General features: G+C 40.1%; 47 protein-coding genes and 3 pseudogenes. 30 read left to right on the forward strand and 20 right to left on the reverse strand.

The window, feature by feature from the left end:
- From lhgO to ACEW80_RS01705, 5 genes are all read right to left on the reverse strand, one after another.
- Positions 1-936: L-2-hydroxyglutarate oxidase (gene lhgO / locus ACEW80_RS01685; protein ID WP_373524935.1), on the reverse strand; the 936-nt coding region annotated here is incomplete at its 3' end.
- A 70-nt stretch (positions 937-1,006) separates the two neighbouring features.
- Positions 1,007-1,780 (reverse strand): glucose-1-phosphate cytidylyltransferase, encoded by a 774-nt coding sequence (gene rfbF, locus ACEW80_RS01690; protein ID WP_373524936.1) that lies wholly within the window; start codon positions 1,778-1,780, stop codon positions 1,007-1,009.
- Positions 1,781-2,332: 552 nt separating this feature from the next.
- On the reverse strand, positions 2,333-4,501 hold the full coding sequence (locus ACEW80_RS01695) for a tetratricopeptide repeat protein (protein ID WP_373524937.1): 2,169 nt from the start codon (positions 4,499-4,501) through the stop codon (positions 2,333-2,335).
- Between the two features lie 57 nt (positions 4,502-4,558).
- Positions 4,559-5,341: a PP2C family serine/threonine-protein phosphatase gene (locus ACEW80_RS01700; RefSeq protein ID WP_373524938.1), complete on the reverse strand. Its 783-nt coding sequence runs from the start codon at positions 5,339-5,341 to the stop codon at positions 4,559-4,561.
- Positions 5,342-5,391: 50 nt separating this feature from the next.
- Positions 5,392-6,066 (reverse strand): VWA domain-containing protein, encoded by a 675-nt coding sequence (locus tag ACEW80_RS01705; protein WP_373524939.1) that lies wholly within the window; start codon positions 6,064-6,066, stop codon positions 5,392-5,394.
- An 866-nt stretch (positions 6,067-6,932) separates the two neighbouring features.
- Here ACEW80_RS01705 and ACEW80_RS01710 point away from each other — a divergent pair.
- Positions 6,933-8,339, forward strand: a complete 1,407-nt coding sequence (locus ACEW80_RS01710; RefSeq protein ID WP_373524940.1) for a response regulator — start codon at positions 6,933-6,935, stop codon at positions 8,337-8,339.
- 53 nt (positions 8,340-8,392) lie between these two features.
- The gene (locus ACEW80_RS01715) at positions 8,393-8,590 is read left to right on the forward strand and encodes a type II toxin-antitoxin system VapB family antitoxin (protein ID WP_373524941.1); all 198 of its coding nucleotides are present in this window, start codon (positions 8,393-8,395) and stop codon (positions 8,588-8,590) included.
- 156 nt (positions 8,591-8,746) lie between these two features.
- Here the strand turns inward: ACEW80_RS01715 and ACEW80_RS01720 are convergent, their stop codons facing one another.
- The gene (locus ACEW80_RS01720) at positions 8,747-8,986 is read right to left on the reverse strand and encodes a type II toxin-antitoxin system Phd/YefM family antitoxin (RefSeq protein WP_373524942.1); all 240 of its coding nucleotides are present in this window, start codon (positions 8,984-8,986) and stop codon (positions 8,747-8,749) included.
- 254 nt (positions 8,987-9,240) lie between these two features.
- Here ACEW80_RS01720 and pheT point away from each other — a divergent pair, with 254 nt between their 5' ends.
- The 9 genes and pseudogenes from pheT to ACEW80_RS01765 all read left to right on the forward strand — a co-directional run bounded on the left by pheT (position 9,241) and on the right by ACEW80_RS01765 (position 17,564).
- Positions 9,241-11,691 (forward strand): phenylalanine--tRNA ligase subunit beta, encoded by a 2,451-nt coding sequence (gene pheT, locus ACEW80_RS01725; protein ID WP_373524943.1) that lies wholly within the window; start codon positions 9,241-9,243, stop codon positions 11,689-11,691.
- A gap of 607 nt (positions 11,692-12,298) precedes the next feature.
- A complete protein-coding gene (locus tag ACEW80_RS01730; protein WP_373524944.1) occupies positions 12,299-12,847 on the forward strand; it encodes a hypothetical protein in 549 nt (182 codons plus the stop codon).
- A 41-nt stretch (positions 12,848-12,888) separates the two neighbouring features.
- Positions 12,889-13,863 carry a transcriptional regulator gene (locus ACEW80_RS01735; protein ID WP_373524945.1) on the forward strand — a complete coding sequence of 325 codons (975 nt, stop codon included), beginning with the start codon at positions 12,889-12,891 and terminating at the stop codon, positions 13,861-13,863.
- Positions 13,864-13,905: 42 nt separating this feature from the next.
- Positions 13,906-13,956 (forward strand): annotated as a pseudogene (locus tag ACEW80_RS01740) (hypothetical protein); the annotation flags it as partial.
- On the forward strand, positions 13,957-14,781 hold the full coding sequence (locus ACEW80_RS01745) for a WD40 repeat domain-containing protein (protein WP_373524946.1): 825 nt from the start codon (positions 13,957-13,959) through the stop codon (positions 14,779-14,781). It begins immediately after the preceding pseudogene.
- A gap of 19 nt (positions 14,782-14,800) precedes the next feature.
- A complete protein-coding gene (locus ACEW80_RS01750; protein WP_373524947.1) occupies positions 14,801-15,001 on the forward strand; it encodes a hypothetical protein in 201 nt (66 codons plus the stop codon).
- A 100-nt stretch (positions 15,002-15,101) separates the two neighbouring features.
- Positions 15,102-16,202, forward strand: coding sequence for an ATP-binding protein (locus ACEW80_RS01755; RefSeq protein WP_373524948.1), 1,101 nt, complete (start codon positions 15,102-15,104; stop codon positions 16,200-16,202).
- A 58-nt stretch (positions 16,203-16,260) separates the two neighbouring features.
- Positions 16,261-16,530 (forward strand): YciI family protein, encoded by a 270-nt coding sequence (locus tag ACEW80_RS01760; protein ID WP_334757203.1) that lies wholly within the window; start codon positions 16,261-16,263, stop codon positions 16,528-16,530.
- Positions 16,531-16,769: 239 nt separating this feature from the next.
- Positions 16,770-17,564: a Tab2/Atab2 family RNA-binding protein gene (locus ACEW80_RS01765; protein WP_373524949.1), complete on the forward strand. Its 795-nt coding sequence runs from the start codon at positions 16,770-16,772 to the stop codon at positions 17,562-17,564.
- Between the two features lie 133 nt (positions 17,565-17,697).
- Here the strand turns inward: ACEW80_RS01765 and ACEW80_RS01770 are convergent, their stop codons facing one another.
- From ACEW80_RS01770 to ACEW80_RS01790, 5 genes and pseudogenes are all read right to left on the reverse strand, one after another.
- Positions 17,698-17,862, reverse strand: a complete 165-nt coding sequence (locus ACEW80_RS01770) for a hypothetical protein (protein ID WP_373524950.1) — start codon at positions 17,860-17,862, stop codon at positions 17,698-17,700.
- Positions 17,863-17,981: 119 nt separating this feature from the next.
- Positions 17,982-19,319 carry a DNA (cytosine-5-)-methyltransferase gene (gene dcm / locus ACEW80_RS01775; RefSeq protein WP_373524951.1) on the reverse strand — a complete coding sequence of 446 codons (1,338 nt, stop codon included), beginning with the start codon at positions 19,317-19,319 and terminating at the stop codon, positions 17,982-17,984.
- A 56-nt stretch (positions 19,320-19,375) separates the two neighbouring features.
- Positions 19,376-19,891 (reverse strand): hypothetical protein, encoded by a 516-nt coding sequence (locus tag ACEW80_RS01780; protein ID WP_373524952.1) that lies wholly within the window; start codon positions 19,889-19,891, stop codon positions 19,376-19,378.
- Positions 19,821-20,354, reverse strand: coding sequence for a hypothetical protein (locus ACEW80_RS01785; RefSeq protein ID WP_373524953.1), 534 nt, complete (start codon positions 20,352-20,354; stop codon positions 19,821-19,823). The genes ACEW80_RS01780 and ACEW80_RS01785 overlap by 71 nt, the downstream gene beginning before the upstream one ends.
- 304 nt (positions 20,355-20,658) lie before the next feature.
- Positions 20,659-20,832, reverse strand: a pseudogene (locus ACEW80_RS01790) (DUF2470 domain-containing protein); the annotation flags it as partial.
- A gap of 177 nt (positions 20,833-21,009) precedes the next feature.
- On the opposite strand from ACEW80_RS01790, the gene ACEW80_RS01795 reads away from it, so the two are divergent.
- Positions 21,010-21,765: a metallophosphoesterase family protein gene (locus ACEW80_RS01795; RefSeq protein ID WP_373524954.1), complete on the forward strand. Its 756-nt coding sequence runs from the start codon at positions 21,010-21,012 to the stop codon at positions 21,763-21,765.
- Between the two features lie 49 nt (positions 21,766-21,814).
- Here the strand turns inward: ACEW80_RS01795 and ACEW80_RS01800 are convergent, their stop codons facing one another.
- Complete coding sequence (locus ACEW80_RS01800; protein WP_373524955.1) at positions 21,815-22,678, reverse strand: M48 family metallopeptidase; 864 nt, start codon at positions 22,676-22,678, stop codon at positions 21,815-21,817.
- Positions 22,679-23,062: 384 nt separating this feature from the next.
- Between ACEW80_RS01800 and ACEW80_RS01805 the strand changes: the two genes are divergently transcribed.
- A complete protein-coding gene (locus ACEW80_RS01805) occupies positions 23,063-23,593 on the forward strand; it encodes a DUF4330 domain-containing protein (RefSeq protein WP_373524956.1) in 531 nt (176 codons plus the stop codon).
- A gap of 301 nt (positions 23,594-23,894) precedes the next feature.
- Here the strand turns inward: ACEW80_RS01805 and ACEW80_RS01810 are convergent, their stop codons facing one another.
- Entirely contained in the window at positions 23,895-24,551 is a 657-nt protein-coding gene (locus ACEW80_RS01810) for a hypothetical protein (protein WP_373524978.1), read from the reverse strand.
- A 122-nt stretch (positions 24,552-24,673) separates the two neighbouring features.
- Between ACEW80_RS01810 and ACEW80_RS01815 the strand changes: the two are divergent.
- Positions 24,674-25,605 (forward strand): annotated as a pseudogene (locus ACEW80_RS01815) (IS4 family transposase); the annotation flags it as partial.
- Between the two features lie 183 nt (positions 25,606-25,788).
- Here the strand turns inward: ACEW80_RS01815 and ACEW80_RS01820 are convergent.
- Positions 25,789-26,685 carry an alpha/beta fold hydrolase gene (locus ACEW80_RS01820; RefSeq protein ID WP_373524957.1) on the reverse strand — a complete coding sequence of 299 codons (897 nt, stop codon included), beginning with the start codon at positions 26,683-26,685 and terminating at the stop codon, positions 25,789-25,791.
- A 450-nt stretch (positions 26,686-27,135) separates the two neighbouring features.
- Here ACEW80_RS01820 and ACEW80_RS01825 point away from each other — a divergent pair, with 450 nt between their 5' ends.
- Both ACEW80_RS01825 and ACEW80_RS01830 read left to right on the forward strand, forming a co-directional pair.
- On the forward strand, positions 27,136-27,720 hold the full coding sequence (locus ACEW80_RS01825) for a hypothetical protein (protein WP_373524958.1): 585 nt from the start codon (positions 27,136-27,138) through the stop codon (positions 27,718-27,720).
- 290 nt (positions 27,721-28,010) lie between these two features.
- A complete protein-coding gene (locus ACEW80_RS01830) occupies positions 28,011-28,775 on the forward strand; it encodes an armadillo-type fold-containing protein (protein WP_373524979.1) in 765 nt (254 codons plus the stop codon).
- A 97-nt stretch (positions 28,776-28,872) separates the two neighbouring features.
- Here the strand turns inward: ACEW80_RS01830 and ftsE are convergent, their stop codons facing one another.
- The gene (gene ftsE / locus ACEW80_RS01835; protein WP_373524959.1) at positions 28,873-29,619 is read right to left on the reverse strand and encodes a cell division ATP-binding protein FtsE; all 747 of its coding nucleotides are present in this window, start codon (positions 29,617-29,619) and stop codon (positions 28,873-28,875) included.
- A 175-nt stretch (positions 29,620-29,794) separates the two neighbouring features.
- Positions 29,795-30,550 (reverse strand): WecB/TagA/CpsF family glycosyltransferase, encoded by a 756-nt coding sequence (locus tag ACEW80_RS01840; RefSeq protein WP_373524960.1) that lies wholly within the window; start codon positions 30,548-30,550, stop codon positions 29,795-29,797.
- Positions 30,551-31,216: 666 nt separating this feature from the next.
- On the opposite strand from ACEW80_RS01840, the gene ACEW80_RS01845 reads away from it, so the two are divergent.
- From ACEW80_RS01845 to ACEW80_RS01855, 3 genes are all read left to right on the forward strand, one after another.
- Positions 31,217-31,939 carry a response regulator gene (locus tag ACEW80_RS01845; protein ID WP_373524961.1) on the forward strand — a complete coding sequence of 241 codons (723 nt, stop codon included), beginning with the start codon at positions 31,217-31,219 and terminating at the stop codon, positions 31,937-31,939.
- A gap of 152 nt (positions 31,940-32,091) precedes the next feature.
- Positions 32,092-33,765 (forward strand): SpoIIE family protein phosphatase, encoded by a 1,674-nt coding sequence (locus ACEW80_RS01850; RefSeq protein WP_373524962.1) that lies wholly within the window; start codon positions 32,092-32,094, stop codon positions 33,763-33,765.
- Positions 33,766-33,768: 3 nt separating this feature from the next.
- A complete protein-coding gene (locus ACEW80_RS01855) occupies positions 33,769-34,194 on the forward strand; it encodes an ATP-binding protein (RefSeq protein WP_373524963.1) in 426 nt (141 codons plus the stop codon).
- Positions 34,195-34,488: 294 nt separating this feature from the next.
- Here ACEW80_RS01855 and ACEW80_RS01860 read toward each other — a convergent pair whose 3' ends face one another.
- A complete protein-coding gene (locus ACEW80_RS01860) occupies positions 34,489-34,920 on the reverse strand; it encodes a nuclear transport factor 2 family protein (RefSeq protein ID WP_373524964.1) in 432 nt (143 codons plus the stop codon).
- Between the two features lie 591 nt (positions 34,921-35,511).
- Here ACEW80_RS01860 and queG point away from each other — a divergent pair.
- Both queG and ACEW80_RS01870 read left to right on the forward strand, forming a co-directional pair.
- On the forward strand, positions 35,512-36,459 hold the full coding sequence (gene queG, locus ACEW80_RS01865; RefSeq protein ID WP_373524965.1) for a tRNA epoxyqueuosine(34) reductase QueG: 948 nt from the start codon (positions 35,512-35,514) through the stop codon (positions 36,457-36,459).
- A 214-nt stretch (positions 36,460-36,673) separates the two neighbouring features.
- Positions 36,674-37,303, forward strand: coding sequence for an HAD-IA family hydrolase (locus tag ACEW80_RS01870; RefSeq protein ID WP_373524980.1), 630 nt, complete (start codon positions 36,674-36,676; stop codon positions 37,301-37,303).
- 142 nt (positions 37,304-37,445) lie between these two features.
- On the opposite strand, the gene ACEW80_RS01875 is transcribed toward ACEW80_RS01870, so the two are convergent.
- Complete coding sequence (locus tag ACEW80_RS01875) at positions 37,446-37,820, reverse strand: hypothetical protein (protein WP_373524966.1); 375 nt, start codon at positions 37,818-37,820, stop codon at positions 37,446-37,448.
- Between the two features lie 219 nt (positions 37,821-38,039).
- Between ACEW80_RS01875 and ACEW80_RS01880 the strand changes: the two genes are divergently transcribed.
- Positions 38,040-38,570 (forward strand): orange carotenoid protein N-terminal domain-containing protein, encoded by a 531-nt coding sequence (locus tag ACEW80_RS01880; protein WP_373524967.1) that lies wholly within the window; start codon positions 38,040-38,042, stop codon positions 38,568-38,570.
- 120 nt (positions 38,571-38,690) lie between these two features.
- Here ACEW80_RS01880 and ACEW80_RS01885 read toward each other — a convergent pair whose 3' ends face one another.
- Together ACEW80_RS01885 and ACEW80_RS01890 are read right to left on the reverse strand one after the other, a co-directional pair.
- The gene (locus tag ACEW80_RS01885; RefSeq protein WP_373524968.1) at positions 38,691-39,248 is read right to left on the reverse strand and encodes an SMI1/KNR4 family protein; all 558 of its coding nucleotides are present in this window, start codon (positions 39,246-39,248) and stop codon (positions 38,691-38,693) included.
- Between the two features lie 9 nt (positions 39,249-39,257).
- Positions 39,258-40,019, reverse strand: coding sequence for an ABC transporter ATP-binding protein (locus ACEW80_RS01890; protein ID WP_373524969.1), 762 nt, complete (start codon positions 40,017-40,019; stop codon positions 39,258-39,260).
- Positions 40,020-40,833: 814 nt separating this feature from the next.
- On the opposite strand from ACEW80_RS01890, the gene hepC reads away from it, so the two are divergent.
- The 8 genes from hepC to ACEW80_RS01930 form a co-directional block, all read left to right on the forward strand.
- Positions 40,834-41,562 (forward strand): heterocyst development glycosyltransferase HepC, encoded by a 729-nt coding sequence (gene hepC, locus ACEW80_RS01895; protein WP_373524970.1) that lies wholly within the window; start codon positions 40,834-40,836, stop codon positions 41,560-41,562.
- 311 nt (positions 41,563-41,873) lie between these two features.
- The gene (gene hepA, locus ACEW80_RS01900) at positions 41,874-43,724 is read left to right on the forward strand and encodes a heterocyst formation ABC transporter subunit HepA (protein WP_373524971.1); all 1,851 of its coding nucleotides are present in this window, start codon (positions 41,874-41,876) and stop codon (positions 43,722-43,724) included.
- Between the two features lie 148 nt (positions 43,725-43,872).
- Positions 43,873-45,033 (forward strand): glycosyltransferase family 4 protein, encoded by a 1,161-nt coding sequence (locus ACEW80_RS01905; protein WP_373524972.1) that lies wholly within the window; start codon positions 43,873-43,875, stop codon positions 45,031-45,033.
- Positions 45,034-45,097: 64 nt separating this feature from the next.
- The gene (locus tag ACEW80_RS01910) at positions 45,098-46,090 is read left to right on the forward strand and encodes a glycosyltransferase family 2 protein (protein WP_373524973.1); all 993 of its coding nucleotides are present in this window, start codon (positions 45,098-45,100) and stop codon (positions 46,088-46,090) included.
- 130 nt (positions 46,091-46,220) lie between these two features.
- Positions 46,221-47,423 (forward strand): glycosyltransferase family 4 protein, encoded by a 1,203-nt coding sequence (locus ACEW80_RS01915; protein ID WP_373524974.1) that lies wholly within the window; start codon positions 46,221-46,223, stop codon positions 47,421-47,423.
- Positions 47,341-48,267: a glycosyltransferase family 2 protein gene (locus ACEW80_RS01920; protein WP_373524975.1), complete on the forward strand. Its 927-nt coding sequence runs from the start codon at positions 47,341-47,343 to the stop codon at positions 48,265-48,267. The genes ACEW80_RS01915 and ACEW80_RS01920 overlap by 83 nt, the downstream gene beginning before the upstream one ends.
- A gap of 143 nt (positions 48,268-48,410) precedes the next feature.
- Complete coding sequence (locus tag ACEW80_RS01925; RefSeq protein WP_373524976.1) at positions 48,411-49,847, forward strand: O-antigen ligase domain-containing protein; 1,437 nt, start codon at positions 48,411-48,413, stop codon at positions 49,845-49,847.
- Positions 49,848-49,941: 94 nt separating this feature from the next.
- On the forward strand, positions 49,942-50,636 hold a 695-nt coding region (locus ACEW80_RS01930), incomplete at its 3' end, for a glycosyltransferase (RefSeq protein ID WP_373524977.1).

Genomic DNA, 50,636 nt, shown 5'->3' on the forward strand with positions numbered 1-50,636 from the left:
GATTTCTTGGATGCCTTCAGGGGCGTGTTTGGCTGCCAATTTCCAGAAACCGGGATAGGTGATGACTTCCAGAAAATCTCGTAAGTCAAAGTCGGTTTTTTTGTAACCTTCGCGTTTGAACGATAGAACCGCGTTTGGCCCCGCATGGACGCTACCATCAATCATCCGGGTAAAGTGGACACCCAGGAAGGGAAAATCTGGATTGGGGACTGGGTAGATTAGAGTCTTGACCAGATAGCGTTTTTCTGGGGTGAGTTCGTAGTATTCTCCCCGGAATGGCACAATTTTTGCTTGGGGTTCAACTTGGCCTAATTTGGCGGTGCGATCGCTATGCACTCCAGTACAATTAATTACAAAGCGGGTTTCAAAGTTACCGTTGTTTGTTTGCAGTACCTGATTTTTACCACTTGGGGAGATTTTCAGAACTTTTGTATTCAGGTGTAAATCTCCACCCTGCTCTTGAATTAGCTGGGCGTATTTCAAACAAACTTGCTTGTAATTAATAATCCCAGTTGAGAATACCCGAAGCCCACCTACACATTTTACGTGAGGTTCAATTTCCTTGACTTCTTCCGGGCTGATTCTCTGGACTTCTATGCCATTATCTAAGCCGCGTTTGTAGAGATTTTCTAAGCGTGGTAGTTCTTGTTCTTCAGTTGCAACAATTACTTTACCACAAACTTCATGCTCAATTCCATGCTCTTGACAAAACTCTACCATAGAGCGAGAACCATCACGACAAAATTTAGCTTTGAAACTCCCTGGCTTGTAGTAAATACCAGAATGAATCACCCCGCTATTATTGCCGGTTTGGTGAAATGCCCATTGGCTCTCTTTTTCTAGTACTAAAATACGGGCATTTGGATAGCGTTTTCCTAAAGCTAATGCTGTAGAGAGTCCAACGATTCCCCCACCTATAATCGCAAAATCATACATTAGTATTATCGCACTTAAAATTACAGTAAATCTATGAAGTCATTTGTCATTTAACTCCTAACTCTCCCCTCTACCAAACTTTCCAAGGAGCTTGACTGTTCTTCCATAGCCCCTCTAGATAGTTTTTATCGCGCAAAGTATCCATCGGTTGCCAAAAACCATCATGTTTGAAAGCAGAGAGCTGTTCCATATCAGCTAGCTTTTCTAATGGCTCTTGCTCCCACACCGTAGAGTCATCAGCAATCAAATTGATTACTTCTGGTTCTAACACAAAATAACCGCCATTAATCCAAGCTCCATCACCTTCTGGTTTTTCCCGAAAGCTGGTGATTTTAGTTTGCTCATATCCTAAAGAAATAGCTCCAAAACGTCCGGCTGGTTGAACGGCTGTGAGTGTTCCTAAGGTGTTTTGTGCTTTATGAAAGTTAACTAGCTCGGTGATATTAATATCACTTACACCATCACCATAAGTGAAGCAAAAAGTCTCATTGCCAATATGTTCACTGATTCGCTTTAAACGTCCGCCTGTCATTGTATTATCACCCGTATTTACTAAGGTGACACGCCAGGGTTCAGCATAACCAGAATGCACGTTCATCTGGTTAAATCGCATATCAAAGGTTACATCTGACATGTGTAAGAAGTAGTTAGCAAAATACTCTTTAATTATGTAACCTTTGTAACCACAACAAATGATGAAGTCATTTATGCCGTGGGCAGAGTAAGTTTTCATTATGTGCCACAGAATTGGCTTACCACCAATTTCAACCATCGGCTTGGGTCTGATACTGGTTTCTTCACTGAGGCGTGTACCAAGACCTCCAGCCAAAATCACCGCTTTCATGCAATTACCTCGGAGATTTGTAGGGATATTATTATCAGGAAAGAATTCAGGAATCAGGAGTCAGGAGCCAGAATGGGCTAAACCTTAGCTATCCGCTAGCAGAATTTAATTCTGTGCGCCCCCACCAAATCTGTAATTTAGTAGTTCTCAATTAGTGGCGGTCACTAAGCTTTATCGTACCCTTACGGGGAAGCTACGCGCAGCGTCTAGTAGAGAAGTGCGGGTCTGAATCCCCTACTTTCTTATGATTATTCTGACTTCTGACTTTCTCGACATGAAGAGGATGCACTTAGAGAGGGAAAAATTGATTTCTTATTTCTTCTTCCCCGTCAATAATCTAACTATAATTTTCGGCAAAATTATAAAGGAAACATAAATTAAAATATTTTATATATAAAAGCTCTATGAATATCTAGAAACATGAAAATAAATTACTTAATTAAATAAAAATGTTACCCATAAAATAACTAGGATTAGCTGGTGCTAACCCTAGTCAGGCTTAGTTTCTGAAATCAAAACCAATAATATACAAGTAAAAAAACTTACTTGTTTCTAGTTAGTTTTTTCCAGATTACTTGGAGTTTGGAATAAAGGGTCACATTTGTTTTCTACGACTACACACATATTACTGAGTGCTTGCTGATAATTATCCATATCATTTTGCTCAAGAAAGATTTTGGCAGATGCCTGTATATCTTCGATAGCTTTTGCCTGGTTTTTGTTAGATTCACTACCACCATATTGTGCCAGTTCATAGCGAACCATACCTCGTTTGAGATATACTTTTGCTAGTTTAGGACTAATAGTTAATGCTTGGTTAAAATCAGCGATCGCTAGATTATATTCTTGCTCATAATTGCTGCTATATTGAGCAATTTGATAATAGACAGCACCCCGTTGAAAGTAAGCTTCTGCTTGGGATGCATTAAGTTTTATTGCCTCGGTAAAATCTGCGATCGCTCTTTTGTAAGCTTGTTGAGATTCACCGCTATATTTAGCAATTTGGGCGCGGACAATCCCCCGTCTGATATGAGCTTCAATTTCTTTATTATCCAGTCCAATAGCACGATTATAGTCGGTGATCGCTAGGTTATACTCTGTATCAGGATCGTTGCTATATTCAGCGAGCATATAGCGGACATTACCTCGATTAACCAGAGCTTTGATTTGATTGGGGTTGATTTTGAGAGCTTGGCTATAATCTCCAACCGCCCCTTCGTAGTCTTTCAAGTTAGAGCGGGCATTGCCACGATTGACAAGAACTATAGCATGGGTAGGTTCTTGTTCAATTGCTTCAGTAAAGTTGACAATTGCTTTTTCATAGTCTCGCTCTTTGTAAGCAGCATCACCCTGCTGAGAGTAATCGGCGAAGCTGAGTTTGTTATTACTTATCTGGCTAGCCTGCAATGTTTGTTGAGTGTAAGCATTTTGGGAAACTAACGGCTGAGTAAATTTAATCATCACGTCCGCATATCCCAATAAACCAAAACCTAGCAAGCAACAAATAATCGGGTAAAACTTTGACCTCTTGAGAGGTTTATAAGATGAACGACTTGGGGTAATTACTGGCTGCCAATTAGCTAGGTGCGATGACATGGCTCGCTGTGGAAAGCGCGGTGTCTGGGTGTAGTGCTTTCTCGGTTTAATTCGCGGCTGTAGATGTTCTCTAGCTTCTATAGCCCGATGTGATGGAAAGGGGTCGCGTCCACCTAATCGCACAGTACGTTCACACCACGGACAGCTACGCATATGATTGTTGTAGCGATGCTGAGGATTTGTAGTACAGGTAATCAGGGAATCTTCAGCTTCAGCTATTGCCGAGAGCCAAGTTTGGGCACTGGGGCGCAGCAGTGGGTTGTTGTGACCTTCTTCAAAACAACGGACAAATAGCTCTTGTAAGCTGGGATGGAGAATTTCCCAAGCGGGTGCAACGGGTGTGGGAAGGTAAGGTACGTAACGCTTTTGGCTGTAAGTGAAATGACCCGATGCAATGCGGGCTTCGTAGGGCGGTGGCTCAATAGCGCCTTGAAAAATCCCCGAAAATGGGTGGGTGCCTTCCATTAAGAGTTGAAATACTAGCACCGCTAACCCAAATAAATCGTGAGAGATTTCGCGATCGTGTTGGGCAAAAGTTTTATTCTGGAGTTCTGGTGGGGTAAACTCTGGTTTACCTACTGGGCAGCGATAAACAACATTATTGCTTGGATCGAGTACTTGGAAAGAGTCTGTGTCTATCAAAGTCACCAGTGCTGTGTCACTGACGAGGATATTTGACTCATTCACATCACCAATGCAATATCCACTAGCGTGCAAAGCTGCAAAAGCTGCCGCCAGGTTTCGAGCCGTGCGGAGCAGGTACTGATAGTTGAATAGGGGGCAGTGTTGGCGACGGGTTCTAGGGTTGTAAAAGTCGATAATTGGCCGCATCCCCTGAATACGTGGCATCAAAAAGCCAAGGATGCTATTTTTGCCATCTGCTGCCCGTAATAAATCCTCCGGCCAAGCGATTGAGATATGCCCCAAACTAGCCGTCGGGTTTTCCGGCGGGTTGGCAAGCATTGCTTGGAGTTTATCAGCATGGGCTGTCGTTGGTTTGTGGTAAATCTTCGCCACCAAGTTGTTATCGGATGGCACTGTATAAACACAAGCTTCACCCCCACGCCCCAAACTGACACTGAGGCTGAGGATTTCTTTTCTAGGAGAACAACGTAGTACCTGCATAATGAAATTACCGCTAACGGGAGTTATTGTAAGATGTGAAACCTGTAGATTTATTGCTTATGAGTTGTTGAATGCAGCTATAATGAGTGTCAAATCATCATCAGTGCGTTGCGTAATCCGTTCTGAGTGTAAAAATTTTACCAATTGCTCCTTAGCTTCTGTCTTATCCTCGGTATTGGCTACAAATTCAAACAGTGGAAAAAAGAACGGTTTGTGAGGTTCGCCAACAACCATGTTCAAAGCCAGCATTTGGAGTCCGTCAGTAATTATACCAACATTGGCTATGTCTGTGCGCCATAATCTCATCTGCGCTGTATCTAAGGCAGTCGGCGAAGTCAAAAAAGTGGTTTCGTTAATGTATTCGCCGCTGTCAGGAATCGTCAGTGCCAGGAGGTTGCCCGTGCAATCTTTTGCCACTGCCAAACCATCACCTATCTGTGCCACACCGACAAGTTCTGGTGTAGCGACCATCATAATTAAGGTAGTTGCTAAATCTTGAGGCTGTTTGTCACAAGCAGCCGCCTCATCCTCCACAGCTTTTTTGGCCGCTAGCATGGCATCATTTAAAAGCGATCGCACATAGCTATCATCAGTCAAAATGCTTCGGGTCAGTCCTTTAGTGGAAATGTTTTCTATTGCTGTCTCCACAGCAACCATCGCTCCCACTTTCCCAAGGCTAGCAGAACCGGCACCATCTGCTGCCGCCGCCACTAAAATATTATCTGACAATATCTGCCAGTGATGAGCATCCTGACATAACTGGTCGTTTTTTAAGTGACTTGTACCACATACAGACGCAGCCACAATCCGCCATTGAGCAATCTGTTTTGATATGTTCATAGATTTTTTTCTAACAGCTTGATGTTTACACAGCTAGCTGCAAGCTTTAATTAAACAGTCCCCCAACCAATCGGCGGTAGTGCTACCTGTTCGTCCATCTGCGAATGAGAAACAGCTGACATACTAGTTGACAACCAGACAAACATCTCAATAAAATTTAATCCTTTGAGTTTCAGGGGGGTACGCACAGCTATTTGATTTAAACGTGTCATGTTCGCATTTTCTACACCAACTGTAAAAAATGCTACGCGCTTACTTGCTTCATCTCCTTGTAGTCGCTTGGCTGCTTGTTCTACCACCTGCTCTAACTCGCCTTGCGGTTCTCCATCGGTAATCATGAATACCCAAGGACGATAGTAAGCAATGCCATTGGCACGATACTGAGATTTACGCTCTTGAATTATGTCTAAAGCTTTATGAATTCCTGCACCCATTGTAGTCAAACCCTGTGCTGTCAAAATGGGCGGATTGAATTGATCGGCAGTCACAAAGTCTTGTATGACATTGATATTACTATCAAAAGTTACGATCGCTACTTCCACCCGTCTTGCGGCTAAGGAATTTTTGACTAATTCATCCTTTAAGCTTAGTAAACCCTGATTTAAAGCCTCAATCGGATCTCCTTGCATCGAGCCAGATGTGTCTAGTAAAAGGACACAAGGACAACGTGGTTCTGGATTCTCGGCAAATTCTACTACTTCATCAAGTCTTAATGTATCAGGCATAACTTTTTGTGTTATGTTAAAATTCAAAACCTTATTTCCCTTTTCTCAAAGTATAGAGTTTTAATCGACGAGGCGATTATAGATATAGTATCTAGTGGTAGATGCTCTAATCTTTATTAAACAAATTATCTTAACCAAGTTTTCTACATAATATTTAAGAAGAACTTGAGCATCGCTTAGTTTAGCAAAAAATAGTTTATCAAAACCCAGCATTAGCTGTTGTAGTGGATCTACCAAAAATTTATACCCATTGAACTTAATGTACAATAAATACGTAAACTTTCCTCGATAAGTTTTTAAAGATTTTATGTAGGGGAATCGCTCCTTCATAGAAAACTTATTAACCATAATTAAGATTATTAGCTTTAAAAGTGTACCAATGTAACTGTGCGAACTTTGAATCAAGTTTGTCTAGGAAGTGAGTCGGTATAAATCAATGTAGTTATTAGGGTCTTCAACCAAGAGTTGTCGGTAGTTAATAAAACTAGAATTAACTGACATCTACTAATAGTCTAGCCATAATGAGTGTTTACCTTTATTCATCCTCACTGTAATTGAGACAACTGTTCAGCGGCAGGGAAACTCGAAGTCCCCATAGAGTGTGAATTAAGGGCGGTAGGAAGAGAAGTTTTTCATGTATCTTTTGGTATACCCAGTTCATGATGGCTACTTGTTTTTTATTTGTCAGTAAAAGGTATAAAATATGCTAGTTGACTTTATGTGTATTATAAATTTTGATATATAAGTACATATTTTAAAAGAAATAATCTGTACGTAGAGAAATATTACAACAAATAAAATACTTTATAACTGATATTTTCAATCTACAAATATTTGGTTGCTATTCCGCAAAAAACTTGAGAAATATGAATAATTCAGGTACATTCACCAAACTACGTCCTCTAAATTTGTTAAGACAATTATCCAATTGCTCTGATAGTACTTGTTTACAAGCATTAAGTAACTCAGTCTCTTGGTCAATTTACTTAGAACAGGGCAAAATAACCTATGCTACCCATTCAGTAGAACCCTTTGATCGATTAGAGCGTCATTTGCGTCGCCTTAGTTACCAAATTCCACTACTTACCAGCGAGGTTCGGGTTCAAGTACGTCTGATGTTTGAACCTGACTCACACAGTCAGTTAATTGAACATGATAGCAATTCGAGAAGCCACCCTCTTGAATATCAGGCTATATCCTGGCTTGTTAGTCAACAACATATACATTATACACAAGCAGCAGTCCTGATTCAAGAATTGGTTAAAGAGGTAATTGAATCATTTTTGCTACTCAAAGAAGGTACTTATGAATTAACAGCACCACTTGATATAATACCAAAAACTTGCAGACTAGATGTGGAACAAATTCTAGAATATTGCCAAGTAAGATTACAGAATTGGCAGGCTTTTGTTCCCCAAATTTCTTCTCCATATCAACGTCCATATCTGTTGATTAACAGCAAATTTGAGGAAAAAGATTTACCAAACCTCCAGCCAGATTTAACTAACTGGATGAAGGGTTTCAGCTTGTGTCATCTAGCTGCAATTTTGAATCAAGATGAAATCCAACTGGCTCGAAGTTTATACCCTTACATCCTTAAGGGTGCGATTATCTTGCATGAACCTGATCCACCATTTGATAAATTACCAAAGATATTTGAAGAGCGATCGCTACAACGGGCTACGCCTACGCTATTATCAAAATTGAGTCCAGAGTTAGTTGACACTAAAGAAAAATTAAGCACTATCGTCAACCCTTACCCCGATATTTCTGAAGAGAATATAGCTCCTGTTCAGCGATTACCACAGATTTCTGCCCCTCCAAAAGAAAACTTTCAGGAACCAACAATATTAAATAACATAAATATTGCTTCCCAAAGAGTAACGGCTGCTACTGTAACTACACAAAAAGTCCACAAAATCGTTTCTGTAGATGATAGCCCCACAATTCTTAAAGAAATTAGCCATTTTTTAGAAAATGAAAACTTTTCTGTAGTTACTATTAACGATCCAGTAAAAGCCGTTTTGTCAATTATCAGGCACAAACCGGACTTAATTTTGCTGGATTTAAATATGCTAGGAATTGATGGTTATGAGTTGTGTCGAATTATCCGAAATAATTCAATATTTAAGAAGACTCCCATTATTTTTGTCACTGGGAGTAAAGGAATTGTAGACAAAGTAAAAGCGAAATTGGTAGGAGCATCTGGATATCTGACTAAACCATTTACTCGCACTGAATTATTGAAAATAGTCTTTATGCATTTGACTTAAATTAACCACAAAATCTTTGGTAATTCGTAATTCGTAATTAGAAGAATTTGCACATGACTACTAATCTAGAAATTGACGAAAACTTAATTAAGGAAGCTCTCGAACTTGGCGGTCATCCAACTAAGGATGCCGTTGTTAAAGAGGCATTACGAGAGTATGTGCAAGGTCGAAAGCAACTGAAAATTTTGGAGCTATTTGGCACGATTGAATACGACGATGATTATGACTACAAGCAACAGCGTCGGAATTAAGAATACTTGTAGGTTGGGTTGAATTAAGTGAAAGCCAACAAACCCCGCAAAATGTTGGGTTTCGTTCCTCAACCCAACCTACACATTAAATATTTGGTGATAACTTCTCAGGCTCACTGTCCCACCAAATAAAAATATGAGTATCTAATAAAACCTTCATAAACCCCAAAAAGAATCTGGTAAAGGATGATCAAAATCATCAATCATTACCATAGAGCCACGATTTAAACCCGCTTTGGGAACTACAGGCTGTTCTTGGGGTTGAGACAAAGGCAAAACCCTTGCCCAAGGCACACCCTGCCGAGTTAGCGTCATTTCAACATGATTTTGGATATCTGACAATAAATCAGCTAAATTATCCGATAAGTCAGCAATATCGAAAGTTTTTGATGACATTTTTATTTATGCCCTACTCATTACCAGTATTATATTAAGAGTCCTAAATCAATTGCTCACAGCAAAAAGTTGAGTTTGTTGAGAACAGAAGCCAAGACGCCAAGAAAAAATTACCATGAGAGACTGTTCTGCCAGTCTAACGTAGTAGGATTGTTCAAGTAAAAGGGTACGTCTTGCGGGATGAGTAGCCATCGATCGCTAGTAAACACCCTAAAATTAGAGCAAAAGACGATTCCTAAAAAAAAGCACACTCCATGCGTATTTCTCTAAATTGGCTGCGCGAACTAGTAGAGATAAAACTTAGTCCCAAAGAATTAGCCGAAACCCTTACAATGGCGGGGTTTGAGGTTGAAGAGATTGAAGACCGCCGTACTTGGGCAAATGGCGTGGTTATCGGGAAAGTCCTTGAGCGTCAACCCCACCCCAACGCCGATAAATTGAGTGTTTGCCAAGTCGATATCGGTGCAGATGAGATTTTAAATATTGTCTGTGGCGCTGCCAATGTGAAGGCAGATATCTATGTGCCGGTGGCAACTACGGGTACTTACTTACCCAACATCGATTTAAAAATTAAACCTGCAAAACTGCGTGGTGTTCCATCTCAGGGGATGATTTGTTCTTTAAAGGAACTCGGTTTGCCCACTGATGTAGACGGAATTCATATTTTTACCCAAGAAAATTTACCATTGGGTAGTGATGTCCGTCCATTGTTGGGTCTAGATGATGTAATTTTAGACCTCACCGCAACTGCTAATCGCGCTGATGCTCTGAGTATAGTAGGCGTAGCTAGAGAAGTAGCAGCTTTAACGGGTGGAAAGTTGAGCATTTCTCAACCGGGTGAAGTCTCTATTCCCAAAAATGCCGGAAATTTAGCTTTAAAAATTGCCGATACCCAAGCTTGTCCTGCATACATCGGTACGGTAATTGAATCGGTCAAAATTGCCCCGTCTCCCGAATGGTTGCAACAGCGTTTGCGGGCTGCTGGGGTACGTCCCATCAGTAATGTGGTCGATATTACTAACTACGTTTTGTTGGAATGGGGACAACCACTGCACGCCTTTGATAGCGATCGCCTACAATCTCTTACAAATGGCGAAAATTTAACCATCGGCGTTCGCTTCGCCACTGCTGGAGAATCCCTCAAAACCCTGGATGGACAAACTCGCACTCTAGCATCCCAAAATTTGTTAATTACCGCTAACGACAAACCCGTTGCCCTGGCGGGAGTCATGGGTGGACAAGAAACAGAAGTCCATGAAGGGACTCAAAGCCTAGTTTTAGAAGCAGCTTTATTTGATTCCGTGGCAATTCGGCGTTCTTCCCGGAGTGCAGGTTTAAGAAGTGAGGCTTCTGGCAGATATGAACGGGGAGTTAATCGGGCTGAGTTGGAAATAGCTAATCGCCGCGCTTTGTCCTTAATTAGCGAATTAGCTAGTGGAATTATTGTGCAGCAGGAAATTGCCGATACCCGCCCCGATCCGTCTACCTGGAGTCGTTCCATTGAACTGCGTTTAGACCGAGTTAATCAAATACTCGGGCCAATCGAATTGGAAGAAGACATGGGAGAACTCCAAGAACAAGATGTTGAGCGCGTCCTGACTGCATTGGGATGTCAATTGACTCCTTCAGGAGAAGATACCACCCATCAACGTACATGGTCAGTTTCCGTACCACCCTATCGTTACCGCGACTTAGAGCGGGAAATTGATTTAATTGAAGAAATCGCTCGTCTCTATGGCTACAATAAATTTTGCGATACTTTACCAGAAAAAGCCGAAGCTGGTTATTTGCCTTTAGATCAAGAACTGATTCGTAAGTTACGAGCTTTCCTCCGGGCTGAAGGATTGACAGAATTGATCCACTATTCTTTAGTCAAACCAGGAGAAGACAGAAATATAGTCCTGTCAAACCCCTTATTTGCAGAATATTCAGCGCTGCGAACCGATTTGATATCTGGTTTAGTTGATGCCTTTCAATATAATTTAGAGCAGGGTAATGGTGCCCTCAATGGCTTTGAAATCGGACAAATTTTCTGGCAAGAAGAAGACGGTTTGGAAGAAACAGAAGCTCTTGCTGGGATTGTGGGAGGCGATCGCACCCTTGGAAAATGGTCAAAAAGTGGACAAGAACAACCCCTAACCTGGTTTGAAGCCAAAGGCATTTTAGAAAGTGTATTTCGGCAACTTAGCTTGGAAATCGAATTTCAACCCGATCGCCGCGACGATCGCTTACATCCAGGACGCACCGCTTCTTTGTGGATTCGGGGTAACAGACTGGGTATTTTTGGACAACTCCATCCCCAATTACGGCGAGAAAAAGGTTTACCAGACTCCGTTTATGTTTTCCAGTTGGATCTAAATGTGGTTTTAGATTCTCTAGAACAAGATGAAATTCTCACGCCGGCGTTTCAGCCCTATTCTACTTACCCAGCTAGCGATCGCGACATCGCCTTTTTTGCACCCGTGAAAGTATCAGTTACCGAACTGGAAAAAGCAATTACCCAAGCTGGCAAAGATTTGCTCGAATCAGTGGAATTGTTTGATGAATATCGTGGTGAAAATGTCCCGGAAGGACAGCGGAGTTTGGCATTTCGCTTAATTTATCGGGCAAGCGATCGCACTCTTACTGAGGCTGAAGTTGAACCAGTACACAATAAAGTCCGTGAAGCTTTGGTGGAAAAATTTGGAGTGAACCTGAGAAGTTAGGAGTAATTACCCCCCTTAATCCCCCCTTAGAAAGGGGGGAAACCGAAAATCCAGTTCCCTCCCCTTTACAAGGGGAGGGTTAGGGTGGGGTAATTCGAGGACTGATAGTGATTCGATAACTTGTGTGTACACCGTAGCCTTATAAAGGGGGGAAACAAGAAATCTAGTTCTGGCATTTGTTGATTCGGAGTTCGCATTTGTTGATTCGGAGTTCGCATTTGTTGATTCGGAGTTCGCATTTGTTGATTCGGAGTTCGCGTTTGTTGATTCGGAGTTCGCATTTGTTGATTCGGAGTTCGCGTTTGTTGATTCGGCGATTGCATTTGTTACATCTGGTTTAGCGATCGCCTCTAACAACACTAATCCCATTTGCTTCAATAAAGCAGTGTTACATCAGGGCAACCATGTTCAATTAGACACTTGGCATAGCGAGTATCGCAGTTGCAACCCCGTGCGTAAGCTTTGTTATAGCAGCACCAGTATGTTTTGGCAGATGTTTAAATACAACAACGTTACGTTATGCAACTATAATATTACTCAAAAGCACTTACTGTATAATTTGCTATAATTTTACTCGTAAAAAATAGTAAATTTTCGGTCATAGACCATGATAGAATTTGCCGCCATTACTTCAGTGATTAGTAAATATGCTCCTCAAGCTAGTCAACTAATCATTAAACAAGCTCAAAAAAACGAAGCTGTTATCAAAGTTCTACAGGAATTAAAACTCAATCCTACCCAAATTCCTGATGATGTTGATGGGGTTTATGCTTACACTCTGGTAAAATATGGTGTATTTAAACCTGGAGCAATTTTAAACCTGTTTAGAGAGAAAGTAATTAAAGATTATTTTTGGGCTGCTTACAGTTCTAATTCTCCCTTTCAATTTGCAAACAAAACAAAAGAATTTCTTCATCAAAATAGCGAACTAAAAACGCAAATAATCAATGCTAAAATTAACTTCTTGGGTGAATTAGAAGAATTTGGCGAAGCTTTTATCGCAGTTGCTAAACAAACAAAAGCTTCAAAATATCAGCCTTATCCAGATTGGAATTTAGATGTTTATCCCAAAGAATTTCAAGCCTTAATCTTTGAAAAACTCGCTTATTTTGCGGTCGTGATTTTGTTTTCAAGGCTATTCAAAAATTCTTCATAACTCAAAATAAGGGTTATTTTAGTGTGATTGGGGATGCAGGAATGGGTAAAAGTGCGATCGCTGCTAAATACGTTTTAGCTACTAAGTTTCCTTGTTATTTTAATGTTTTCGCAGAAGGACGCAACAAACCAGAAAAGTTTTTAGCCAGTATTCGTCAACAATTAATTAAGCGTCATTCTCTCCAAAATGCAGACAACGCTGATTTAAGGACTTTATTGCAAAAAGCTAGTGAAGAACTAAAAGGACAAAAACTTGTAATTGTTGTTGATGCACTAGATGAAGTAGAGCAAGAAGGAAATGGTAATCTTTTAGATTTACCACAAAATCTTCCCGATGGAGTCTATTTTTTACTGACTAGAAGACTTTATAATCAAGAAACAAAACGTTTAAATTTGTCTCCAGATACTCCTGTAGATGAATTGGATTTAACAAAGAGTGATTATACAGCTTTGAGTCAAGAAGATGTAAAAGAGTATATTCACTTATTTTTGAAGAATGATCATAAACTAAAAAGTTGGATTAATGAGCGCAATATTTCTGAGGATAATTTTACTCAGGAAATAGCGGTAAAAAGTGAAAATAATTTTATATATTTACGCTATCTATTACCCGGAATCTCTGAAGGTAAATATAATGATTTAACTTTAAAGGGATTGCCACAAGGTCTTCAGGATTATTATACGACTCATTGGAATCGGATAGGGATGGATAATGAATCGAATGAAAAGAAAGTAAAAATACTGTATATATTGGTAGAAAGAGGTGAGCCAATATCCATAAACATGATTGCAGAAATTCTTGATGAGGATGAATATGAGGTGAAATCGGTGTTAAATGATTGGGTTGAGTATGTAACACCGAAAGTAAATGAAGATGAACAAAAAACTTACTATAGTATTTATCATCGAAGTTTTATGGAATTTCTCAAAGGGCAAGACAAACTAGGTAAAGGTCGAAAACTGTTTAAAGAAGTTAATAAGAGTATGGCTAATTATATGGCAAAGGAGATGGCATAAAATGGGGGGAATTTCCACTAAATTAGCCTCAAAATCAGTAGAATTTCAAAATTTGTTTCTGGTTCAGATGACAAGACCCTGAAACTGTGGGATTTGCAGACGGGTAAGGAAATCTCTACTCTGACTGGTCATAACTCCAGGGTAACAGCAGTAATGATTGCCCCAGATGGAAAAACAGCCGTTTCTGCTTCATATGATGAGACCCTGAAACTGTGGGATTTGCAGACAGGAAAGGAAATCTCTACCCTGACTGGTCATAACTCCAGGGTAAATGCAGTAGCGATTACCCCAGATGGAAAAACAGCCGTTTCTGCTTCATCTGACAACACCCTGAAACTGTGGGATTTGAAGACAGGAACGGAAATCTTTACCCTGACTGGTCATAGCAACTGGGTAAGAGCAGTAGCTATTGTCCCAGATGGCAAAAAAGCTGTTTCTGTTTCCTATGACAACACCCTGAAACTGTGGGATTTGCAGACAGGAAAGGAAATCTCTACCCTGACAGGTCATAACGACGCAGCAATGTCAGTAGCGATATCCCCAGATGGTCAAAAAGCCGTTTCTGGTTCAGATGACAAGACCCTGAAACTGTGGGATTTGCAGACAAGAAAGGAAATCTCTACCCTGACAGGTCATAACGACTCAGTAATGGCAGTAGCGATATCCTCAGATGGTCAAAAAGCCGTTTCTGGTTCAAATGACAACACCCTGAAACTGTGGGATTTGCAGACAGAAAAGGAAATCTTTACCCTGACAGGTCCTAAGGAATCGATAAATGCAGTAGCGATATCCTCAGATGGTAAAAAAGCCGTTTCTGCTTCTGATGACAAGACTCTGAAGCTGTGGGATTTGCAGACAGGAGCAGAAATCTCTACCCTGACAGGTCATAACGAATCGGTAAATGCAGTTAGAAGGTGAAATGGAGGAGATGATGAAAATGAAACTCATTGAATTACGCACAAAAGGTTATCAAGCCTTAGTTAAAGAGTTGGGACAACTTGACACAATTCGCTTTTTACAAAAAATGGGTTGGGGTTCTGGTGATTATACAAAAGAACGTCAAGAGTCTCTAAAAAATGTAACAAGAGCAGAATTTTGGCAAGATATTGAAGAAAATAGAAAAGAAACAATAGGCTAAATAATTCGTAATTCGTAATTAAATCTTAAAGATGATTCTAGCGTGATCGCTTGTTAATTCCAGAAATTGAATTCCTTCTAATAGGAAATGAAATAAATCAATGTTTAATAACACACCTGTCAAAAATCCGAGAGGACATCCCAAAGAATTTAAAGCAATTATTACAGAAAAAAGCCGTAATTTTGTCTGTCGTGAATTTGTCTTTTCTGCTATCAACAACTTTATCAATCAATATGACCGGGGCTACTTTACTATTATCGGTGATCCTGGTATTGGTAAAAGTGCCATTCTTGCCCATTATGTCAGCCAAAATCCCGGCGTTGTCTATTACAATGTCGAAATTACAGGTAAAAATCGCGTTGAGGAATTTCTGACGACGATTTGCACTCAATTAATAGAAATTGCCCAACATCAAGGTAGTAAAAATGTCACCACGAACTTTCCTGATTTTACCACAGAAGGCAGTGCTTTTTTATCGTTGTTACTGCAACAAATCAGCGATAGATTGCATCCAGAGCAACATTTAATTATTACTATTGATGGCTGCGATCGCATTGATATCAATAATCAACCACGCGGCTCAAATATATTCTATTTACCCCGTTATCTCCCAGAAAAAGTTTATTTTATCCTCACCCGTCGTCCGTTTCTGACAGATAAATCAGGTTTATTAATTGAAAATCCAGCCCAATCTTTCGATTTATCAGCCTACTCGGAACAAAATCGCGCTGATATCCAGGAATATATTAAAAGTTATTTAGATGAATCATGTCATTCTGAGAGTCGCGTTAGCGAAGAGAAGAATCCTGGAGATGTTTCGCTCAACATGATAGAGCAAGCTTTTGATGATAATGAAACCAATTTTATGTATGTTAGGGAAATCTTAGCAGCTATTAATGAGGATATTTATCCACCAAATTTACAACTCTATTACCAAAATCATTTAGAAAAAATGAATTTAGCAGCCAGTAAACAGCAACCAATGGCTTTACAGGTGTTAAATATCTTAGTTCAAGAGCAACCAATATCAATAGAAGCGATCGCAGAAAGATTAGATGCAGATGAATATGAAATCAAGGTAATTTTAGACAAGTGGCGAGAGTTTTTACATTTAGAATCAATAGCAGCAGAAATACATTATAGTTTTTATCATGCTAGTTTTCGTGATTGGTTGAGGCAACAAATTGAGTCTAACTTTTGAGTTTGGCATGGCACTCACCCTTTTTTTATAGATTAATCAGTAGGAGTAACAAGCAATTATGCCTAAATATGTAGTCTGGGGAACTTATTGCGAAGACGTTCTTGAAAAACGTACCCCCCACCGTCAAGCTCATTTAGACGGATTAGCAAAACAAAAAGAATCCGGTGTACTGATTACTATTGGCCCCACCAAGGATGTCACAAAAGTTTTTGGGATTTACGAAGCCGAAGACGAAGCCACCGTGCGCCAGTTAATTGAAAATGATCCCTACTGGAAAAATGGCATCTGGACTGAATATTCTGTCAAAGAATGGATTCAGGCTTTTTAAATTAAGTATGGGACATTGGGCATGGGAAGATCAGCATGGACGTTGGTTGAACCTCTGAGCATGAACGTTAAGCTACATCTCCCCCAATACTGCTTGCTCGGTTAAGCCTAAAAAATAAAATGTGTAGGTTGGGTTGAGGAACGTAGCTTGCTTCCCGAAGGGTAACCCAACATTTTACGGGGTTTGTTGGGTAATGCATTGCCTCAACCCAACCTACAAATATTCTTATCTTCCCACTTATGAAAATTTGGCAAGTTGATTTTTATCGTCGTCCGTTACCAGATGAATCTGGACAAGTTTTATGGAAGTTGTTGATTTGTGATGTAACTCGTAGCTTTGAGTATGAGGCTATCTGTCCACAATCGCAAGCAAATTCTGTTTGGGTTGCTGCTCAACTTGAGCTAGCATCTGGTGAAAAATTGCCAGATGTGATTCAGGTATTTCGTCCTCAGTCACTAAGTTTAATTGAGGCGGCTGGACGCAATTTAGGTATTAATGTCGAACCTACCCGCCACACTTTGGCATTGAAGCAGTGGTTACAAGAAAAGCAGTATCCTTCAACCCTGGATAAACCGCCTCCAGCACCATTACCAGAAAACCTTTGGGGAGAACAATGGCGTTTTGCGACTATGGCTGCTAATGATGTAGAAACCAGATTTAGCGATCGCCCCATTCCGATTCTGCACATTCCAGAACGTCTCAAGCCCATCAATTTGGGTTTAGCGTCAACAGTCCCCGTCCCTGGTGTGATAATTTATGGTGGAAGGCGATCGATGCCCCTAGCACGGTGGTTACAGCAAGCCCGTACTGTGGCGTTGAACTACATTTCTGGCGCACCGGACGGCTTAATATTAGAAGCTGGCTTAGTCGATAGGTGGATTGTTGCTACTTTTGAAGATCCAGAAGTTACAACAGCAGCCGAAACATTTGAACAGCGAAAAAAGCATTGCCGAGGATTGCATTTTTTGTTAGTGCAACCCGATGATTCTGGGATGACTTACAGCGGCTTTTGGTTATTGCAAACAGAAGCTTGATACAACAGAATTCAGGAGTCAGAATTCTGAATTAGAATAGACTCTTACAAGATATAATAATGAAGTTTAGCCGAATGGCAACTGGCATAAAAGAGAAATTAAGCTACCAAGCGACTTTGTAGACACCTCTAATTCAATACTGTTGCTGCTGCTGTAATAGCAAGTCTGCTTGCTGTTGTTGCTGCTGCTGTAATAACAAGTCTGCTTGCTGTTGTTGTTGAAACTGTGATTGAGATGTAAAAATCGTAAACCACATCATAAAAATGGAAAACCATAATACAAAAGTTCCATCTTCCATTGGATTCACCTTCAAAGTTCCAATAACAACCTACCCCATTATGCTTTAACATTCAATACTACATACTATATTTAAGTGCATACATCAATAAGCTGCTAGCAGAACACCGCCGCCGAATTTTAGCAGCAGAAATGATTGCAGCGCTCAAGCAGGATGCTAAAGATCCAGAATATCAAGGTTGCTGGAGATGGGATAAATGCTAGAGAGTAAAAGGCGATCGCTTCCTGAGCCACAGCTTTTACTACATTAATACTTACAGAATTTCCTAATTGATAATAAGCCTTATCATCATGGGAATGAAGTATAAAGCTATCAGGAAAACCTTGCAGCCTTGCAGCTTCTCGCGGAGTTAGTCGCCGCACTCTCTGATTGTGATAAACTCCCAATCTATTGGCATCACTAGCAACTAACGTTACTGAAATCTTATTTGGATCTACAAACTTATAAACTTCAAATGAAAAGTTACCTGATAGAGGTTTATATTTATCATTAATAAGTTTTAGATATTTTTTTCTAACCAGTGAATTCAAAACTTTTCCTAAATTGGGATGTTCAAAAAAGCTAGCTATTTGCTCTTGAGTTAAGAGTTTACCATCTTGTTCCTGTCCAAATTCTTTATTACGTCTCTTTAAGATGAAACGGTTCATCAGTTCAATTTCCTCGGCACTACACTCGCCACGCAATCCTAAATTCCAGGAATGAATAGAGTTTCCACCCCGATAATCAATCAGCCTGATCCCATGTAAGCGATTTAAATCATTATTAAATATTCGTTTCAAAGCATTGACAAACTTTGGTGAGCAATTATACTTTTCATCTGGATTACTTTCCAAAATGTCAGCAACAGTCACAGATTTTTCTGAAGGGTAAAACAAAGATAACTGCTGAGGATTATATGAATGGGAATCTTTTGGTCCCACATCAGAAATCAATTTAAAAGTGGGAGAAGCATCTAAAATTCCTATCAGATATATGCGGACACGATTTTGCGGTAAGCCAAAGTTTGCACTATTGAGTAAAAAAGCATGAAAACTATAACCTCTTTTTTGAATTTCATACTTAATAGTTGCTAATGTTCGCCCTTGATCATGACTGTAAAGCCCTCGGACGTTCTCAAAAATAAAAGCTTGTGGTTTATAAGTATCAAGTAATCTTGTTATTTCAAAAAATAGTGTACCTCGCGTATCCACAAACCCTTCTTTTTTGCCAGCATGAGAAAAAGATTGACAAGGAAACCCAGCTAATAAAAATTCATGTTCTGGTAATTTCTCAATTAATCGAATGTCACCTAAAGCTGTTTGAGAAAAGTTTTTTTCATAAACTAATTGAGCATCTGTATTGATTTCGCTGCTTAAAACACATTCAGTTTCTATATTTAAAGAATGAGCCGCCTGTTCAAAGGCTAATCTAATTCCCCCTATTCCTGAAAATAAATCAACAAACCGAATCTTCTGCATAGATAGTAAGTTACTTTTATCGCAAAGTTTAATAGATTACGTAGGCTTACTTATTTTTACAAAAAATACTCCTTTAAAAAACTACAAAGCACATCAAGCTCTTTAAGAGAAAATGCCACTGTACAATGACTATATGAACAAATTGTTTTTAGAGCATTTTCTCTTTGGAAGTTGCCAGCACCATCGAAAACATAACCTATTTTATATCCAAGTGTTTCAATTTGCTCAAAGCGAGATTTAGCTTGTCCTGCCTTACGCTCGATTACACTATTTGTAGTTACCTGAAAGCTAACTTCTATTCCTACATACTTGTTTTCTTTAGAAGCTACAATATCAAACGTTGTCGGACGATCATTAGATTCGGTATGACTTATGCCAGGTAAATGACCATTTCCCTTAATATTAATATTAGGAATATCAAGGTTGTCTTCTAAATAATTTTTAACCAAAGTTTGAGTAATTTGCCCTAAAGTATTTGATTGAGAGCCAGCAGTGATACGACTAACCCATATATCTTTGCTTAATAAATTTTTGCAATTTATCTGGTAGACCAATGTAGTTACCGATTTCACACTTTGCTAGTATTTCTGCTGTTTTTTCATCAATAGAACTACCACTAAACAAAACTACGGCTATTATGTCTTTGTGCAGTTCCGAAAGAGGCTGATTTACTAGTAGTTTTTTGCCACTGATACCAAGTTTAGTGTTATTGAGTTGACCCAGCACAGGCAAAACTCGAAAGCTATAGTTATAATTTTGTGTATTCCATAAATAATCTAACTGTCCCAAAGGGAAGATTGAGTTAAATTGACTGTTTAATCGTTGAAGCATTTCACCGCCAAAGTCAGCTAGCACGAGTAAATGTTTTAGAAAGAGATTTGCTGACATATTTGAAGAGTTAACTATTTGAAATAATCCTTCTAAGCTAGACATATCAACGCTCAAAATGGCAATAAATTGGTCTTGAGTTTCAATGAGTTTTGGAATTATACTAAGTTCGGCTTCTTGTCTAGATAATTCTGAAGGCCAAAACATAGAGGCTAACTTACGCAGTTCATCAACGGTTCTCTAATAATTCGGATTCAGCATAGTAAGTATGTCATTCAGTTGAGTAGCTGAGATCAAGCCGCTAGCATTTTTTTCTATAAAGCGATCGCTCACTCATCAGTACGATTGCTTAAGAAAATCAAGATTGTTGCAGTGTATTACAATACCCTATCACAACCCTAGTACAACTACTCATTTATATCAAATATAAGTAATATTTAACACTCTCAATAATTAGAATTTTGAGAAAATCAATACGCAAAACAATATTCGATCTAAGTTGAAACGATTTCTATTTTGCCTTGACTCGCGCTTGCTTCACCATTGCAATCAGAGTTTGATGGGCATCTTCCGCATCTGCTAAAACATGATCAAACTGAATGCGAACTGGCATAGCTTCCCCATTGACTTGTGCTGTTAAATCCATACCTTGTGCATCAATTAACACCATTTGGGCTGCGAACGCTTAAATTTTCCTAAAAAGTCTTTACTATAGCCTATACATATCATAAGTCAACTTTATTCACTAGGCGAATAATTAAATTAAAATAAAACTTATCCAGTATTTTTATCTTTCACTGCGGAAACCAGACAGCTTAAACTGTAGCAAAAGTATTAGCCAAAATTATTAAAGCTAAGAACAATGAGCGAAAATAGCCCCAGACGAATTGTAATTGGGGATGTGCATGGACACTATGAAGGTTTGATGACATTGTTGGAGGCGATCGCCCCCACCTCAGATGATAAAATCTATTTTCTGGGAGACTTAATTGATCGTGGCCCCAATAGCGCACAAGTAGTTAATTTTGTCAAACGAAATAACTACTCATGTTTGCTGGGAAATCATGAGCAAATGTTAGTAAACATTCTGACCAATGAAAGGACTTCCTCCTCGACGATGCAAGCATGGTTGTATGGTGGAGGGCAAGCTACCGTAGCCAGTTATCACGAGGCTACAATCCCCGACGACCATCTAGATTGGTTAAAAGGTTTGCCTACGTATCTTGACTTGGGGGATATTTGGTTAACTCATGCTGGTGTTGACCCTTCCAAGTCTGTGAAAGAACAAACAGCCGATCAACTGTGCTGGATACGAGAGGAATTTCACAGTATTGAAAAACCCTACTTTCCAGACAAGCAAATTATCATCGGTCATACTATTACCTTTACTCTGCCAGGTGTTTCTCCTGGTAAACTGGCACAAGGACAGGGATGGCTAGATATAGATACTGGGGCTTATCATCCCCGAAGTGGCTGGTTGACTGGACTGGATGTAACAAATAACTTGGTTTATCAAGTCAATATTTTTAGAAGCCATCTCCGTGTCTTGCCTTTAGAAGAGGTAGTAATTAACGTTGATCCAGCCAAAGTCAGAGTTGATCGCCGTAATCAGAATTGAGCAACATTCGAGATGGGGAGATGAGGGGAATAACCAATGGTCAATACCCTTAAGACCTCGCTAATGGTCGAATATTCGCTTTATAATTAGCATTATCCAGCCCATAATTTGCATTACTAGGTTGGGACTTAATTGCACTTCTGAGGCCATTAATGCGATCGCTGGTTCCGGGGTGCGTACTCAAGAATGTTGGCACAGAACCACCCTTTTTCAGCAGCTTTTGCATAAAAGTAACCATTCCAGACTGGGCATAACCAGCGCGTGTCAAAGTTCTTAAGCCTCTTTTATCGGCATCAAATTCATCTTGACGACTGCGGGGACGATTTAAGGCAAGTTCTACACCAATGCCCACGGCTGTATTGCGATCTAAACCAGTTGCGCTTGCTAAACCACTAGCGATCGCTTTTTGCCGCATCTGTTTAACCAGGTGTTTCCCGCCAATGTGACCAATTTCATGGGCGATGACACTTGCGAGTTCCGCTTCATTATCGGCGGCTTTCAGCAAACCTGTGTGGACATATACATAGCCTCCTAAAGTGGCAAAGGCGTTAATAGCATTATCTTCCACTACTTGGAAAGTAAAGGGAAGATTGGGGCGATCGCTATTAGCTGCTAAACGCCGGCCAATTTGTTCTACATAGCTATTAACTTCAGAATTCCGGTAAAGTTTGACTTGACTCCCCAGTATTTCCTGATTAATCTGCTTACCAATATCAGTTTCCTGGCGATCGGATATGTTAGAAAGCTGAAGTACCTGGACTCCCTGCAATATAAGAGGTAAGAAGTCTAAAGTTCTTCCAGGCAAGGGTGTACTCAGGCACAGACTCAGGGCGACTACCACCGAAATTAGCGGATAAAACCAGCGACGCCGCCACCTAGAGTAATTTACAACAAAACTTTTCCAATTGAACATAATACGCTTTGAAGATTATTTCGGGAGAATATAAAATGATCGGACAAATTGTGAGACGGATTTAGAGTATTCTAAGTTGCATTCTTAACTCAATACCAAAGGAGTTGTTACACAAATAATCCTTACGCAAATCTACCGAACTGCGTAGGACTGGGGATTCCCTCTAGAGATAGGCTTAAGCACTAGATTTTAGTTATCAGTCTTAACAAGTAAAAGTTTGAGGGTTAACGATCGCTCCTCGGAACTTACGAACTCGTGATAAACTGTCGCATAATCGCACCCCCCGGATGCTTTGAGTTATTACCAAATAGGAAAAATTACCCTTTCCATCGAAAACCTTCTTGCTACAATCAATTACTTCGCTATTATCTTGGAAAACTTTTTATGGCTATTTTAGATTCAAAAGGTCGTTTGTTCGGCAAAATTAACCTCCTAGATTTAGGTGCTGCGCTGGTAACTCTGCTAGTTATATTTGTTATCTTGTCTACTATCTTATCTAGCTTGGGTCTTGCCCAAGTCGGTGAGAAAATAGTACCCATAGAAGTAGACTTAGTAGTTCGTGGTTTGAATGTACGTGATCCTGAGCAATTATTTAACAATGGCTTAAAAAAAGGTGGCAAAACTGATGTAATTATCCGCAATCAACCCTATGGACAGATTCAGATTAAATCCGTTCAACAGCTACCTAGAACAGTCAATGTTTCCCAACCTGATGGCACTGTTAAAGAATTGCCAGATCCAAAGACCAATAATTTTAGTACAGATATGATTCTAACCTTAGAAGGTAAAGCCAAAAGCACTGAAAGCGGACTAGTTCTAGGTAGCAGTAAAGTGAAAATTGGTATGCCAATTGAGTTAGAAGGTTTTAACTACAACTTCAATGCAACTGTTATTGATATCAGATTTGACAAATAGCATTCACATTTTCTTTGATATATTTCCCCCATTGCCTTCCGCTCTGGGAGTCACAAGTTTCCTACAAAATAAGGGAGAGATAAACTCTCTCCCCCTTACAATGCTTATTATTCCTATTTGCCGGAAATTTTCTTTTTTGGATATATCATACCAATTCACGAAAATCTCGATACATATAGATTTTTCGTAGGGGTTTAGCACTGCTAAACCCTTACCCACGCATTTGTAACTTTATGAAAGTGAAATGGTATCAGATCATGTCCGCCAAATCCCTTATAAAAAGCAGTTTGTAGTCAGAAATTCAATCCCAAAAGCTAAGACTAAAGTCCTGACTACCAACGAACACAGTCTGACCGTTGAAAGTAAATTCACCAACTAACGGCTTGCGACTGTCAGTAAATGCGGGGTTCGTGGGGTCAATTAGTCCAGGACTACCAGAAATGGTAGGAATACCATTGACGTTGGTGACTGTATTGTTAGAAGTGGAAGTACCACCAGCAATGTCTACAAAGCTGACGCGATTGGGGTTAAACAAGAAACCTACGCGAATATTTCCACCAGGTTGACCGCCATTGGTATCGTCCACTGGGTTGATTTGGCGATATTCATAGGTAGGCCCACCAGTAGCAATAATCGCATCAATTAATGTCTGATATCTAATGTTGGCATCGACTACACTATCATTTGTCGGGCCGTTGTTGTCCTGAATTTCTTCCAGAGAAATGATGTCTGGTGATTTCAGGTTATTGACAATGCGATCGCTGGCATCTAATTCATTTCCTAGTAAACTATGGTTAACAACACCTAGAGGTAAAATTTGGGTGACAGTGGCAGTAGCAATATCCACAACTGCGATCGCATTGTTTTCTTGCAGCGTTACCCAAGCTTGAGTGCCATCTTTAGAAAAGGTGATGTATTCTGGTTCTGCATCTAGGGAAACCGTTTTACCTGGGGAGATGCGAACACCTTGACTTCTTGCGGGGGGACAAAATGGTCTAAAATGCCTGTACTACAAAGAGTGCAGCAATTTGTGGTAAAAGAAAAAGAGCATTCATTCGCAATAAGCTCTACTTAATGATAATGTTACCAGAATTCTACGAAACAAACCTCAAGCGAGAATTGGGAGGTGCGGAATATTTATTACTAAAAATCTTGATAAATTTATTACAATCTATTAAAACTGTTAGCATTGAAGCCCTGGCTACTGCTTTACCTATTCCCATATTTTTTGAAAGTAGAAGAAAGAAAATTTCATTGCGTTTTTGTCTTTAAATTACATAAATATTGAAGAAATTTGGTTCCCAATTATTAAAAGCTGGTTAGAGATATATTTTTCCTTAAATGAAGTTATTTATGTAGTGATTGACCGGACTAATTGGGGGTGTATTAATCTGTTAATGATTAGCGTGGTTTGGGATAAAAGGTCTATTCCAATATACTTTGAGTTATTAAATAAATTAGGCTCAAGTAATTTTGATGAACAAGAAGCACTATTCAAAAAAGTATTACCACTTTTTAATAATTATAAAACTGTTGTGCTAGGAGACCGTGAATTTTGTTCGGTAAAGTTGGCTAATTGGCTGACAGAGCGGAAAGTATATTTCTGTTTACGCTTAAAAAAGGATGCATTTATAGAGATAGAACCGGAAATTTGGCTGCAATTAAAAGATTCAGGTTTAGCACCTGGTCTTTCCTTCTTTTACCAAGGTATTAAATATACAAAATTCCCAGGTTTTGTTAGTTTTAATCTTGCAGGTAAATGGAAACGTAAACGCTTTGGAGTTGCACCGGAAGAGGGCTGGTTTCTCCTTACTAATTTAGATGATTTAGATTCAGCTATCAAAGCTTATAAACAACGTTTTGATATTGAAGAGATGTTCCACGATTTTAAGAGTGGAGGCTATAATTTGGAAGAAACTAATGTATCAGGGCAACGGTTAATTTCTTTAATATTGTTAATATCACTTGCCTATACGGCTGCAAATATATCTGGTCAAAAGATTAAACATAAAGTTAAGTTTAAGATTCGATAAAGGGTGCTGCAAAATCTAAATATGATTTAGCAACGCCCTTAATTTAGTAAGTCTCGACACTCAAAAATCAAGTTACATAATTATGGTTGAAATTAGATGAGTGAAGAAGACAGCTATGCAGAAGGCAAAAAATTAGATGAGCTTTAACTACTGAAGAAAATACTAATTCAGTAAAGGCAAAAATTGGCGAATTAACCCAATTGTCACTGCTGGCAATTCCAACTGCGGTGTTAATCCCACATTTTCCAACTGTTGAAAAAATCGGATCGCTTGGGGATTCATTTCGGCGAGGCGACGACCAATTGAAGGTCCTGTAAATTCTGACTTTTTTCCCCAAATAATAGCAGTGGGAGTTGTTAGTTGTTGAATGTAAAGGGATAAATCGAAGCACAAATCACCACGCACAAAAGACAGTGCTGCATACTCAGCATTAGGCTGTTGGGCAGATTCTAGATAAGCATCTACAATTTCTTGGTAGACTCGATTAGACTGGGCAAATTGCCGTTGCTCTAAAAAGCTGCGAATACCGGCACTGGTGGCTATTCCAGTGCTGTATAGTAAACGATCAACAATGGGAACGCTGACTAACTGGGCAAAAAAGCTGCGGGAGTAGTCTTCGCCGAAGTCGGAAAGTCCGGCGGGAGTAGTAAGAATTAAAGACTTGAATAAATTAGGATGAGCTGCTGCTACTCGAATTATAAATGCTGCGGTCAGAGAAGAAGCGATCGCTGTTACTGTCTCGGTACAAGTCTGCTCAAAAAATTCCCGAATCGTTGTCAAATAATCCTCAATCGTATAACTCCGCGCCGGATGCTCAGACCTACCCCAACCGATTAAATCTGGCGCAATAACCCGATATTCGGCAGCAAAGGCCGGATAAACTTTCGACCATTCATAAGCAGAAGATCCACCACCAAAGCCATGCAGGAACACCAAAGTTTCCCGATCATCTTTGGCAGTCACCTGATCCTGCCAAAGTGATCCAGTGGCAGTATAGTACACCATTTTACCCAGTGAAGTCATTACGGAGCGTTGCTCAAATCCCAGTGGTTGAAACATAAATATTTTTTGTTCCCTGTAGTGATTAATTGGCACGGGTGACACTTGCATCACCTTGGAATGGTTACTTGTTTAGTTCAAACTTCCCACTCGTTATTATTATCGGCGAACTAATCACTCTAAGACTCTCCCTATCGTCATATTAAGTAGATATAAAATAACCGGATTGCTTGTAAAGATTTGATGATTTTTTCTCACAAAAAACAATAGATTAACGTTGTAATTACTGTTTTGTAAGGGTTTGGCGTGCTAACGAGTATCACTCTAGGGTGAATCCAGGATGAGTTTTTATGATAATCTATTAAAAAACTAATGAATATTTTTGAGCGTCAGTAATAATCAAAATGCTCATTTTAATAAGCTATTAATTGTAGTTCTACATATATAAACAATAGCTGTTGATTTATTCCTAATCTGATTCTTTTCTAAGTAATAATAAGGCGGAATGTCATGGTAAAGCAGGCTACTCTTCAATCAAATAAAGTATCAAGGATTGGAGACGCTGAATTTGCGCTTGACAACTTTAATATCCAAAACGAAATTACAGCTTCAGCTTGGCATGATCAGGTGGAGCCAGCTATTGACGCTACCGGGGTTACTGTACCTATTTGTATTAGTTTAGACTTAGAAAACTTAAAGTGTTTTGAGGCAGTGGAGCGTCAGTATGAGCGCTGGGGAGTCATTTTTCATAATTCTCTAGCAATACAGCCATCAAGTCCAGCATTTCCAACCCATTCAGGGCTAACAGTCTTAATAGGAGCGCCCAAAAGCGGATTTTTAGAAGCGACTTTCTTGCATCCGGTTAACTCGGTTAGTGTCTTTGTCACAAGTTCGCAACGGCTAGTACTTTCCGCCTACGATCGCGATCGCCAACTGCTCGGACAAACTGTACTACCAGGCGCTAATCTTGCCAATTCTGACTCGGCAATTTCCCCCAATACATTATTATCTATAACTGTGAATAACATCCACAGCGTTACCTTCTGTGCTTTTGATGGTCAATTCACCCTTAATGACTTCCGTTTTTGTCTTTAACTTAAAACCTTAAAAACTCAGTGATAAAATTGAGCGGACTCGCTCCAGTCCGGGTATTATTTTAGATTGGACTTATTTGGAGCTTTAGAGTCTCCGGCTTTGCTCAAAAAGCCTTTATTCCCTTGCTCTGAGCGATTTAAAATGGTATCTTGGTTTCCGTTATCATCTACTAGCCAAATCTACTGTCCGTCCGTGAAAACCGAGCATCTTGTGGCTTCAGCCTTGATATTTTCATGATCTCTGGTAAAACTTATACATTAGGTAGTTTCGTCATCAAGAAGGTAAGTACTGTGGCACAGGCTTGGTCTTCTTGGCAACAATTGATCAACCAGAACCCCAACTGGTCGCTTCCAAAGTTCAATACAAAAGGAGCTACAAAGCAGCAAACTTTTAAACGCTTCTCTGGGCCTGGCGGCTTTTTTGGGTTTCTGACAATTGTCGTGGCTATGCTGTTATGGAACTGGAAACTGCTATTGGCTCTATTAATCGGCGTTGGGGTGATGGTATTAGTTTACTCAATGCAGGAGTGGGACTGGCAATTGCCCTGGTCTAATATACGTAAGTTTTTAAACAGTTCAAACCGTCGGTTAGCTTTAGCAGTTGTCAGTGGTGGTCTTGGTACTGTCAGCACTTACATGGCAGTTGCAATTTGGGTTGACTCTCACAGTCCTTGGATTGCCTCTGGTGCTATTCTGCAAGGTGTAGGAACTCTGTTAACTTTAATATTATTGGTATGGCAAATTGTCAACTTCTATGGAAATCGAGAAGAAGACCACCTCGATCAGTTGTTGGTCAATTTAACAGAAAAAGATCCATTGAAGCGGTTGATTGCCCTACGTCAACTAACTAAATTCATCACCCATAAGCGAGTTGATTCTTCAGTGCAGCAAGATGTAATCGAATGCTTGCAACTCTTACTCAGTCGGGAGGAGGAAGTTGTAATTCTAGAGGCAGCTTTTAAAAGTTTGCAAGCTTGCGATCGCCTACAAATGCTACCACTTAAAACAGTAGCAACTTTCGTACCCGTGTCTGCAAAAGTTAAGCACCACATTTAGTTGAGTGCTGAGTAGAGAATCTCACTTTTTTACTCAGAACTCGGAACTGTTTTGCCCCATGCTCCATGCCCCATGCCCCATGCCCAATGCCCAATGCTTATTTTCGAGACAGCTGTCCATTACGAACTTGCACTACTGGATGATTGCACCGCCGCACCAGTTGTTCATCGTGGGTAGTAACAATTACCGTAGCCCCAAAAGAGTTTAATTTCTGGAGAATCTGGATCACTTGCCAGGAATTATCTGGATCGAGATTTCCAGTAGGCTCATCCGCCAAAAGCAGGGGTGGTGTGCCAACGATCGCCCGGGCAATACTCACGCGCTGTTGCTCTCCCCCAGACAGCTGATCTGGAAAGCAGTTAGCTTTATTCAGCAAACCTACCAACTTCAACGTTGGTTCTAAACGCCGTTGAATTTCTTTACGGGTATACCCTTGAGCTTGCAGTACAAAAGTTACATTTTCTGCTACTGTCCGTTGAGTAATCAGTTTGTAATCTTGAAATACAATACCAATCCGTCGCCGCAATAATGATAAGCGATCGCCCCGTAGAGTTGCTACATTACACTCATCAACAATTACTTCTCCCTGTGTGGGTAACTCCTGTCCATACAGCAGTTTCAAGAGCGTTGATTTACCAGAACCGCTTGACCCTGTAATAAAGAGAAATTCTCCCTTTTTTACCTCAAGGTTTGCATTCAACAAGGCATGACAGCCATTGGTATAAGTCTTGGTTACAGATTGCAATTGCACCTTTACAGCAGTATTGCTAGTGTCCTGTTGAGTTTCACTATCCTTTCTATGAACGGATTTGTCTGTCTTAACTTGAGTTGTTAATACTGGCATTGTTAAATTTTCCTCATACCCACAACCAAACAGTTTTTCGGTTTAGATGTGACATTCCTCTCAAAAATAAGGATTCCCAGGTTTCGCGTGAAAATTTAAAATTCAACAAAGAAAATTTAAAGTTTTTTAAAGACCTGATTGCTAACTAAGTAATAACACCCACAACTCAGCACTCTTAACTAATTGCACCCCTTGCAGTCAAACGATAAACAAAAGCTTTTATAGCAAAAGCTGGCAAAGCCAACATCCGCCGCCAACGCCAAGGTTCTTGATACAATCGATACAGCCATTCCAAATTATTATTTCCCAACCAAGCAGGAGCGCGAGTTTTACCTCCCGACCAAATATCAAAACTGCCACCAACGCCAATCCAAATTGCTTGGGGACACAAATGGCGATTTTCGGCAATCCATAACTCTTGACGTGGCACTCCCAAACCGACAAAAATCACTTGCGGCTGCAATTGAGCGAGAGTTTGTCGCAATTGTGCTTCTTCTTCTAGGCAATGATAGCCTGAGTGAGTGCCGACTATATTCAAATCAGGAATTTGCTGCTGCCAAAAATCTGCTGTAATTGAGGCCACTCCAGGCGCTGCTCCATAGAAAAATACCTTTGCCCCTGTCTTCTTTTGCCCAAGTTCTTGCAAAAGTTTTTCTGCTAATTCAATCCCCGGAAAACGCTGCACTTCTTGCCAGAACAGCCATCGCAAATACAGAACAACCCCGGCTCCATCTGGAATCACCAATTCAGCATTTTTAATGACCTGAGCTAGGAGTTTATTTTGCTCTGCTTGCATAGTCATTTCTGCATTGAGCGTTACTACATGAGTTCCTTTGCCTTGTTGAAGGCACTCTATCAACCAGCCTGGATAGTTACTCATTACATGAACTGGTATTCCCAACACTGAAAATGCTTGATTGCGTTCAGACATTCCTATTCTTGATCAACCTCATACCAGATTTCCTTGATCACTAAGTTTATCAAATTTTTTATATTAGGACTTACGCAGAAGAGATTCCCTAAGCCTCTATTCAAGAGACATCTCCGAAAAATAATGCATGACCCCTCTCCAAACCTCTCTCCGTTTCGGGGAGAGGCTTTAATTCCCCATTCCCTTCTAGGGAAGGGGGGTAGGGGGGTTAGGTCTGCGTGTAAATTTAAGGTTTCTAAATCTTTTCCGGAGATGTCTAAGGCAGAGCAGCATTTTTTTATCTTTCCCTTCTGCCTTATCTTCGTGCCATTCGGCTATTAGCCTTACACTTCGAGTGCAAAGCGGGCTAATTGGCTCATATCCCCAAATATCGAGTATGTCTTTTACAACCTCATTATATGAGGTTGCAAGAGCTGTAACAATAGAAAGCATGATTAAACTAATTAGTCTTGGGCGCTTGTATTAGGACTGAACCAGTCCCAATTTTATTGTTGAAGTGTAATCTTCACAAGGCAGTGAATGCCTGTGGCAGTGCGTCCATATGTTAGCTTTACTTAAACTGCACATCCATAATTATTTGTATAGATGTCTTTAATCTGCCCCTCTTAAGACTTTTTAGAAGACTCGACTTTACAGTTAAGGTAGTGTAACGGGCTGAAGTTGGCTATGAGTAAAATTCGGATTGCGCTAATTGAAGATCATGACCTAACTCGTGTAGGTATTCGCACAGCACTACTGCAAAAGGATGAAATTGAAGTTGTAGGAGAAGCTAGTAATGCCACTGAGGGATTAAAAATGTTAAAAATGGTACAACCAGATATTGCCATCGTAGATATTGGTTTACCAGATAAGGATGGCATTGAGTTGACACGGGAGGTAAAATCTATCAATAAGGGAGGCCGGGAACTAGCCACAAAGGTATTAATTTTGACGCTGCGGGATAACAAAGAAGCCGTGTTAGCAGCTTTTGCTGCTGGTGCAGACTCCTACTGTATGAAAGATATCAAATTCGATAATTTGCTGGAAGCAGTGCGAGTAACCTACAATGGCAACGCTTGGATCGATCCAGCGATCGCCAGAATTGTATTACAACAAGCGCAACAATATCCCCCAAAGTCGGAATTGGCTTTTGTCGATACCAAGACTGTTGCTCTTAACCCTGATTCTCTAGAGAATTTGTCAGGAATTCAACCTTACACCCTGACAGAAAGGGAATTGGAAGTGTTACATTTGATTGTCGAAGGTTGTAGCAATGCAATAATTGCGGAAAGGCTTTACATCACTGTTGGGACTGTTAAAACTCACGTTCGTAATATTTTGAATAAGCTATGTGCTGACGACCGTACCCAAGCAGCAGTTCGCGCCTTGCGTTCTGGATTAGTAGGATAAAGTTAAATTTAGTGAACAGTGAAAAGTTGTCAAGGTTTAAAACACTGATAACCAATAATTGTTGAAAATAATTACTTCCTAATTTTTTGATTTTTAGGTTGGATAAATATCACACTATCTCTCAATTCAAGTAGCTGAAAAGTAAGTCAAATATGGCTGAGACAGGAGTGGAGAAACTTAAGCTCATGGTGGTAGATGATGAGCCGGATAACCTAGATCTACTCTACCGCACTTTTAGGCGAGATTTTCAAGTATATAAAGCCAATCATGCCTTTGGCGCTCTGGAAATCTTGGATCAAGTTGGTGAAATGGCGGTGATTATTTCTGACCAAAGAATGCCAGAAATGAACGGCACCGAATTTTTTAGTCGCACGGTGGAGCGCTTTCCAGACACGATTCGGATTCTATTAACTGGTTTTACTGATGTCGAAGATTTGGTAGATGCAATTAATTCCGGTCAGGTATTTAAGTATATTACTAAACCCTGGAATCCTGAACGGCTCAGGGCATTAGTTGAGCAAGCTACTGATACATATCGCATAGTTAAGAAGCGCACACAAGAGTTGAGTCGGGCTTTACGGCGAGAATCTTTGTTCAATGCGGTAACAACGGCAATTCGGGAGTCTCTAGACTACGATAGTATGCTGCAAAAGATTGTCGCAACTATTGGACAAACATTTGAAGCTACCAGTTGTTTGCTTAGACCAGTAGAGGGCGATCGCCTCACACAAGACCAGTTCTTCTACCGCGATCCTCAATCAGATGTGTTAGATTCCTTCTTTGACCCCAGTATTTTAATTGAAAAAGTGCTGGAAACCCGTCATTATCAACTCGCTCAAGAAACACACGACGGCAACCTCAGTCACCACCTGGTTGTGCCACTTAGCTACCAGCAGCATCTGCTCGCTGTGCTAGCCCTGCACCAATGGGGATGCGATCGCCCTTGGCAAGACGAAGACATCCAACTGATTGTAGGTGTTGCCGAACAAGCAGCCTTAGCCCTTTCTCAAGCAAAATTATACCAGCGCCTCCAAGAACAGCAACAGCAGATTCACAATGAGTTGGAAGTAGCCCGCCAAATTCAATACAATTTGCTACGCCAAACTTTACCTGACATCAAAGGTGTGAAGGTGCAAGCCTGCTGCTACCCAGCGCGGGAAGTAGGAGGTGATTTTTTTGAAGTGTTTGTCCATCCCAAAGGCGACTTGTGGCTAGCAGTAGGTGACGTTTCTGGCAAGGGTGTCCCGGCTGCTTTATTTATGGCTAGTATTATTTCAGTTTTGCGCCGGGAATTATCTCAAGAAAGCCCAGCCGAGCCAAATGTGGTTATGCAGAACCTCAACCACGCTCTGAGTGAAGATTTAATTAGCAACAATTATTTTATCACTCTTGTGTTAGTCTGTTATACCCCTAGCACTAAGGAACTTGTCTATACAAATGCCGGTCATATATATCCACTGTTATGGTCACACCAAGGCGCTTTAGCCGACAATCCCAATTACCTCAAAGTTCGTAGCGTTCCTTTGGGGATTTTGCCTAAGTGGCAAGCCGAGTCTGGTCGCTTGGTTCTCGCTGCTGGAGACACATTGTTACTGGCCAGCGATGGCATTACAGAAGCAATGATATCAAACAAGTGTGATTTACCAGTAAAAACCGTGTCTGGCAGCGAGCCAGTCAACCGTTCTATGCTGAATCAGGATGGTCTTTGGCAACTGTTACAAACAGAGGAACAACCGCTTTCTCTTACCCATTTACTGGCTCGTATCCAGGCAGATAACCACGTTCAAGAAGATGATCAAACTATACTCTCGTTAGAGATTTTGTAAGTAATGAAAAGCGAGCTTCATGTACCAAGTGATTTGGATTATCTTAATATTGTCGAAAACTGGTTGCTGGGATGTTTGAAAATCCAGCTAGGAGAATCTGTGGATTGGTCACGGCAATCAAGTCGTTTGAGACTGGCTTTGGTCGAAGCTTACTCAAATGCAGTCCGTCATGCCCACAAGGACAAACCAAATTTACCGATTTTACTGCGTTTAGAACTGAAAGACCGGGAGCTTGCTATAGAAGTTTGGGACTACGGCGAAGGCTTTGATATCTCTAACTATTACGCTCCAAACCCTATGGAAAAACAAGAAGGTGGTTATGGTTGGCTAATTATGAATCGTCTCATGGATAAAGTAGATTACCAGTTGCAGATTAATGGCGCTAACTGTCTGAAGTTAGAAGCTACTTTACCCGAATTAGTCAAATAAATAAAAAGGAGTCAGAAGTCAGAATCCAGGAGTCAGAATGCTCCACCCATGTTCGCGCAGCGTCCCGTAGGGAAGAGATAGAGTAAAAACATCGGAAAAATCTTTTAATTTTGTTTCGCTTGACTTCGGGCAAGGTTTTAAACCAATATTCATTACCCAGTCGTACAAAATTCAATTCTGAATTCTTCTTATAAAAGTTACTATTTTTCAAGTAATATTATTTATCCGAATTTTAGATGAGTAGATTTCCTTTTGGGTATTATTCAGATATTGCCTAAGCCATTGTATTTATTGCTACTTTTCATGACGTAAAGAAAGTAACTCTTGGGGGGAAGCTAAAAGTTTGATTCTAGTATATAAAATTTGCCGCTGTTGGTTAAGGATAAATAGCCATAAGACATTTACACCACACCACGAAGTTTGGGCTTTGCCTGTTACCTGGACTTGGATCGTAGCATTTTCCAAAGTCTCAGTTAGTCCAGCGTTGGGATAAGCTTTAATGTTTTGGGCTTCTTGTTTTAAGTAAGCTGCGATCGCATCTGTCCCCACAATATCAGATTCAAATGGTGGATGCATCACACCATCCGGGGCAAATAAGGCAGCAGTTACCTCAAATTCTCCGGTATTTAACGTTTCAAAATAGCGCAGTACAGTTGTTTCTGTAATTCCCTCAATTTGAAATTCTTCTTTCGGCTGTGCTGGCGATAGAAATTCAGTAGAAGTCATATAATTACTTGTATTATGCTGGCTGAATATTTATTTCACTATAAAAATAGGTCAAAAGAAAGCCGCTGTTGATATAGATTGCTACAGATGTACAAATCTTCCTCACGATAGAAGTTTTAATTACAGGACTTACGCAAATAATAACCGAAACTCTTATTTTCTTCTTAGGGAAATACCCTGCGGGAAGCCGCTTCTCTACGAGACGCTCCGCGAATGCGTCTACATGAATTGCCCCTGATAGCATTTCACTTTGATAATGATACAAATACGTTGGTAGGGGCGTGGCAATGCCCATTGGTGCCAACTTAACGTAAAAGTCATGTCCCGCAAGGAACTGAAGTTCAAGGCGGGTGAGGGAGCCAACAGTTAAGCCATTTCTAGGCTTAAGTTGACACCTATGGGCAATGCCATGCCCCTACGAGAAATCTATGTGTATCAAGTTTTTCGTGAAATGGTATGAGCGCGTGTACTTTTGCGTAAGTCTTAAATTAGACAAACCTCAATTTGCATCTTTATAAAAATTAATAAAAAGTTTTGATTAGATAATGTAAAATTAGAGCGCCTTTAATTAGGCAAAATCTAGATAAAAAAATGAATCAGTATTCCGTAACAAGCAGCAGTGTAGTAAAAGAAAGAGCCAGGGAGTTGGGCTTTCACAAAGTTGGAATTGCTGCTGTAAATAGTGTAGATGCCACAGAAGCGCAAAGGCTGCAAGCATGGATTGAACTGGGTTATCACGCCGATATGGAATGGATGTCTAACCCCAAGCGTCAGGATATCCGCTTAGTAATGCCAGAAGCGCGATCGCTAGTGTGTGTGGCGCTGAACTACTACACACCACATCAACGTCCCAAAGGTGAGGAATACGCCAAAATTTCCCGTTATGGCTGGGGAAGGGATTATCACAAGGTGATGCATAAAAAACTCAAGCAGCTAGCCAGATGGCTAGAATCACTTGATAAAGGCGTACTAGCCCGTTATTATGCAGATACAGGCCCAGTGCAAGATAAAGTGTGGGCACAACAAGCCGGAATTGGTTGGATTGCCAAGAATGGAAATGTAATTACCCGGGAATATGGCTCTTGGGTATTTTTGGGAGAAGTGTTAACAAATCTGGAATTAGAGAGCGATCGCCCGCATACAGAACACTGCGGTAGTTGTACTCGTTGTCTTGAGGCTTGTCCCACAGGTGCAATTACTCAGCCATTTGTGGTTGATGCCAATCGCTGTATTGCTTATCATACCATTGAAAATCGGGACGACAAATTGCCAGAGGCACTAACACCCCATTTGCAAGGCTGGGTTGCTGGTTGTGATATCTGTCAAGATGTTTGTCCTTGGAATCAGCGTTTTGCTCACCCAACTGATGTTGCGGAGTTTCAGCCTTCTCCTGGGAATCTTGCTCCCCAACTGCTAGAATTAGCCCAAATATCAGATCAAGAATGGGATAAACAATTTGCAGCATCCGCCTTGCGGCGGGTTAAGCCAAAAATGTTACGACGGAACGCTCAAGCTAATCTTGACCGAAATAAGGAATAGGTTACAGAAATAGGAAACAGGGAAATAGCAGAGGTCTTAAATGTGGTTCCAAGAAGAAAGTTTGTAAGTATGGATTCATCAAAAAGAATTTCTGCCAAAATATGTAGTACAAGATACAAAACGTCTTTGTTAAGCTAAGAAGATTTTAAGTATGAGTATTTCCCTATCCCCTATCGATCATCCCCTATTACCTCTTAAGCATCCAGGCGAAAGAATGACCCAGAAAGTAATTATTTTTGATTTTGATGGCACAATTGCTGATACAGTAGATGCCCTTGTAAGTATTGCTAATCGTCTAGCTGTAGACTTTGGTTATATACAAATAACTCCAGAGCAATTATCCCTCCTCAAAAACTTAACATCTAGGGAAATTATTAAGTATTCGGGAGTTTCTCTGTTTAAGATACCTTTTCTAGTTAAAAAAGTTAAAGGTGAGTTAAAAAGTAAAATCCCTGGATTAAAGCCTATTCCTGGAATTAAAGAAGCATTAATAGAACTCCAAAATAAAGGGTATAAGCTGGGAATTATCACTTCTAATTCCAAAGAGAATGTTACACAATTCCTCACAATTAATGATTTAAATTACTTATTCGATTTTATCTACTCAGGAATTACAATTTTTGGTAAAACAACAATAATCAATAATGTATTAAGGCAAAAGCAACTCAAACCTCAAGAAGTTATTTATGTCGGAGATGAAACCAGAGATATAGAAGCGTCAAGAAAAGCAAATATCCAAGTCATTGCAGTGACTTGGGGCTTTAACTCACCGGAGGTACTAGCCAAGCAAAATCCAGATTATTTAATTCATCGACCTAGCGAACTACTAGAAATTATGAGTTAGGAGTTATTCCAATCATCCTGGATTATTAGGATTGAGGTTTTTATTCTTAAATATTATAAATTACTGTTAATCAATCAATAGTCAAAAGTCCATAGTGAAAAAGTTAGCTATTGAACATTGACTATTGATAGCTAGGAAAAACTTACTTTTTCGGTTGACCCTTTTCTAAAGCTTGTTTTACTAAATCATCAGTGACGCTAGTTACACCTTCAGTCCTAGAATTCCCAACTTCTTTAGCTAACTCTAGATAATCATCAGGATTACCAGTTGACTGCGCTTGAGTTTTTGTCTCTTGTGGTTTAGAGGTTTCATATTTAGGTGCAGTCGCTGCTTCAGCTGCTGCTGCACCTTCGCCTGTACTGTCAATTTCACTGACACTGAATTGCTGTGCAGCTGCATAATCAGCTTCAAAATCAACCTTTGGCGCTTTTTCGTCACCACTAGCAATGCTGTCGGCGGCTAATTGAGCGTCATGGGTGGGAGTTTCATTTAAATTGGGCTTTATTTCATCAGGCATACTAAAACCTTAGGTAAATTTTTAATTGCTTACTGAGAAAGTATAGCAAAGCAATTCGCTACTTGCTTACTTCCTTGGGAGAGAATTTTACCTCTACTAAAAGGTAGATAAAATCTGCAATATCTAATTAAGAGAACTCTTTCTATAGGAAGTAGAATCAAATTCTCAAATTTTGGTAAGCCTTAGCTTGGCCTGTTAAATTACCTTGGAAACAAATTTATGACTGCAAGTTACGATAAAACCACTTCTCAAGCCCAGAGCAATGAAACTCAAAAGGTGGTAGATGGGTTTAACGGCTTAGACACTGATGCCAAACTAGCCTGGTTTTATTTTGTTTATCAAAAAATGGGTGATTCCGTCACTCCAGCGGCTCCAGCTGCTGCTGAACCAGAACTAACACCAATTCTATTTGGAGACTATTTTGAATTATCAGATGAGCAGCAACTAACGATTATGCGGGATATAGTCAACCGCAAAGATACAGAATATTCTCGTGCTTATGGAGCGATAAAAGAAAACAACCAACTGTTCGTTTGGTATGCTTGGGCGGTAGCAATGGGAGATAAGGTAGTTGATTTACCAAGTAACTACCAAGCAACTAAAGCGATTAATGATTTGGTTTCGCAAATTGAAGAACTAGATTTTGAAGAGCAAATTTCGGTGTTTCGGACAATATCTGGTGAAATGGGTTACACCGATGTTAAACCGATCGCAACGCAAGCAGAAACAGGCAAAACATCAAGTTTATAATTAGACTAAGAGTGTTCCAATAAATGCCCCAAAGCCTGTCATTGCGATCACAATTGAGCATTTTTTTATTTGGGCTACTCTAAATCCATATCCATAACCGTGAAAAACAAGATCCCCGACTTATTTAATAAGTCGGGGATATCTAGCTGCCAATTCTAACAAATCGTCAAAGATTTTGATGAGCCAGTCCTCAAAAGAGTTAGCAATTATGTGTTCTACTTGCCACTCTTCAAACGAATAATCGTGCTGACAATCAAGCACTTTGTATTCTGAATTGGCATAAGTTGTGATATCAAAACTACAAAAATCACCTGTAGCTATATAACCTAAATAACAAAAAGCAATATACTTTTTCTCGCTATCATCCTCAACGTAGACCTGATCTTGATCTTGATTAAATGGAACAATAGTACTTGTGCTTTGAATCAGAATTCCACTATCAGCTAACCAGGGCAAAGTAATTTCAAATCTCGGTTGTTCGCTGCAAAAAACATTTGCCCCATTGCTGAATTTCAAAAATTCCTTGTAACTATGAGGCAGAATGAATCCTAGTTCTGCCTCACATCGCTGGATTTCAGCTTGACTAGCAGGAGGGTTGAATTTAAATGCTAATTCAATGTTTTGCTCCTCTAATATTTTTTGTGCATGCTCAACTTTTTGTGGGAGCCATGTATACATAAGAATTTATCACACAGCAAGGTGACTTAAATCGGCCGGCATCAGATTAGAGTGTACTACTTGACCATCACGAAACCAAACAATTCGCTCGGTTTGACGGGCAACTTCTGGCTCATGAGTAACCATTACAACGGTGATACCACTGGCATTGAGTTCGCCAAAAATAGCTAATACTTCTTGGGTTGTGCGCGAATCAAGGGCACCAGTGGGTTCATCGGCTAGGAGAACCACGGGACGGTTAACGATCGCCCGAGCGATCGCTACTCTTTGTTGTTGTCCGCCAGATAGTTGAGTTGGTTTGTTGTTGAGGCGATTTGCTAAACCGACTTGCGTCAGGGCAACTGTAGCGCGATCGCTTCTTTCTTTTGGATCCACACTAGCATACACCATTGGCAACATCACATTTTCTAGGGCTGTTAGTTGGGGCAATAGGTGAAATTGTTGGAACACAAACCCCAGCTTTTTGTTACGGATGTGTGCTAAGGATTGATCATCCATTTGTGCTACATCAATGTTATCTAAATAATAATGTCCGTTAGTGGGACGGTCTAGACAGCCGATAATATTCATGGCTGTGGATTTACCAGAACCAGAAGGCCCCATAATTGCACAATATTCGCTTTCGTGGATGGTCAAATTTACATCATTTAGGGCTTTGACTTCAGTTTCACCACTCCCATATATTTTAAAAATATTCTCCAAACGAATAATTGTTGATTTGGGGACGGGATTGGGAACTAGAGAATCGGTAATTGAAATAGTGTTTGTCATAACGATTTGATTATTAATTTAGTAGAGACGTGATTAATCGCGTCTTTGCACCGCCACCAGAGCCTATGCCTGATACTTGTATTGTATGTTCTAGGGAGCGATCGCGCAGGATGAACAAAATTAAATTTTTTCGCTATAGACATCTCCGAAAAATAATGCATGACCCCTCTCCCCGAAACGGAGAGAGGCTTTAAGTCCCCCTTCCCTACAAGGGAAGGGGGGTAGGGGGTTAGGTCTGCGCGTAAATTTAAGGTTTATAAATCTTTTCCAGAGATGTCTTATCAGGAAAAATTTAATTTATTTATGCTATCTTTATGGGCTTTCAGATAAATCACTAGCTATTTAAAGAGTAAATAAAGAATTTATTTGAGCGATCGCTATTTCTGCATAGTCTTATATTCTAGAGATTAAAGCATCTTCAAAAAGGCTAGAAGATAAGAGAGGACTGATTTTGTTAAATCTATTGATACAATAAACACCTCAGCCCAATTAAACGTAGATATAGATTCATGGGTAATTTGCCTCTACACTTTTCAACTTTCAGTAGTTCCCGGAAAATCCTGATTTGCCCATGAATATTGATAGTAGCGTTGATTGCTACTCATGTAATTAGTATCTGTCTAATTTGTATATCTCTACACCAACAGAATTCTGCGCAATATGTGCTTGGCTGAGGGGCAAACAGTAATAACATATTTTGCCCTCAATTATCTGCAACTTTTTGGAGTTACAACAAGATTCGGATTTGGGTCTTTGGCATTGATAGCCTTTGATAACACTTCAGCAATTCACTCCTGTATAATCCCAAAGACATATGACAACTTCAATAATTCCAACTTTAGAGAATTTATATGATGTAACCCAGCAACATCAAGATAATCGCTCTTACTGTACACTCCAGTGGCGACGGGGTAAACTGTTGGTAAAGCTGCCTGGACAAGTTAAACAACCATATCTGCCTTCGTTAAATAGTAAGCGATCACTAATAGAATGCTTACAACATTCTCCTGTAAGTTTAGTAAGCATAGATCCGAAACTGGGTGAGGCTTTGCTCAGATTTTGGGCAGATGCCTGTGAACAAGCTCATAAGCCAATATTCCTACGCATACCTGCTGGCAATAAACTACCAAAACAACCCAACCAACCCTTACAGCGACTAATTGATTGGATTGCTGCTTTAATGTTGCTGCTATTGGTTAGTCCAGTCATGCTGGGATTAATTATATTGATGCAGGTTTACTCACCAGGATCACTTTTTTGTCGTGAGTGGCACGTTGGAGAACGAGGTAAACTCTTTCGAGCAATTAAGTTTTGCTCAACTACAAAGCACAACATTACACCTCTAGGGCGTTGGATGCGTAAATACAGTCTCGACAATCTACCGCAGTTATTTAATGTGCTGCGGGGTGACATAAGTTTGACAGAATCTCATTCTTGGACTTTGGAAGATGCAGTACAGCTAAATCAACTACCAGAAATTACGGCTTCATGGGAGATAGAGGCACAGTCTAACGCCTTACAGCTAGATACCCAAACACTTTGATAAGGAGTCAGAAGGCAGAATTAAGAATAATTTCATGGATAAATACTTTAGATTCAAAAAGAGAAGTTTTTTTATTTATCTGTGGATAAATTCGCGTTATTTACTCTACATTCAGTCACACATTCTTAACACTTAATTCTAGCTAAGTTCGGCTGAAAGCCCACGTCAAAGCCTGAATTATGAATTATTTTTGATAATTTCTTTGTGTGGTAATTGATGGTTTCATCTGCCGCACTGAGGCTCAAGCAAAAATTGTTTGTGTAGCATCTATAGCGGTCTATCTACCTTGCCAAACTATTATTATAAAATCCATGCATTTCAAGCTTCCTCAATCATTCCGTAATCTGCTTAAGGCTACCAGCTTCTGGCAGGATAACTATTTGATATTGCGAGAATTTAAACACTTTCGCAAAATTGCAATTTTAGCTTTAACATTCTCAATTTTGGCGGCAACTTTTGAAGGTGTGAGCATTGGTTTTTTACTTTCCTTTTTGCAAAGCTTAACTAGCCCTGATGCTCAACCTGTCCAAACCGGAATAGATTGGTTTGATATTTGGATTTTGGGAGCTAAGACATCGGCACTTAATCGTCTGTATCGCGTATCTTTACTGATTTTATTGAGTACTTGGTTACGTGCAACCTTTAACTATTTTTCGCAAGTCTATACTGAATTATCTCAACTACATCTTGCCGACCGTTTACGTAAGCAAATTTTTGAACAGTTACAATCCTTATCGCTAAGTTACTTTGCCAAAACTCGTTCTGGCGAACTAATTAACACAATTACCACAGAAATCGAAAGGATAAGACAGGGTTTCAGTGGCGGAGCATTTTTAGTGACTAGAGGATTAACAACCCTTGTCTACTTAATATCAATGTTTTTGATATCATGGCAACTAACGCTGATTTCAGCATTACTGTTTACACTTTTAGGTATAGGCTTATCGAATCTGAATGCCAGAGTCAGAGAATCAAGTTTTGGCATGACAACTGCTAATGCTAATTTTACATCAACAGCCATAGAATTTATTAATGGCATTCGCACTGTTCACTCCTGCGGTACTCAAGAATTTGAGCGTGAGCGTTACTACAAAGCTAGCGACAAGGTAATAAGTACTACAACTAAAGTTGTGTTTACCTGGACACTTGTCAAGCCAATTGCTGAAGGGGTAGCTACTACGGTATTGGTTGGGATGATTATTTTGGCGTTCACTAGCTTGGTGACTAATGGAACGCTACAAGTTGCTTCTTTGCTAACCTTTTTCTTTGTCCTATTTCGCTTTATCCCCTTTGTTCAAGATATTAATGGTACAAGAGCATTTCTCAGCACTTTACATGGTTCAGCAGATAACATTAAAAATCTGTTAAAAAGTGATGCTAAATATTATTTTCAGAATGGCAAAATTGAGTTTAAGGGTTTAAAAAGGTCAATAGACTTAATTTCTGTAGATTTTGGCTACGATGATCAGAATTTAGTGTTGCATAATATTACCCTTACCATTGAAAAGGGAAAAATGACAGCATTAGTCGGAGCGTCTGGTGCTGGTAAAACAACACTTGCTGATTTAATTCCTCGATTTTATGATGCTACAGAGGGATATCTTTACATTGATGAGATTGATATACAGCAGTTTGAAATTAACTCCCTACGTTGCAAAATAGCTGTCGTCAGTCAGGATACTTTTATCTTCAATACTAATGTTTGGGAAAATATTTCTTATGGGACTCCAGAAGCAACTAATGATCAAATTAGAGAAGCTGCTAAACTAGCGAATGCACTGGAATTTATTTTAGAAATGCCGGAAGGTTTTGATACCCAATTAGGAGATAGAGGTGTTAGATTATCTGGAGGACAAAGACAGCGAATTGCTATTGCGCGAGCTTTACTGCGGAACCCAGAGATTTTGATTTTGGATGAGGCAACTAGCGCCTTAGATTCTGTATCTGAGCGCTTAATTCAAGATTCCTTAGAAAAGCTATCTGTTGGTAAAACAGTGATTGCGATCGCTCACCGTCTTTCTACTATTTCTAAAGCAGATAAAGTCGTAGTTTTAGAACAGGGACGGATAGTAGAGCAAGGTAATTATAAAGAACTACTTGAACTCAAAGGTAAGCTTTGGAAATATCATCAGATGCAGTATGAAGTTCGGCAATCTGATTAAAAATAATATCCAAAACTTCGTAAAACTTAAATCAATTTCCAAAAATACTTGTGACAGATAAATCGGCTGTAGGGGCGATGTAAGCCCCTCTCTGTGTATCTATGGCAGGTATTTGGTGAAATGGTATTGCTGAACAAGAACAGAAAATATGTACCAGAAAATATTTGATCAAGAGCTAATTTACCAATGCTCCAATTTTGATGTAGGTGAAGGCGGAGGTGTTGAAACTTATTTAGCTTCTCTGTTTGAACATCGACCACCTAATGTTAGCGATCGCATGATAAAATCGCTCAATAATATTGACCAAAGCCAGTTCAAATTGCTGCACATCCACAGTCCCGATTTACTATTGCAACTGACAGGCGAATGTCCTACCGTCTTCAGCGTTCATAATCACTCATTGTATTGTCCTAGCGGTACAAAGTATTTAGCAAACCAGCGCACAATCTGCGATCGCAATTTTTCTTATTTAGGATGTACCTGGGGTAAATTAGTAGATAAGTGTGGTAGCCGTAGACTTTTAAAAACTGTTAGAGAACTTCAAACCACTGATCAGTTCTTAGATGTCTTAAAAAAGACAAAAGTTACTTTTGTTGCTAATAGTGAATATGTGCGTCAAGAGTTGATTAAAAATGGTGTACCCCCTGAGCAAACTGTAACCCTACACTGTGGTATCTCTGTGCCACAAACAGCAGCTACACCCCTGAGTTTAGAAGTCCACCAAAATCATAGAATTTTGTTTGCTGGACGGATTGTTTCTGATAAAGGTTTGGAATGGTTGCTGAAAACCTTAATACATACAGACCCGCAAATTAAACTTGATATTGCAGGTGAAGGCTGGGAACGACCCCGCTTAGAAAAGTTAGCAAACACCCTTAGATTGAATAACCGGATCACTTGGCATGGTTGGTGCGATCGCAATAAATTAAATAAACTTTATCAACAGTGTTTTGCAGTCATCTTTCCCAGCGTTTGGCCTGAACCTGCTGGTCTTGTGACTTTAGAAGCCTATGCTCGTTATCGACCTGTAATTGGTAGTGCAGTCGGAGGTATTCCAGAACATTTACGAGATGGTGAAACAGGTATTCTTGTTCCAAGCAATAATATCAAAAAGCTAGCTGATGCTATTCATGAGTTGTATAGAGATCATCAAAAAAGCCGACACATGGGCGAACAAGGTCATGCTTTATTAATGAAGGAATTTACAATGGATGCTCATGTAAAAAATCTGCGAACAATTTATGCAAAAACAATAGCTGAATTTAGTTCTATTGCGAAAAAACCATATAGCATCCCTCAATCGAAATAAGCTAAGTTTGCTAAAAAGCTCAAATGGTGCATCTTTTACTTAGAAAAAACCAACATAGAAAAATATGTCATTGCATCAAGAATACCAACAACCTTTAGTTAGCGTTATTATCCCCACCTATAACCGACCAGAATATCTCAAGCAAGCGATCGCTAGTGCTATAAAACAAACTTATCAAAATATTGAAATAATTGTTTCTGATAATTGTAGTCCAGGAAATCCCCAAGCTATTGTCGCATCTTTTGGTGATTCACGCATCAGATTTTGGCGGCATCAGCAAAACCTGGGTATGTTAGCTAATCAGCAACACGCCTTCAAAATGGCGCAAGGTAAATATGTTGCTAGTCTCCATGACGATGATATGTGGAATCAAGACTTTTTAGCAAAGCTTGTACCACCACTAGAAGCAAATTCTGAGTTAATTATCGCTTTTTGTGACCAATTTATCATAGATGCAAATAGCATAATTAATCATGCTGGAACTGAAGAAAATACACGCAGTCACAAACGGGATAAATTAGCGCAGGGAATTCATCAACCTTTCTGCAAAATTGGGTTAATAGATAAAAGTATACCTACTGCCGCAGCTTGTGTAATTCGTAATGATCTTATTGATTGGGATAGTATTCCCTCAGAAGTTGGCGGGATGTGGGATTTATATTTAACTTATCTTTGCTGTATATCTGGTTATGGTGCTTATTATTATCCAGAAAGATTAACGCGATACCGTGTCCATGAGCAAACTGATACTATGCTCAGTGGTAGTCGAAATGTGCAGGCAAAAATCCGCAAGGCTAAAAGCGAAATGTTTTGCTATAAACTCTTTATGGAAGACACTTATTTACAGGAATTTAGAACTTACTTTCAACAGAAATGGTTAGAAGCTAACACAACTTTGGGAATTGGTTTGCTACGAAGTAAACAAATAGCAGCAGCACGTTCTTATTTTTGGCAGGCATTGAAAAAGCAAAAATTTAATGTGCGAACTATAGCGGCACTAAGTCTTAGTTTTACTCCGGGAGTTGTAGCACATAAATTAATAGGAACATTGAAATAATCTAGCAACTATATCTGAGTTAGGAATTGATTTTTTAACATACCGTAGAGACACAAAGAGAATAAAAATAAAATTATTTTCAACTCTTCCTTTGCGCCTTTGCGTGAGTTTATCTTAAATAAGGTAGTCTATGAAACTTTGTATTGTTACCCATAAAATCAAAAAAGGTGATGGTCAGGGACGAGTAAACTACGAAGTTGCTCAAGAAGCAATTCGTCGTGGTCATCACCTGACATTATTAGCTAGTGAAGTCGCACCAGAACTAGAAGAAAATAGTCAAGTTAGTTTGATTTCAATTCCAGTTAAAAGCTATCCCACCGAATTTGTTCGTAATTTCATATTTGCCCGAAAAAGTGCAGATTGGTTGCGTCAACATCGCTCTGACATTGATTTAGTTAAAATCAATGGAGCAATTAATCTGGCTGCGGCTGATGTGAATGCTGTACATTTTGTCCACAGTTCATGGTTGCGATCGCCTGTTCATATTTCTCGCAACCGCCGAGATTTATATGGTTTTTACCAGTGGTTGTTTACAGCTTTTAATGCCCGTTGGGAAAAACAAGCCTTCCAAAAAGCGCAGGTTGTCGTAGCTGTATCCGAAAAGGTAGCACAAGAGTTAGTTAACATTGGTGTACCGCGTTCTCGCATTCGCGTAATTGTCAATGGCGTTGACTTAGAAGAGTTTACCCCTGGTGAAAGCAATCGCCAAAAATTAGGTTTACCGGAGAATGTCACCCTAGCACTGTTTGCGGGAGACATCCGCACACCCAGAAAAAATTTAGATACAGTGCTACACGCCTTGGCGAAAGTTCCCAATTTACATCTGGCGGTGGTGGGTCATATCGAAGGTAGCCCCTTTCCTCAACTAGCTGCCTCATTAGGATTAAATGAACGTGTGCATTTTGTCGGATTTCGGCGTGATATCCCAGAAATTATGCGGTCAGTAGATTTATTTGTTTTTCCTTCCCGATACGAAGCTTGCAGCCTCGTATTGTTAGAAGCGCTTTCTTCAGGACTGCCAGTAATTACTGCCACGGCTACCGGAGGTGCAGAGTTGGTGACACCAGAATGTGGCATCGTCTTACCCAACTCAGATGATATCGATGCTTTAGCTGTGGCGCTGATGTCCTTGGCGAGCGATTATCCGCTAATGCAGCAGATGGCTCAAGCCGCTCGCTCTGTGGCAGAACAACATAGCTGGACTACTATGGCACAAACTTATGTGGATTTATTCGAGGAGTTAAGCAAGAATGCGGAACACCGTTCTTATACCGACTTATCGCCGTCCACAAGACCTATCACGCTGCCTTTTGGCGCTACAGGAGCAAATTAAACCAGTTGCTCAGGTGATAGTGGTTGTCCGCGATACAGATGCCGAAACTTGGCAATTTCTTGCCCAATTCAATGCACACAATTTGCCATTGCATACTGTGAAAGTCACACAACCGGGCGTAGTAGCAGCCCTCAACGCCGGACTAGCAGCAATGGAGGGCGATATTGTTTCCATTACTGATGATGATGCTGCACCCCACCCGGATTGGTTAGAGCGCATTGCCGCTTACTTTACCTCAGATGGTCGTCTTGGCGGTGTTGGGGGGCGTGATTGGATACACCACGGCAGCAAATTAGAAGACGAATCCCGTTTAGTAGTCGGACAGTTGCAATGGTTTGGGCGAGTGATTGGCAACCATCACCTGGGAGTAGGAGAACCCCGCGAAGTTGATGTTCTCAAGGGCGTAAACATGAGTTTTCGTACCGAAGCAATCGGACAATTGCGCTTTGATGAGCGGATGCGTGGTACAGGAGCGCAAGCACACTTTGAAATGGCATTTACTCTAACATTAAAGCGAGCTGGTTGGAAGATAATTTATGATCCTAATATTGCTGTAGATCACTATCCGGCAAAACGTTTTGATGAAGATCAGCGAAACAACTTTAACGAAATTGCCTTTATTAATTTAGTGCATAATGAAACTTTAGTTTTATTAGAGCATCTGCCATTTATCCGCCGGATTGTATTTTTATTCTGGGCAGTATTCGTGGGCACCTGCGATAGTTTAGGTTTAGTACAATGGCTGAGATTTTTACCCAGTCAAGGGCAACTGGCGGGTAAGAAGTTGTTAGCATCCTGGCGTGGACGTTGGGAAGGATATAAACAATTCAAAATTCAAAACTAAAGACATATTTACTTATATAGGACTCCGGTTTGATTTTTGAAACTATACTGAGACTGAAAAGCTCGTTTTACCAGGGTTTCATCTGAAATCCTGTTCAGAAATCAAAGATGAGTCCTATATGTAAATCTAAAATCTAAAATTGAATGAATTCTAAGCAGATACTTTACAATAGTTTTTTACAAGAAAACTATTCTCCCGAAGAGCGATCGCTACAGGGTTGGATGGCGATCGCAGGTTTCCTATTACTAACTGTAGTTTGCTATTTTGCTGGTGCTACTGCTGCATTACGTCTAATTTATCCAGTAACAGCTTTGATAGTAGCCGTATTTTTATACTTGCGGCATCCCATTCTCTACATCAGCTTTACCTGGTGGATCTGGTTTCTCACACCCTTAGCTACCCGCTTGGTTGACTATCGAGTGGGCTGGGATGCTAGCCGTCAAATGCTCATAGCACCCTATTTAGTGGTGTTTGTCACCATAGCAACTTTTTTAAGACACTTTCCCCGCGCCTCTCGCCAAGGGGGCTTGCCGTTTGTTTTGGCTTTTATCGGAGTGTTCTATGGCTTTCTAATCGGTCTGATTTATAACCAACCTATCCCTGTAGCACGCGGGTTGCTAGATTGGCTCAGTCCGATAATTTTCGCTTTTCACTTATTTACTAACTGGCGAGATTATCCCAGCTATCGCCAGAACATTCAGCAAACATTTCTTTGGTGTGTGTTGATTTTAGGAGCTTATGGTGTTTATCAATTTGTAGTAGCTCCTGAGTGGGATAGATATTGGCTCATAGAATCAAAACTATTCATGAGTTCTGGAAATCCTGTACCTTTCGGGATGCGCGTCTGGAGTACATTGCACTCAGTCGGACCCTTTGGTTCCGTGATGCAGGCTGGTTTACTGTTGTTATTTACCAGTTCAGGAAACTTAATTTTTCCGGCTTCTGCTGTTGGTTACTTATCTTTTCTATTGACACAAGCACGTACTAATTGGGGTGGCTGGTTATTGGGAGTAATTATGATTATGGGTTCAGTCAAAACCCGAATTCAAATGCGCTTAATTACCATAATTGTGGTAATGGCAATTTGTGTTGTACCACTGACAACTATCGAGCCAATTGCTGGAGTTGTAGCAGCTCGTTTAGAAACTTTTTCTAATCTTGAAAAAGATAATAGTTTTAAAGATAGATCGGGAAGTTACGATAAAAACCTTGGTTTAGCTCTTTCTAATGGTCTAGGTAACGGCTTAGGAAATATCTGGAAAGTCAACGAAAAAACTGGTCAAATCGAAGTGGTGGTGATTGATAGTGGTATTTTAGATATGTTTTTCACCCTTGGGTGGTTTGGAGCTATTTTTTATATGGGTGGATTAATCTTGTTGATAATCAGTGTTAGCAACTATGGTGAAGGTCGTTTTGATAGTTTTATCAGTGCTGCCCGTGCCATTGGGATTAGTTCTTCTACACAGCTAATTATTGGTAGCGGTATGTTGAGTGTGGCAGGCATGGTTCTTTGGGGATTTTTAGCTATGGCTATGGCAGGACATAAATATTATCAACATCAAAAGAATTATGAATTATGAATTAATACGGAAATATTTGACTGGATGCAAATTAAGTTTTTTGTAATTCGTTAAAAAACAAAATCTTACAACTTAAATAGGACTGTTATAGATTATGAAAGTAATTATTGTAATGCCACTAGCCGAGCAACGAGGCGGCGGTGAAATGATGCTTTGGGATTTGGTGCAACAGGGACGTAATGCCGGAGTTGAGTGGCTGGTGATATTTTTAGAAGACGGCCCGATGGTAGAACAAGTAAAATCCCTCGGTATTGATGCGCGAGTTGTGGAAAGTGGACGTTTACGCCAAATCCACCGTTTTATTGGTGCTGTTTTTCGGATAGCTGCGATCGCCCGCCGCGAAGGTGCAGATATAATTGTCAATTGGATGTGGATCACGCATATATCTGGAGGTTTAGCGGCAATGTTGGCGGGCTTGCCTGCTGTGTGGTATCAACTAGAAGTCCCTAGTGACAAGACTTGGTTGGTGCGAATCGCTACTTTAATCCCAGCCCGTGCAATTATCACTCTTTCGCAAGATGGTAAGCAAGCACAGGCAGAGATTTGGCCTCACAGACCAACACCTTTAGTTTATCCTGGTGTCGCATTAGACCGATTTGAGCCTAATGCTTTGCCTTCTCCTGAACAAGCACGGCGGAAACTCGGCTTACCTTTACACGGGCCGTTGATTGGAATTGTTGGGCGATTGCAACGATGGAAAGGAATGCACGTACTGGTGCAGGCAATGCCTAAAATTTTACAGAAGTATCCTGATGCTCATTGTGTAGTGGTTGGCGGTAAGCACGATTT

The organism is Nostoc sp. (assembly GCF_041747015.1).
Lineage (GTDB): Bacteria > Cyanobacteriota > Cyanobacteriia > Cyanobacteriales > Nostocaceae > Nostoc.

Bases quoted from the DNA above. Each gene is read 5' to 3' on its own strand.
- rfbF (WP_373524936.1), bottom strand. From the start codon at position 1,780: ATGAAAGCGGTGATTTTGGCTGGAGGTCTTGGTACACGCCTCAGTGAA.
- ACEW80_RS01695 (WP_373524937.1), bottom strand. From the start codon at position 4,501: ATGCAGGTACTACGTTGTTCTCCTAGAAAAGAAATCCTCAGCCTCAGT.
- ACEW80_RS01700 (WP_373524938.1), bottom strand. From the start codon at position 5,341: ATGAACATATCAAAACAGATTGCTCAATGGCGGATTGTGGCTGCGTCT.
- ACEW80_RS01705 (WP_373524939.1), bottom strand. From the start codon at position 6,066: ATGCCTGATACATTAAGACTTGATGAAGTAGTAGAATTTGCCGAGAAT.
- ACEW80_RS01710 (WP_373524940.1), top strand. From the start codon at position 6,933: ATGAATAATTCAGGTACATTCACCAAACTACGTCCTCTAAATTTGTTA.
- ACEW80_RS01715 (WP_373524941.1), top strand. From the start codon at position 8,393: ATGACTACTAATCTAGAAATTGACGAAAACTTAATTAAGGAAGCTCTC.
- ACEW80_RS01720 (WP_373524942.1), bottom strand. From the start codon at position 8,986: ATGTCATCAAAAACTTTCGATATTGCTGACTTATCGGATAATTTAGCT.
- pheT (WP_373524943.1), top strand. From the start codon at position 9,241: ATGCGTATTTCTCTAAATTGGCTGCGCGAACTAGTAGAGATAAAACTT.
- ACEW80_RS01730 (WP_373524944.1), top strand. From the start codon at position 12,299: ATGATAGAATTTGCCGCCATTACTTCAGTGATTAGTAAATATGCTCCT.
- ACEW80_RS01735 (WP_373524945.1), top strand. From the start codon at position 12,889: ATGGGTAAAAGTGCGATCGCTGCTAAATACGTTTTAGCTACTAAGTTT.
- ACEW80_RS01750 (WP_373524947.1), top strand. From the start codon at position 14,801: ATGAAACTCATTGAATTACGCACAAAAGGTTATCAAGCCTTAGTTAAA.
- ACEW80_RS01755 (WP_373524948.1), top strand. From the start codon at position 15,102: ATGTTTAATAACACACCTGTCAAAAATCCGAGAGGACATCCCAAAGAA.
- ACEW80_RS01760 (WP_334757203.1), top strand. From the start codon at position 16,261: ATGCCTAAATATGTAGTCTGGGGAACTTATTGCGAAGACGTTCTTGAA.
- ACEW80_RS01765 (WP_373524949.1), top strand. From the start codon at position 16,770: ATGAAAATTTGGCAAGTTGATTTTTATCGTCGTCCGTTACCAGATGAA.
- ACEW80_RS01770 (WP_373524950.1), bottom strand. From the start codon at position 17,862: ATGGAAGATGGAACTTTTGTATTATGGTTTTCCATTTTTATGATGTGG.
- dcm (WP_373524951.1), bottom strand. From the start codon at position 19,319: ATGCAGAAGATTCGGTTTGTTGATTTATTTTCAGGAATAGGGGGAATT.
- ACEW80_RS01785 (WP_373524953.1), bottom strand. From the start codon at position 20,354: ATGTTTTGGCCTTCAGAATTATCTAGACAAGAAGCCGAACTTAGTATA.
- ACEW80_RS01795 (WP_373524954.1), top strand. From the start codon at position 21,010: ATGAGCGAAAATAGCCCCAGACGAATTGTAATTGGGGATGTGCATGGA.
- ACEW80_RS01800 (WP_373524955.1), bottom strand. From the start codon at position 22,678: ATGTTCAATTGGAAAAGTTTTGTTGTAAATTACTCTAGGTGGCGGCGT.
- ACEW80_RS01805 (WP_373524956.1), top strand. From the start codon at position 23,063: ATGGCTATTTTAGATTCAAAAGGTCGTTTGTTCGGCAAAATTAACCTC.
- ACEW80_RS01820 (WP_373524957.1), bottom strand. From the start codon at position 26,685: ATGTTTCAACCACTGGGATTTGAGCAACGCTCCGTAATGACTTCACTG.
- ACEW80_RS01825 (WP_373524958.1), top strand. From the start codon at position 27,136: ATGGTAAAGCAGGCTACTCTTCAATCAAATAAAGTATCAAGGATTGGA.
- ftsE (WP_373524959.1), bottom strand. From the start codon at position 29,619: ATGCCAGTATTAACAACTCAAGTTAAGACAGACAAATCCGTTCATAGA.
- ACEW80_RS01840 (WP_373524960.1), bottom strand. From the start codon at position 30,550: ATGTCTGAACGCAATCAAGCATTTTCAGTGTTGGGAATACCAGTTCAT.
- ACEW80_RS01845 (WP_373524961.1), top strand. From the start codon at position 31,217: ATGAGTAAAATTCGGATTGCGCTAATTGAAGATCATGACCTAACTCGT.
- ACEW80_RS01850 (WP_373524962.1), top strand. From the start codon at position 32,092: ATGGCTGAGACAGGAGTGGAGAAACTTAAGCTCATGGTGGTAGATGAT.
- ACEW80_RS01855 (WP_373524963.1), top strand. From the start codon at position 33,769: ATGAAAAGCGAGCTTCATGTACCAAGTGATTTGGATTATCTTAATATT.
- ACEW80_RS01860 (WP_373524964.1), bottom strand. From the start codon at position 34,920: ATGACTTCTACTGAATTTCTATCGCCAGCACAGCCGAAAGAAGAATTT.
- queG (WP_373524965.1), top strand. From the start codon at position 35,512: ATGAATCAGTATTCCGTAACAAGCAGCAGTGTAGTAAAAGAAAGAGCC.
- ACEW80_RS01870 (WP_373524980.1), top strand. From the start codon at position 36,674: ATGACCCAGAAAGTAATTATTTTTGATTTTGATGGCACAATTGCTGAT.
- ACEW80_RS01875 (WP_373524966.1), bottom strand. From the start codon at position 37,820: ATGCCTGATGAAATAAAGCCCAATTTAAATGAAACTCCCACCCATGAC.
- ACEW80_RS01880 (WP_373524967.1), top strand. From the start codon at position 38,040: ATGACTGCAAGTTACGATAAAACCACTTCTCAAGCCCAGAGCAATGAA.
- ACEW80_RS01885 (WP_373524968.1), bottom strand. From the start codon at position 39,248: ATGTATACATGGCTCCCACAAAAAGTTGAGCATGCACAAAAAATATTA.
- ACEW80_RS01890 (WP_373524969.1), bottom strand. From the start codon at position 40,019: ATGACAAACACTATTTCAATTACCGATTCTCTAGTTCCCAATCCCGTC.
- hepC (WP_373524970.1), top strand. From the start codon at position 40,834: ATGACAACTTCAATAATTCCAACTTTAGAGAATTTATATGATGTAACC.
- hepA (WP_373524971.1), top strand. From the start codon at position 41,874: ATGCATTTCAAGCTTCCTCAATCATTCCGTAATCTGCTTAAGGCTACC.
- ACEW80_RS01905 (WP_373524972.1), top strand. From the start codon at position 43,873: ATGTACCAGAAAATATTTGATCAAGAGCTAATTTACCAATGCTCCAAT.
- ACEW80_RS01910 (WP_373524973.1), top strand. From the start codon at position 45,098: ATGTCATTGCATCAAGAATACCAACAACCTTTAGTTAGCGTTATTATC.
- ACEW80_RS01915 (WP_373524974.1), top strand. From the start codon at position 46,221: ATGAAACTTTGTATTGTTACCCATAAAATCAAAAAAGGTGATGGTCAG.
- ACEW80_RS01920 (WP_373524975.1), top strand. From the start codon at position 47,341: ATGCGGAACACCGTTCTTATACCGACTTATCGCCGTCCACAAGACCTA.
- ACEW80_RS01925 (WP_373524976.1), top strand. From the start codon at position 48,411: ATGAATTCTAAGCAGATACTTTACAATAGTTTTTTACAAGAAAACTAT.